50 protein-coding genes, 1 tRNA gene and 1 pseudogene are annotated in these 49,017 nt (G+C 62.1%); 20 read left to right on the forward strand and 32 right to left on the reverse strand.

Annotation, left to right across the window (positions count from 1 at the left end; translation table 11 throughout):
• Window positions 1–3: 3 nt before the first annotated feature.
• From LCF59_RS13825 to LCF59_RS13840, 4 genes are all read right to left on the reverse strand, one after another.
• A tRNA-Arg gene (locus LCF59_RS13825) sits at window positions 4–80 on the reverse strand.
• A 69-nt stretch (window positions 81–149) separates the two neighbouring features.
• Entirely contained in the window at window positions 150–1,541 is a 1,392-nt protein-coding gene (locus tag LCF59_RS13830; RefSeq protein WP_292288200.1) for a HAMP domain-containing sensor histidine kinase, read from the reverse strand.
• Between the two features lie 36 nt (window positions 1,542–1,577).
• The gene (locus tag LCF59_RS13835; protein ID WP_292288201.1) at window positions 1,578–2,996 is read right to left on the reverse strand and encodes an FAD-dependent oxidoreductase; all 1,419 of its coding nucleotides are present in this window, start codon (window positions 2,994–2,996) and stop codon (window positions 1,578–1,580) included.
• A 4-nt stretch (window positions 2,997–3,000) separates the two neighbouring features.
• Window positions 3,001–3,726, reverse strand: coding sequence for a TVP38/TMEM64 family protein (locus LCF59_RS13840; protein ID WP_292288202.1), 726 nt, complete (start codon window positions 3,724–3,726; stop codon window positions 3,001–3,003).
• Between the two features lie 463 nt (window positions 3,727–4,189).
• Between LCF59_RS13840 and rpmH the strand changes: the two genes are divergently transcribed.
• The 3 genes from rpmH to yidD are packed head-to-tail and all read left to right on the forward strand — an operon-like array spanning window position 4,190 to window position 4,976.
• On the forward strand, window positions 4,190–4,324 hold the full coding sequence (rpmH, locus tag LCF59_RS13845; protein WP_072775959.1) for a 50S ribosomal protein L34: 135 nt from the start codon (window positions 4,190–4,192) through the stop codon (window positions 4,322–4,324).
• 29 nt (window positions 4,325–4,353) lie between these two features.
• Window positions 4,354–4,758: a ribonuclease P protein component gene (locus LCF59_RS13850; RefSeq protein WP_292288203.1), complete on the forward strand. Its 405-nt coding sequence runs from the start codon at window positions 4,354–4,356 to the stop codon at window positions 4,756–4,758.
• Window positions 4,755–4,976, forward strand: coding sequence for a membrane protein insertion efficiency factor YidD (gene yidD / locus LCF59_RS13855; protein ID WP_292288204.1), 222 nt, complete (start codon window positions 4,755–4,757; stop codon window positions 4,974–4,976). The genes LCF59_RS13850 and yidD overlap by 4 nt, the downstream gene beginning before the upstream one ends.
• 99 nt (window positions 4,977–5,075) lie before the next feature.
• On the opposite strand, the gene argF is transcribed toward yidD, so the two are convergent.
• The 3 genes from argF to truA all read right to left on the reverse strand — a co-directional run bounded on the left by argF (window position 5,076) and on the right by truA (window position 8,268).
• Window positions 5,076–6,002: an ornithine carbamoyltransferase gene (gene argF / locus LCF59_RS13860; protein ID WP_292288205.1), complete on the reverse strand. Its 927-nt coding sequence runs from the start codon at window positions 6,000–6,002 to the stop codon at window positions 5,076–5,078.
• Window positions 6,003–6,012: 10 nt separating this feature from the next.
• Window positions 6,013–7,194 (reverse strand): aspartate aminotransferase family protein, encoded by a 1,182-nt coding sequence (locus LCF59_RS13865; protein ID WP_292288206.1) that lies wholly within the window; start codon window positions 7,192–7,194, stop codon window positions 6,013–6,015.
• Window positions 7,195–7,497: 303 nt separating this feature from the next.
• A complete protein-coding gene (gene truA, locus LCF59_RS13870; RefSeq protein WP_292288207.1) occupies window positions 7,498–8,268 on the reverse strand; it encodes a tRNA pseudouridine(38-40) synthase TruA in 771 nt (256 codons plus the stop codon).
• A gap of 111 nt (window positions 8,269–8,379) precedes the next feature.
• Between truA and LCF59_RS13875 the strand changes: the two genes are divergently transcribed.
• From LCF59_RS13875 to LCF59_RS13900, 6 genes and pseudogenes are all read left to right on the forward strand, one after another.
• A complete protein-coding gene (locus tag LCF59_RS13875) occupies window positions 8,380–9,795 on the forward strand; it encodes a YcjX family protein (protein ID WP_292288208.1) in 1,416 nt (471 codons plus the stop codon).
• Window positions 9,792–10,232: a GNAT family N-acetyltransferase gene (locus LCF59_RS13880; RefSeq protein WP_292288209.1), complete on the forward strand. Its 441-nt coding sequence runs from the start codon at window positions 9,792–9,794 to the stop codon at window positions 10,230–10,232. Before LCF59_RS13875 ends, LCF59_RS13880 begins: the two co-directional genes overlap by 4 nt.
• Window positions 10,229–11,227: a YcjF family protein gene (locus LCF59_RS13885; RefSeq protein WP_292288210.1), complete on the forward strand. Its 999-nt coding sequence runs from the start codon at window positions 10,229–10,231 to the stop codon at window positions 11,225–11,227. Before LCF59_RS13880 ends, LCF59_RS13885 begins: the two co-directional genes overlap by 4 nt.
• Before the next feature lie 93 nt (window positions 11,228–11,320).
• Window positions 11,321–12,043 carry a VIT1/CCC1 transporter family protein gene (locus tag LCF59_RS13890; RefSeq protein ID WP_292288211.1) on the forward strand — a complete coding sequence of 241 codons (723 nt, stop codon included), beginning with the start codon at window positions 11,321–11,323 and terminating at the stop codon, window positions 12,041–12,043.
• Window positions 12,044–12,220: 177 nt separating this feature from the next.
• Window positions 12,221–15,223, forward strand: coding sequence for an isoleucine--tRNA ligase (ileS, locus tag LCF59_RS13895; protein ID WP_292288212.1), 3,003 nt, complete (start codon window positions 12,221–12,223; stop codon window positions 15,221–15,223).
• Window positions 15,207–15,461 (forward strand): annotated as a pseudogene (locus LCF59_RS13900) (DUF3253 domain-containing protein). Before ileS ends, LCF59_RS13900 begins: the two are co-directional and overlap by 17 nt.
• Window positions 15,462–15,538: 77 nt before the next feature.
• On the opposite strand, the gene LCF59_RS13905 reads toward LCF59_RS13900, so the two are convergent.
• Window positions 15,539–16,372 carry a prephenate dehydratase gene (locus LCF59_RS13905; RefSeq protein WP_292288213.1) on the reverse strand — a complete coding sequence of 278 codons (834 nt, stop codon included), beginning with the start codon at window positions 16,370–16,372 and terminating at the stop codon, window positions 15,539–15,541.
• 124 nt (window positions 16,373–16,496) lie between these two features.
• Between LCF59_RS13905 and LCF59_RS13910 the strand changes: the two genes are divergently transcribed.
• The 5 genes from LCF59_RS13910 (at window position 16,497) to LCF59_RS13930 (ending at window position 23,061) form a co-directional block, all read left to right on the forward strand.
• Complete coding sequence (locus tag LCF59_RS13910; RefSeq protein ID WP_292288214.1) at window positions 16,497–17,018, forward strand: cytochrome c family protein; 522 nt, start codon at window positions 16,497–16,499, stop codon at window positions 17,016–17,018.
• A gap of 207 nt (window positions 17,019–17,225) precedes the next feature.
• Window positions 17,226–19,124: an extracellular solute-binding protein gene (locus LCF59_RS13915; protein ID WP_292288215.1), complete on the forward strand. Its 1,899-nt coding sequence runs from the start codon at window positions 17,226–17,228 to the stop codon at window positions 19,122–19,124.
• 1 nt (window position 19,125) lies between these two features.
• Window positions 19,126–20,277, forward strand: a complete 1,152-nt coding sequence (locus LCF59_RS13920; RefSeq protein ID WP_292288216.1) for a microcin C ABC transporter permease YejB — start codon at window positions 19,126–19,128, stop codon at window positions 20,275–20,277.
• Window positions 20,278–20,281: 4 nt separating this feature from the next.
• A complete protein-coding gene (locus tag LCF59_RS13925; RefSeq protein WP_292288217.1) occupies window positions 20,282–21,472 on the forward strand; it encodes an ABC transporter permease in 1,191 nt (396 codons plus the stop codon).
• The gene (locus LCF59_RS13930) at window positions 21,469–23,061 is read left to right on the forward strand and encodes an ABC transporter ATP-binding protein (RefSeq protein ID WP_292288218.1); all 1,593 of its coding nucleotides are present in this window, start codon (window positions 21,469–21,471) and stop codon (window positions 23,059–23,061) included. Before LCF59_RS13925 ends, LCF59_RS13930 begins: the two co-directional genes overlap by 4 nt.
• Window positions 23,062–23,174: 113 nt before the next feature.
• Here the strand turns inward: LCF59_RS13930 and hemN are convergent, their stop codons facing one another.
• Window positions 23,175–24,530 carry an oxygen-independent coproporphyrinogen III oxidase gene (hemN, locus tag LCF59_RS13935; RefSeq protein WP_292288219.1) on the reverse strand — a complete coding sequence of 452 codons (1,356 nt, stop codon included), beginning with the start codon at window positions 24,528–24,530 and terminating at the stop codon, window positions 23,175–23,177.
• A gap of 59 nt (window positions 24,531–24,589) precedes the next feature.
• Here hemN and fnrL point away from each other — a divergent pair, with 59 nt between their 5' ends.
• Window positions 24,590–25,336 (forward strand): transcriptional regulator FnrL, encoded by a 747-nt coding sequence (gene fnrL, locus LCF59_RS13940; RefSeq protein WP_292288220.1) that lies wholly within the window; start codon window positions 24,590–24,592, stop codon window positions 25,334–25,336.
• Window positions 25,337–25,342: 6 nt separating this feature from the next.
• Here the strand turns inward: fnrL and LCF59_RS13945 are convergent, their stop codons facing one another.
• From LCF59_RS13945 to LCF59_RS13980, 8 genes are all read right to left on the reverse strand, one after another.
• Window positions 25,343–26,455, reverse strand: a complete 1,113-nt coding sequence (locus LCF59_RS13945; protein WP_292288221.1) for a TFIIB-type zinc finger domain-containing protein — start codon at window positions 26,453–26,455, stop codon at window positions 25,343–25,345.
• 55 nt (window positions 26,456–26,510) lie between these two features.
• Entirely contained in the window at window positions 26,511–27,638 is a 1,128-nt protein-coding gene (locus tag LCF59_RS13950) for an SPFH domain-containing protein (protein WP_292288222.1), read from the reverse strand.
• 17 nt (window positions 27,639–27,655) lie between these two features.
• A complete protein-coding gene (locus LCF59_RS13955; RefSeq protein ID WP_292288223.1) occupies window positions 27,656–28,621 on the reverse strand; it encodes a DUF2927 domain-containing protein in 966 nt (321 codons plus the stop codon).
• Window positions 28,622–28,625: 4 nt separating this feature from the next.
• Window positions 28,626–29,825: a toxic anion resistance protein gene (locus tag LCF59_RS13960; RefSeq protein ID WP_292288224.1), complete on the reverse strand. Its 1,200-nt coding sequence runs from the start codon at window positions 29,823–29,825 to the stop codon at window positions 28,626–28,628.
• A 31-nt stretch (window positions 29,826–29,856) separates the two neighbouring features.
• Window positions 29,857–30,756, reverse strand: a complete 900-nt coding sequence (locus LCF59_RS13965; protein ID WP_292288225.1) for a 5-bromo-4-chloroindolyl phosphate hydrolysis family protein — start codon at window positions 30,754–30,756, stop codon at window positions 29,857–29,859.
• Between the two features lie 173 nt (window positions 30,757–30,929).
• Entirely contained in the window at window positions 30,930–31,772 is an 843-nt protein-coding gene (locus LCF59_RS13970) for a hypothetical protein (RefSeq protein WP_292288226.1), read from the reverse strand.
• 11 nt (window positions 31,773–31,783) lie between these two features.
• Window positions 31,784–31,981, reverse strand: a complete 198-nt coding sequence (locus LCF59_RS13975; RefSeq protein ID WP_292288227.1) for a hypothetical protein — start codon at window positions 31,979–31,981, stop codon at window positions 31,784–31,786.
• 86 nt (window positions 31,982–32,067) lie between these two features.
• The gene (locus tag LCF59_RS13980) at window positions 32,068–32,859 is read right to left on the reverse strand and encodes a pseudouridine synthase (RefSeq protein ID WP_292288228.1); all 792 of its coding nucleotides are present in this window, start codon (window positions 32,857–32,859) and stop codon (window positions 32,068–32,070) included.
• A 62-nt stretch (window positions 32,860–32,921) separates the two neighbouring features.
• Here LCF59_RS13980 and LCF59_RS13985 point away from each other — a divergent pair, with 62 nt between their 5' ends.
• Window positions 32,922–33,383: a nucleoside deaminase gene (locus LCF59_RS13985; protein WP_292288229.1), complete on the forward strand. Its 462-nt coding sequence runs from the start codon at window positions 32,922–32,924 to the stop codon at window positions 33,381–33,383.
• Window positions 33,380–33,925: a pseudouridine synthase gene (locus LCF59_RS13990; protein ID WP_292288230.1), complete on the forward strand. Its 546-nt coding sequence runs from the start codon at window positions 33,380–33,382 to the stop codon at window positions 33,923–33,925. Before LCF59_RS13985 ends, LCF59_RS13990 begins: the two co-directional genes overlap by 4 nt.
• 311 nt (window positions 33,926–34,236) lie before the next feature.
• Here the strand turns inward: LCF59_RS13990 and LCF59_RS13995 are convergent, their stop codons facing one another.
• From LCF59_RS13995 to clpS, 6 genes are all read right to left on the reverse strand, one after another.
• Complete coding sequence (locus LCF59_RS13995; RefSeq protein ID WP_292288231.1) at window positions 34,237–34,524, reverse strand: hypothetical protein; 288 nt, start codon at window positions 34,522–34,524, stop codon at window positions 34,237–34,239.
• Between the two features lie 127 nt (window positions 34,525–34,651).
• On the reverse strand, window positions 34,652–35,143 hold the full coding sequence (locus LCF59_RS14000) for a bacterioferritin (RefSeq protein ID WP_292288232.1): 492 nt from the start codon (window positions 35,141–35,143) through the stop codon (window positions 34,652–34,654).
• A 308-nt stretch (window positions 35,144–35,451) separates the two neighbouring features.
• On the reverse strand, window positions 35,452–36,357 hold the full coding sequence (hemF, locus tag LCF59_RS14005) for an oxygen-dependent coproporphyrinogen oxidase (RefSeq protein ID WP_292288233.1): 906 nt from the start codon (window positions 36,355–36,357) through the stop codon (window positions 35,452–35,454).
• A gap of 91 nt (window positions 36,358–36,448) precedes the next feature.
• Window positions 36,449–37,252: an SDR family NAD(P)-dependent oxidoreductase gene (locus tag LCF59_RS14010; protein ID WP_292288234.1), complete on the reverse strand. Its 804-nt coding sequence runs from the start codon at window positions 37,250–37,252 to the stop codon at window positions 36,449–36,451.
• A 14-nt stretch (window positions 37,253–37,266) separates the two neighbouring features.
• Window positions 37,267–38,280: a methyltransferase gene (locus LCF59_RS14015; RefSeq protein WP_292288235.1), complete on the reverse strand. Its 1,014-nt coding sequence runs from the start codon at window positions 38,278–38,280 to the stop codon at window positions 37,267–37,269.
• 19 nt (window positions 38,281–38,299) lie between these two features.
• The gene (clpS, locus tag LCF59_RS14020) at window positions 38,300–38,659 is read right to left on the reverse strand and encodes an ATP-dependent Clp protease adapter ClpS (protein WP_292288236.1); all 360 of its coding nucleotides are present in this window, start codon (window positions 38,657–38,659) and stop codon (window positions 38,300–38,302) included.
• Between the two features lie 85 nt (window positions 38,660–38,744).
• On the opposite strand from clpS, the gene LCF59_RS14025 reads away from it, so the two are divergent.
• Window positions 38,745–39,443 (forward strand): HAD family hydrolase, encoded by a 699-nt coding sequence (locus LCF59_RS14025; protein WP_292288237.1) that lies wholly within the window; start codon window positions 38,745–38,747, stop codon window positions 39,441–39,443.
• 305 nt (window positions 39,444–39,748) lie between these two features.
• Window positions 39,749–41,212, forward strand: coding sequence for a D-alanyl-D-alanine carboxypeptidase family protein (locus LCF59_RS14030; RefSeq protein ID WP_292288247.1), 1,464 nt, complete (start codon window positions 39,749–39,751; stop codon window positions 41,210–41,212).
• Window positions 41,213–41,228: 16 nt separating this feature from the next.
• Here LCF59_RS14030 and ccoS read toward each other — a convergent pair whose 3' ends face one another.
• The 5 genes from ccoS to LCF59_RS14055 form a co-directional block, all read right to left on the reverse strand.
• Complete coding sequence (gene ccoS, locus LCF59_RS14035) at window positions 41,229–41,387, reverse strand: cbb3-type cytochrome oxidase assembly protein CcoS (RefSeq protein ID WP_292288238.1); 159 nt, start codon at window positions 41,385–41,387, stop codon at window positions 41,229–41,231.
• A gap of 16 nt (window positions 41,388–41,403) precedes the next feature.
• The gene (locus LCF59_RS14040; RefSeq protein WP_292288239.1) at window positions 41,404–43,602 is read right to left on the reverse strand and encodes a heavy metal translocating P-type ATPase; all 2,199 of its coding nucleotides are present in this window, start codon (window positions 43,600–43,602) and stop codon (window positions 41,404–41,406) included.
• 3 nt (window positions 43,603–43,605) lie between these two features.
• Window positions 43,606–44,067 (reverse strand): FixH family protein, encoded by a 462-nt coding sequence (locus tag LCF59_RS14045; protein WP_292288240.1) that lies wholly within the window; start codon window positions 44,065–44,067, stop codon window positions 43,606–43,608.
• Complete coding sequence (gene ccoG / locus LCF59_RS14050; RefSeq protein WP_292288241.1) at window positions 44,067–45,503, reverse strand: cytochrome c oxidase accessory protein CcoG; 1,437 nt, start codon at window positions 45,501–45,503, stop codon at window positions 44,067–44,069. The genes LCF59_RS14045 and ccoG overlap by 1 nt, the downstream gene beginning before the upstream one ends.
• 93 nt (window positions 45,504–45,596) lie before the next feature.
• On the reverse strand, window positions 45,597–46,475 hold the full coding sequence (locus LCF59_RS14055) for a LysR family transcriptional regulator (protein WP_367273410.1): 879 nt from the start codon (window positions 46,473–46,475) through the stop codon (window positions 45,597–45,599).
• Window positions 46,476–46,573: 98 nt separating this feature from the next.
• Between LCF59_RS14055 and LCF59_RS14060 the strand changes: the two genes are divergently transcribed.
• Window positions 46,574–46,714 (forward strand): hypothetical protein, encoded by a 141-nt coding sequence (locus LCF59_RS14060; protein ID WP_292288242.1) that lies wholly within the window; start codon window positions 46,574–46,576, stop codon window positions 46,712–46,714.
• Window positions 46,715–46,909: 195 nt separating this feature from the next.
• On the opposite strand, the gene ccoP is transcribed toward LCF59_RS14060, so the two are convergent.
• From ccoP to LCF59_RS14080, 4 genes are all read right to left on the reverse strand, one after another.
• On the reverse strand, window positions 46,910–47,782 hold the full coding sequence (gene ccoP, locus LCF59_RS14065) for a cytochrome-c oxidase, cbb3-type subunit III (protein ID WP_292288243.1): 873 nt from the start codon (window positions 47,780–47,782) through the stop codon (window positions 46,910–46,912).
• Complete coding sequence (locus LCF59_RS14070; RefSeq protein ID WP_292288244.1) at window positions 47,779–47,964, reverse strand: cbb3-type cytochrome c oxidase subunit 3; 186 nt, start codon at window positions 47,962–47,964, stop codon at window positions 47,779–47,781. The genes ccoP and LCF59_RS14070 overlap by 4 nt, the downstream gene beginning before the upstream one ends.
• A gap of 11 nt (window positions 47,965–47,975) precedes the next feature.
• Entirely contained in the window at window positions 47,976–48,704 is a 729-nt protein-coding gene (gene ccoO, locus LCF59_RS14075) for a cytochrome-c oxidase, cbb3-type subunit II (RefSeq protein WP_292288245.1), read from the reverse strand.
• 13 nt (window positions 48,705–48,717) lie between these two features.
• On the reverse strand, window positions 48,718–49,017 hold a 300-nt coding region (locus tag LCF59_RS14080; protein WP_292288246.1), incomplete at its 5' end, for a cbb3-type cytochrome c oxidase subunit I.

Genomic DNA, 49,017 nt, shown 5'->3' on the forward strand with positions numbered 1-49,017 from the left:
TAGTGGCGGACCGAGGAGGATTCGAACCCCCGACCCCCTGATTCGTAGTCAGGTACTCTATCCAGCTGAGCTATCGGTCCACGGCGTGGGAGATAGACCCGGCGCGGGAGTGATGCAAGTGCAAAATCCGGGAATCTTCCTGTCGGCGGTCACTGCCCGGTGATCAGCTCGCCCATCGGCAGACAGATGCGGAACCGGCTGCCGGTCTCATCGCTGTCGAGCAGGGTCAGCGTGCCGCCGTGGCCGCGCACCAGTTCTTCTGCAATCGCGAGCCCCAGCCCCGATCCCCCCTTTCGCGCGCCGCCATGGAAGGGCTGGAACAGGTGTTCCCTCGCCTTGGGCGGCAGGCCCGGCCCGGTGTCGATCACGTCGATATACCAGACATCGTCCTCGGCATGGGCCGCGATGTTGATCTCGCCGGGGTCGCCGGTTCCGACAATCGCCTGCCGCGCATTGCGCACGAGGTTCGACAGCACCCGGTGCATCTGCTCCGGATCGGCGCGCACCATCAGGTTGCCGGGCACGTCCTCGCTCAGGCTCAGGTCGAAATCGCCGATGGCCAGCCGTTCGCTGTCCAGCACGTCCGACACCAGCTCCCCGAGGTTCACCAGCGTCAGCGCCGGCGCCGGCTCCTCCGCGCGGCCGAACGCCAGCGTGCTTTCGCAAAGCGACACCGCCCGCTTGATCGAATTGACCAGCTTGGGGGCCATCCGTTTCACCGCCGGGTCCTCGCTCATCTCGATCCGGTCGGTGAAAAGCTGCGCCGAGGTCAGGATATTGCGCAGATCGTGGCTCACCCGCGCCACGGCGCCGCCCAGTTGGGCCAGACGTTCTTTCTGCCTGAGCGCCTGGGTCAACTGTGTCTCCAGGCTTTGCAGCGCCTCCTCCGCCTCGCGCAGCTCGGTGACGCTGGCCGATGGCTGGATGATCCGCCGCGTGTCTTCGGGCGCTTCGGCATAGCTCTGCATATGCCCCACAACCCCCTTGATCGGCTTGACCAGAAGCACCCGCACCGCGAGGAACAAGAGCCCCGCCGTGACAACCGAGATCACCGCTGACAACAGCAGAATACGCACGCCGTAATCGATCATCGCGGCGCGCAACCCGGTTGTCTCCAGGGTGATCTCGATCAGCTCCCCGCCATCGCGGAACGGGTTGCCGATCACCCGGATCACCTCCGGCCCGGGCGCGGCCAGGCGCAGCATGGAGTCCCGGATCAGCGTCCACGCGCTCGCCTCGCGCAGGTCGAAGGTGGCGTCCACTTCCGCCGGCATCGGCGAGGACAGCACCAGCTGCCGCAGTTCATTGCGCCGCAGCACGACGTTGAACACGCCGGCATTGAGCAACAGCTCTTCTTCCAGTTCGGGATCGATCATGTCATCCGCCAACAGGGCGAGCGACGCGATTTGCGCCCGCTCCAGCCGGTTGAGCAGGAAATCCTCCCGGTAGCGCGCGACCGAGGGCACGAAGATCAGGATTTCCGCCAGCATGACAAAGACGGTTGTCAGGATCAGGAATCGACCGGACAGGGTGTTGATCATGCAGGCACCCGCGCCACCGCACGCGCCGACATCATGTCAGGGCAACCATTTCTGAACAAACCCAACAACTTTCTTCACCATGTCGCTTTCGAACAACCGAGGCGAGAAATACGCCCCCGCCGCCCGCTTGTTAAGCTCCCCGATGGTCGGATACGGCGCAACCATATTGGCGACCTCGCTCATCTTCATCTTGTTGGCGATCACCAATGCCCAGAGATTGATCAACTCGCCCGCCTGCTCCCCGGCGATCGACACGCCGACAGCGCGCCCGCGCACCACCATAACCTTGATCAGACCGCGCGTCTTGCGTTCGGCAATGGCGCGGTCATTGTGATGAAAGGGAAACCGCACAATTTCGGTTTTGTTCCCATGCAGTTTGCGCGCCTCGGCCTCGGTCAGTCCGACCTGCGCCAGCTCGGGCTGCGTATAGGTCACCCAGGGTATGTGCCGCGTGCTGGCCTTTGACGGCAAACCAAACAGGATCGACCGGATCACGACGCTTGCATGATACCCCGCCACATGGGTGAATTGCAGCCCCCCGGCCACGTCGCCAATCGCATGGACGCGGCGGTTGCTGGTGCGCAGCCGGTCATCCACCTCGATCCCCGAACGCGTTGTCCGCACCCCGGCGGCCTCCAGGTCCAGCGCGTCTGTATTGGCCCGCCGCCCCACGGCGACCAGCAAATGCGACCCCGAAAAGACCCGGCCATCCTCCACCTCGATCTCGATCGCGCCATCCGTCCCGCGCACCGCGCCGGCCTTGGCGCCCTCGACGATCTCAAGACCCTCTTCGCGCAACGCATCAAGCACGATATCCGCCATTTCGGGATCGTCCTTGCCCAGCGCACGGTCGCCCTCGATCACGGTCACTTTCGATCCCAGCCGCAAATGCGCCTGCGCCATTTCCATGCCGATCGGACCGCCCCCGATGATCAACAGGTGGTCGGGGCGGTCGCGCAGGTCCCAAAGCGTCTCGTTGGTCAGATAGGGCACATCCGCCAACCCCGGGATCGGCGGCACGACAGGCGATGATCCGGTGGCCAGAACGATCCGCCGCGCCTCGATCCGATAGGCTCCGGCCTCGACCACCCTGTCCGACACGAAGCGCCCGTAGTCCCGGATCACCCGCACGCCCAACCCCTCGAACCTCTCCTGGCTGTCCATCGGTTCGATCTGCGCGATCACCTCCGCCACGTGGTCCTTGGCCGCCGCGTAATCCACATCCGGCGCAACCCCGGCAATGCCATAGCAGTCGGCATGGCGCATCGAATGCGCCACCTTGCCCGACGCGATCAGCGCCTTCGACGGCACACAGCCGTAATTGAGGCAATCTCCCCCCATTTCATGTGCTTCGAGCAGGACAACGCTGGCCCCCATCTGCACAGCACCCGCCGCAACCGAAAGCCCGCCCGAGCCTGCGCCGATCACCAGAACATCCGTCTTGATCGTGTCCATGGTCCTACAGCCCTTTCTTGCCGCGCACGGCTTTCAACAGGATCGGCAGCGCCGCCAACAGGCACAGACCCAGGATCGGCAACAGGATATGCGGCGCGAAAATGATCCCCAGATCGGGCGTTTCGCCCCGGGCGAAAACTTCACCCAGCCCGGCGCCGACCGACGTATAGACGATGGCACCCGGAATGATGCCCAGAAAGGTCGACACGAAAAAGCGGTACAGCGGCACATTCACCAGCGCAGGTACGATATTGGCCGCGAAGAACGGCACGGCCGGGACAAGCCGAATCAGGAAAAGCATGGACCACTGGTTCTTGTCGATCCCGTCCTTGATCCTGCGGACCATGCCCTCGCCTGCCCCCATCTTCGCGGCCAGCCGATCCCCGAGACCAAGGCGCGCTGCAAGGAAAATCAGTGTCGCGCCAAGGGTTGCCGACAATACATTGAACAACACCCCCGGAAACAGGCCGAACAGGAAGCCACCGGTCAAAGTCCCGATGGTTGCGCCGGGCAGGGAAAACCCGACAATCGCCACATAGGCCAACATGAAAAGGCCCGCGGTCAGCAGGTAATTGTTGTCTCGAAACGCCTCCAGCGCTTCGCGATTGGCCGCCAGGGTTTGGAAACTCAGCGTATCGCGCAGCGTGAACGCCCCGATCAGCGCGACCGCGCCAATCGTCACCAGGGGCGCATGGCGCTTCCAGGCCGGTTTGTCTTGGATATCCGTCATATCTGCCATGTCCTATCGGCCCAAGCAGGCCACCTCCGATTTCATTGCACTGCCTGGGGCAGAACATGACGCTTGCGGCACGCGGGCAACACCCGCATCACGACCGCTTGATCACGCACGCCGGGCTGCGTGAGGATTTGCACCCTCCGCGCCCGGCCTGCGCCCGGACTGAAACATTCCGGCGCGCTCAGCGGCCCGAATATTGCAGATCATGTCACCGGCACACGTCGCCGTGCACGATATTTCACTCCGGACCCGCGATAAACACCCGGCCTGTCCGGGATTCGCGCCCGCAAGCGCATGACGGTTGCCGCGCATCTTGCACGCGCAACGCGCCCGGAAATTCTCCCCGATTGGCTTTGACAGCGTTTGACAAGCCATCGCCACCTGCCTATAGCACGGGCTTCGAATAACGCCGGTGGCATCGACTGCGCACCGGACCGACAAGACGGAGTAGGACGCGATGAAACGCACCTTTCAACCTTCGAACCTGGTACGCAAGCGGCGTCACGGGTTCCGTTCGCGCATGGCCACCAAGGCCGGTCGCAAGATCCTGAATGCGCGCCGCGCCCGTGGCCGGAAGTCGCTGAGCGCGTAAGCGTCCGGCGTCCCAAGACAAATATCGACATGACACCGCCGAAGTCCTCCTTGCATCCAGGGGGAAACGCATCTTCGGCGGTTTCTGTGTGCGCGCCCGTTACTGTTCTGCGCCGCCGCGCCGATTTCCTGCGCGCCGCACGCGCCCTGCGTCGCGGCACCAACGGAATGCTGGTGCAGGCCCGCGATCGCGGTGACGATGACCCCACGATTCGCGTCGGCTATACCTGTTCGCGCAAGATCGGCAACGCCGTGGCCCGTAACCGCGCCAAGCGGCGCCTGCGCGCCGTGGTCGCCGAGGCGCTTCTGCCCGGTGCCCGGCCCGGCTGGGATTATGTGCTGGTCGGACGGCCCGGGGTGACGCTCGACCGGCCCTTTGCCGATCTCACGGGCGACCTGCGCTACGCGCTGCGCAAACTCCACGCCGCCTCATGACTCCGCTCGCTTGGTGCCTCGCCCTTCCCATCCGTGGCTATCGCCTCGTGTTCAGCCCTTGGGTCGGCCATAATTGCCGCTACCATCCGACCTGCTCGGCCTACGCGCTCGAGGCGTTGCACAAACATGGCGGCCTCAAGGGCGGATGGCTCACCTTGCGCCGCATCGGCCGCTGCCAGCCCTGGGGCGGCTCGGGCGTGGATAATGTTCCCGACTGACCCCGGCTGATATTGGTCCAAGTGGTTAATGCTTGGTAAATATGTCCCTGCAAGACATTGGAATCATTGATGCAGCCGCCGTCCCACGCGTGGGACGCCTCAAACCCCGAGGCAATATCGCATCACCGCCTTCTGGGCATGAAGGCGATTCTCCGCCTCGTCAAAGATTACCGATTGCGGCCCGTCCATGACCTCGGACGTGACCTCTTCGCCCCGGTGCGCCGGCAGGCAATGCATGAACAAGGCATCCCGGTTGGCATGGCGCATCAGGGCGTCATTGACCTGGTACGGCCGCAGCATGTTGTGCCGCCGCTCCTTGGCCGACTGGGCGTCATGCATCGAAACCCAGGTGTCCGCAACAACCAGATCAGCCCCCTCCACCGCCTTCACAGGGTCCCGCTCGATCGTCACCGAAACACCGGCATTCCGGGCCAGCCCGACGAATTCCATCTCCGGGTCCAGCTGCACTGGCCCCGTGAAGGTGAAATCGAACCCGAACTGCCCCGCAGCATGCAGGAACGACGAACAAACGTTGTTCCCGTCCCCGCACCAGACCACTTTTTTCCCCGTGATCGGCCCGCGATGCTCTTCATAGGTCATCACATCCGCCATGATCTGGCAGGGATGGGTCCGATCGGTGAGCCCGTTGATAACCGGAACCGAGGCATGCTCGGCCATTTCCTCCAGCACCGCCTCGTCAAAGGTCCGGATCATGATCAGGTCGACATAGCGGCTCATCACACGCGCCGTGTCCGCGATCGTCTCGCCATGCCCCAGCTGCATGTCCGAGCCCGAGAGCACCATGGTCTGCCCGCCCATCTGGCGCACACCGACATCGAACGACACCCGCGTCCGCGTCGACGGTTTCTCGAAGATCAGCGCCACCATGCGCCCGGCCAGCGGCAATTCATCATCCGGCGCCCCCTTGGGCCGCCCGGTGCGGGTTTTCTTCATCGCGATGGCCTGATCTATGACCCGCCGCAACGCCTGCGCGTCTGTTTTGTGAATATCCAGAAAATGCTTCATGCCTGCGTCCTCAGCCCATCGCCTCGCGAACCACGTCCGCTGCGAAATCCAGCCGGTTCACGGCCTCCGAAATCTCGTCTTCACTGATGTTGAGCGGCGGCAGCAGCCTGACCACGTGATCCGCCGCCGGCACCGTGATGACGCCACACTCATAGCCCGCCTTGACGACGTCAGCCGGCGCCACCTTGCATTTCAGCCCGATCATCAAACCGGCCCCCCGGACCTCTTCGAAGAGGTCGGGATGCGAGGAAACAAGCCCCTCCAGCTTCTGACGCAGGAACCCCGCGCGTGCATTCACGGTGTCCAGGAAAGCCGGGTCACTGACGATATCCATCACCGCGCAGCCGACCGCGCATGCCAGGGGATTGCCGCCATAGGTCGACCCATGCGTGCCCGCCGTCATGCCCGACGCCGCCTCCTCGGTGGCCAGAACGGCCCCCAGGGGAAAGCCGCCGCCGATACCCTTGGCGACCATCATGATGTCCGGCGCCACACCGGCCCATTCATGCGCAAAAAGCCGCCCCGTCCGGGCCACACCGCATTGCACCTCGTCGAGGACAAGCAGAATGCCCTTTTCGTCGCAAAGCGCGCGCAGCCCTTTCAAGCATTGGTCAGGCAAGGGTCGTATCCCGCCCTCACCCTGCACGGGTTCAATCAGGATCGCGCCGACAGTGTCGTCGAGCGCGGCATGAAGCGCATCATGGTCGCCCCAGCCGACATGCGTGAATCCGGGAAGGATCGGCCCGAACCCTTTGGTCATTTTCTCCGCGCCGGCGGCCGCAATCCCGGCCGAGGACCGGCCGTGAAACGACCCCTCGAAGGCCAGGATCATCGTCTTCTCGGGCTGACCCTTGTCGTGCCAATACTTGCGCACCATCTTTACTGCCAATTCGCAGGACTCGGTGCCCGAATTGGTAAAGAACACCGTATCGGCAAAGCTCGTCGCGACCAGCTTGTCCGCCAAAGCCTGCTGCTGCGGGATCTCGTAAAGGTTCGACACATGCCAAAGCCTGTGCGCCTGGTCCGTCAGCGCCTGCACCAGCTGCGGATGCGCATGGCCCAACGCATTCACGGCAATGCCGGCCCCCATATCAAGAAATCGGCGCCCGTCCGCCTCGATCAACCAGGAACCTTCACCCTTCACGAAGTGAAGCGGCGCGCGGGAATAGGTCGGCAGGACAGAGGGGATCATGGGAAACCTCGTTTCAAGAAGCCCAAGCCGTGCCAAGCGGCGCGGGCCAAGTCAACGGAAAGAGTGATGAATTCGGACAAAAGGTGACGGATTGCCCACAGCGCGCGGGCGACAGACGAAGATCAGGTTGCTCGTCGGATATGCGTCAACAGTGTCATAAACGCTATTTACTGCCCATCGTTGCACAAAGACAATCCCGGATCTTCTTCTCTTTCGAAATATGCCGGGGTTTGGGGCAGAGCCCCAAGCAGATTTTTTCAAAAATCTGCTTGCCGCGATGCGCGACGCGCAGCGCAAATCCTGTCAGTTGCGGAACGGGTCATCCGGGTAACCGACACCAACCAAGTAGAGCCCCTGCGGCGGGCAAACCGGACCACAGGCCGCGCGGTCCCGCGCCTCGAGCGCGAGCTGCACATCCTCCGGCATCCACGCTCCGGCGCCGACCCGGTCCAGCGTACCCACGAAACTGCGCACCTGGTTGTGCAGAAAGGACCGCGCGCGCAGATGGAACCGAAACTCGACGCCCCAGTCGGTCTCCAGCCGCGAGATCTCGAGCGCGTCCAGGGTTTTCACCGGCGATGCCGCCTGGCACATGGTCGAGCGGAAGGTGGTAAAGTCGTGCAGGCCGACCAGATGTTGCGCTGCCTCCTGCATTGGCTGCAGCGACAAGGGATGCCGCACCTGCCAGACCTGTCCGGCCTCAACCGTCATGGGTGCACGACGCGACACAAGACGAAAAAGATAGCGTCGCTCCGTCGCCGAAAAGCGGGCGTGCCAATCCGGCAGAACCTCCGCCGCGTCGACAATGGCAACGGGATGGGGTTTGAGGTGATGATTCAGCGCTTCGGACAATCGAAACGCAGACCAGTCTTTTTCCAGATCGCAATGGCATACCTGGGCCCGTGCATGCACGCCCGCATCTGTGCGACCGGCAGCCGCGATCCTGTGGTCCCCGGGTTCCAACCGGGCAAGGGCCGCCTCGATCGCACCCTGTACGGACGGCTGGTCGGCCTGCCGTTGCCAACCGGCAAAGGGCGCGCCATCATATTCGACTTTCAGGGCGTATCTTGGCATGCTGTCGGCTTAGCCCGAGGCAATCCGTCACACAATCCCCCGGCGTTGCACTGGTATGTCGCGCCTTGGACCTTTATCTCTGGCCGCAAGACAAAAGAACGAGGCCCAGACGTGGTGATCTCCACATTCGCCGACACCCTGACCCGGAGCATCGAGAATGTCAGCGACACCGTGTCGGGCACGTTCTTCGCGCCGGTGATCCGACTGGGCGTGACCGGACTGGCCCGGTCGGGCAAGACGGTGTTTATCACCTCGCTGGTGGCGAACATGATGGACCGGGGGCGGATGCCCGGCCTTTTGGCGCAAAGCGAAGGGCGCATCCTGTCCGCTTATCTGCAACCGCAGCCCGACGACACTCTGCCGCGATTTGACTACGAATCGCATCTGGGTGACCTCACCGCGCGCAGTCCGGAATGGCCCGACAGCACACGCGCGATCAGCGAATTGCGCCTGTCACTCAAGGTGCGCCCCTCGGGGCTGCTGTCCGGGCTTCAGGGGCCGCGGACCATACATCTGGACATCGTGGATTATCCCGGTGAGTGGTTGCTTGACCTGGGTCTGCTGGAGAAAAGCTACAGCGCGTGGTCTGAAGAAACCCTTAAGCGAATCGCGACACGGGACGCCGCGCAGGACTACCTGGCGCAGGCCACGGCGGAGGACGCGGCAGCCAGGCTGGATGAACCCCGCGCGCAAAGCCTTGCGGCAGGTTTCACCACTTACCTGACCGCCGCGCGGCGGGACGGTTTTTCCGATTGCACGCCGGGGCGGTTCCTGCTGCCCGGCGATCTGGCAGGCAGCCCGGTGCTTACCTTCGCGCCGCTGCCGTCCGCCCCGAACCCGCCGCGCAAATCGCTCTGGCACGAGATGGAGCGACGCTATGAGGCGTACAAGGCACAGGTCGTCAAACCGTTCTTCCGCGATCACTTTGCCAAGATCGACCGACAGGTCGTTCTGGTCGATGCGCTGGGTGCGATTCATGCCGGACCGCAAGCGGTCGAGGACATGCGCCAGGCGATGTCCGACACTCTCGGGGCCTTCCGCCCCGGTCAGAATGCCTTTCTGAGTCAGCTTCTGCTGGGCAAGCGGGTCGAGAAAATCCTCTTTGCCGCAACCAAGGCGGACCATCTGCACCACACCCAGCATGCCCGGCTGACCGCGATCATGGAGGCGCTGACCCGCGATGCCCGCGACCGCGCGCAATTCGCCGGGGCCAGGACAAGCGCCATGTCAATCGCCAGCCTGCGCGCCACGGTCGAGGAAATGCGTGCCCATGACGGCGCGGAGTTGCCGTGCGTGCGGGGCGCCCTGCTCGACACAGGCAAGCAGGCGGCGTTCTACCCGGGTGAATTGCCCGAGGACCCGGCACAGCTTCTGGGCCCTGCCCGCAACGGGGCAGAGGCGTGGCTGGAGCAGGATTACAAGGTGATGCGATTCGCACCCGCGACGCTGAGCCTCAGACCGGGCATGGGGCCGCCGCATATCCGGCTCGACCGGGCGGCACAGTTCCTGATCGGAGACCGGCTGTGACCGTGCTGCGCCCGGCGACACCGCTCGATGCGGGCGATGTTGGCGCAATCCTGTCGGCCTGGATCGACGAAACGCCATGGATGCCACGCATCCACACCCGTGCCGAGGATATCTCCTTTGCCGGGATGATGGTCGAGCGCGGCTGGGTCACTGTCGCCGAAGAACAGACCATGACAGGGTTCATGGCCCGCGAGGGCGCGATCATTCATGCACTTTACGTTGCCCCGGACGCGCGGGGACAGGGTGTCGGATCTTGCCTGCTGACAGAGGCGCAGCACAGCGCGGACCACCTGTCGCTCTGGACTTTCCAGGAAAACACCCGCGCGCAAACGTTCTATGAACGGCACGGCTTTGCCGAGACCATGCGCACCGAAGGCGACCGCAATGACGAAGGTCTGCCCGCCATTCTTTACCAGTGGCGGAGGACGCCGGAATGACCAAGGCCAAAGGCCCCGTCCTGTTCGATCTGGACGAGGACACATCGCCCCAGACACCGGCGGACGCGCCGCCAGTGCCCGATCTTCTGGAACTCGCACCGCAAGGTCAGGCGATGGCCACCGCTGCCGCGCTTGCCGCGCGGCCTGTCTCGCGGCTGGCACGCTGGTTCTGGACATTGCTGGCCCTGCTGATCACCACCGTCGCCTCGATTGCCGCATGGCATTTCGTGACCGATCTGGTGACGCGCAACATCTATCTGGGTTCTGCCGTGGCGGCGCTGTTCGGGCTGTTCGGGCTGGTCGTGTGTCTGATCGCGATCAAGGAGCTTTCGGCCTTTGCCCGGCTCGGAAAGATCGACCGCATTCAACACGCCGCCGGCGATGCGCTGGCCAGAGAGGACCTGTCAGCGGCCCGCGACGTGGTCGGCGATCTGACCGCGCTATATGCCAAACGGGAGGACACCAAGTGGGGCCGCGACCGTCTCGAGGAGCAGCAGGCGGATATGTTCGATGCCGCAGCGCTCCTCCACCTTGCCAGCCATGAAGTGTTGACGCCGCTGGATGCCGCCGCCCAGCGCGAGGTCGAGGCCGCCGCACGGCAGGTTGCGACGGTCACGGCTCTGGTGCCGCTGGCGCTGGCGGATGTGGTCGCAGCGCTGGGATCGAACATCCGCATGATCCGGCGCATTGCCGAGATCTATGGCGGGCGCTCGGGCACGCTGGGAAGTTGGCGGCTCACCCGCGCCGTGCTGTCACATCTTGTCGCCACGGGCGCGGTGGCGGTGGGCGATGACATGCTGGAACCGATCCTTGGCGGCAGCATCATAGGCAAGCTGTCGCGCCGGTTCGGCGAAGGGCTGGTCAACGGTGCCCTGACCGCCCGCGTCGGCGTCGCCGCGATCGAGGTGTGCCGCCCCGTGCCCTTTGCCCAAGGCGACCGCCCATCTGTCAGGCGCATTGTCAAATCTGCCCTGACCGGTCTCGTGTCGCGGTAGCGCCTGCCCGGTCTTCGTGACATACAGCCGCGTGACCAATTCCTTTCGATCCAGAACAAGGCAAGGCGTATCGCGCCGCAACAACAGTCTGACATGCAAAAAAATCCTTACGACCACGGTCATTCCCAAACCGAAATCGAAGCCCGGATAGACGCCCCGGCGGGGCGCGGCTATGTCCGGGATATCATTTATGGCGGCATTGATGGATCGGTCACCACCTTTGCCATCGTCGCCGGCGTTGCAGGTGCGGGGCTGTCACCCTGGGTCATCATCGCACTGGGCGTCGCCAACGTGCTGGCCGATGGGTTCTCGATGGCGGCAGGCAATTACTCCGGCACCAAGGCCGAGCTTGACGACTCAAGACGGCTGCGCAAGATCGAGGAGCGGCACATCCTCTTTCATCCCGAGGGCGAAAAGCGCGAACTGCGCGAGATCCTGCGGCGCAAGGGCCTGTCCGGCGAGGCCCTGGAGGGCGCCGTCGAACAAATCACGCAAAATCATGACCAATGGATCCAGATAATGCTCGAAGGCGAATACGGGCTCGCCTCGGTCGAGCCGCACCCGCTGAAGGCAGCCTGGGCCACCTTCGCGGCCTTCCTCGGGGCGGGCATGATTCCCTTGCTGCCCTTCCTGTTCGGGCTGGACAATGCCTTTGCGATCTCGACCGGCGCGACACTGGTGACCTTCTTTGCCATCGGCGCGTATAAATCCAGGTGGTCGCTGGCCTCGTGGTGGCGGTCCGGGCTCGAAACCCTCTTGATCGGCGGAATAGCTGCGGCCATCGCCTATTTCGTCGGCACATTGTTCGACATGTGATCCGTCTGGACGTCTGCCCCCGTCGCTTCTATAAGACGCCGCATGACGGACCGCTTCGCGATCATCATTCGAATTACATGCCCGGCGCTCTAAGCTGCGAGTCGCCGGGACAAGGCGTATGGACTGCCGCGCCGATCCTCTCACACACTCTGATCCGAATACCCGAGGACGCCCCAAATGTGCGCCGAAACACCTGATTACAAACCCACTCTGAACCTGCCGAAAACCGATTTCCCGATGCGCGCCGGCCTGCCCAAGCGCGAGCCCGAATGGCTGGAAAAATGGGAAAAGATCGGCATCTACAACCGCCTGCGCGAAAAAGCCGCGAACGGGGCCGCCGAGCGCAGGCCCTTCACGCTGCATGACGGCCCCCCCTACGCCAACGGCCACCTGCATATCGGCCACGCGCTCAACAAGATTCTCAAGGACATGGTGGTCCGTTCCCAGCAGATGATGGGCCGGGACGCGCGCTACATCCCCGGCTGGGATTGCCACGGCCTGCCGATCGAATGGAAGATCGAGGAAAAGTACCGCGCTAAGGGGCTCGACAAGGACAAGGTCGATGTCGTCGAATTCCGCCAGGAATGCCGCGACTTCGCCGATGGCTGGATTGATGTGCAGCGCACCGAATTCAAACGCCTGGGTGTCACCGGCACATGGGAAAAGCCCTACCTGACCATGGATTACCGGGCCGAGCGCATCATCGCGGAAGAGTTCCAGAAATTCCTGATGAACGGCACGCTCTATCAGGGGTCCAAACCGGTCATGTGGTCGCCCGTGGAAAAAACGGCGCTGGCCGAGGCCGAGGTCGAGTATCACGACAAGGATAGTTTCACCGTCTGGGTCAAGTTCCGCGTCAGTGATTTCGATCTGCCCGACATGGACCGCGCGGATGAAGAGGAAAGTGCCGAGGCGCGCGAGTCGGTGCTGAGCGCGTTTGATGCGGCGCGGTCCAAGTTCATGGGCGCCTATGTGGTCATCTGGACAACCACTCCCTGGACCATCCCGTCCAACAAGGCCGTGGTCTATGGCGAAGATTTTTCCTATGGACTGTACGAGGTCACGGGCCGGCCCGAGGAATGCTGGGCGCGGATCGGCGAGCGGTATATCCTTGCCGACAAGCTGGCCGCGGACGTGATGTCCCGCGCTCGGCTGGACGAGACCATGTATCGCCGCATCTCGGACGTGACGCCGCACCAGCTTGCCGCGATGCGCCTGTCGCACCCCTTGGCCGGGGCCGACGGGGCAGATGGCGAATGGGACGACCCCCGCGATTTCCGGGCCGCGGATTTCGTCACCGACGAGGAAGGTACCGGCTTCGTGCATTGCGCCCCGTCCCACGGGATGGAGGAATACGAGCTTTACCGCAACCTGGGGATGCTCGAGCAGGTCATCACCTACAACGTCCTCGATGACGGGTCTTTCCGCGCGGATCTGCCATTCTTCGGCGGCACTCGCATCCTGAAGCCGAATGGCAAGGAAGGCGATGCCAACAAGACCATCATCGACAAGCTGATCGAGGTCGGCGGCCTTCTGGCACGCGGCAAGATCAAGCACAGCTACCCGCATTCCTGGCGCTCCAAGGCGCCGGTGATCTACCGCAATACGCCACAATGGTTCGCGGCCATCGACCGTGCCGTTGGCGACGGTCAGGACACCTATGGCACCACCATCCGCGAACGGGCGCTGACAAGCATCGACCAACTGGTCAAATGGACCCCCAAGACCGGGCGCAACCGGCTTTATTCGATGATCGAAGCACGGCCTGACTGGGTCCTGTCGCGCCAACGCGCCTGGGGGGTGCCGCTGACCTGTTTCGTCAAGAAAGGCGCCCTGCCGACCGATGACGATTACCTGTTGCGGGATGCAGCGGTGAACGCCCGCGTGCTGGAGGCGTTCGAGGCCGAAGGCGCGGATGCGTGGTACAAGCCCGGCGCGAAGGAGCGCTTTCTGGGCAACAACTACGACCCGAGCGAATGGGAGCAGGTATTCGACATCCTCGACGTGTGGTTCGATTCCGGCTCCACCCACGCCTTTGTCCTACGCGACCGCGAAGACGGGTCCGAGGACGGTCTTGCTGACCTGTACCTTGAAGGCACAGACCAGCACCGCGGCTGGTTCCACTCCTCGATGCTCCAATCCTGCGGCACGCAGGGCCGCGCGCCCTATCGCGGCGTGCTGACGCACGGCTTCACGCTCGACGAGAAGGGCAACAAGATGTCCAAGTCGCTGGGCAACACGGTCGCGCCCGAGGACGTGACCAAGCAATACGGCGCCGACATCCTGCGGCTCTGGGTGGCACAGGCCGATTACACCGCCGACCTGCGCATCGGGCCGGAGATCCTCAAGGGGGTCGCCGACAGCTACCGCCGGCTGCGCAACACGATGCGGTTCATGCTGGGCGCGCTGTCGCATTTCGAAGACTCCGACCGCGTTGAACCCGCCGATATGCCGGAGCTGGAACGTTACATCCTGCACCGGGTGGCCGATCTCGATGAGGTCGTGCGCACAGGCTATGACGCCTATGACTTTCAGGGCGTGTTCCAGCAGTTGTTCAACTTCTGCACGGTGGAGCTGTCGGCCTTCTATTTCGACGTGCGCAAGGACGTGCTTTATTGCGATGGCGACACTGCGCGCCGCCGTGCCGCGCGCACGGTCATGGACATCCTATTCCACCGGCTGACCACCTGGCTTGCCCCGGTGCTGGTGTTCACGATGGAAGATGTCTGGCTCGACCGCTTCCCCGGCGAAGACAGCTCGATCCATCTTCAGGACATTCCCGAAACGCCGGCCGCGTGGAAGGATGACGCGCTGGCCGCGAAATGGTCCAACGTGCGCCGCGCCCGCCGCGCCGTGACCGCCGCGCTGGAGGTGCAGCGGACCGAAAAGGTGATCGGCGCGTCGCTCGAAGCGGCGCCTGTCGTGCATATCGACGATGCCGGGATGCTGGAGGCGCTGAAATCGGTGAATTTCGACGACCTGTGCATCACCTCTGCGATCAGCCTGACCGGCGATCCGGCCCCGGCCGAAGCGTTCCGACTGCCCGAAGTGGCGGGCGTTGGCGTGGTGTTTGAAAAGGCCGAAGGCGCGAAATGCCAGCGCTGCTGGAAGATCCTGCCGGATGTCGGCACGCATCAGCATCCGGGCACCTGCCAGCGGTGCAATGACGCCCTCGGATAAGGCCATCGCGGATGGTCTGCTTGACCTCGCGCACCAGCGCGGGGTCGGGAAAACCTTCTGCCCATCAGAGGCGGCGCGGCGGCTGTCCGACGACTAACGCCCGCAGATGCCCGAGGTACGACGCGTGGCCGCAACGCTGGATCTGGTGGCAACGCAAAAGGGTCAGACTGTTGATCCTGTCACCGCGAAGGGACCGATCCGGTTGGCGCACGAACCAGCAAGGCCGGTCAGGACCTGAACCTGAAACCCGGTCAACGTCGCGCCAGACTTTGCAAGCTCTTCCAAAACGCCACTGCATCACGGTGTTCGCCGCCCTCAATCCCTTCGCGGGTCGCGGGGATAGGTGCCGAGAATGTTCAGGACGTCGGTGAAGTAGTCCAGCTCGTCCAGTGCGCGCGCCACGGCTGGATCGTCGGGGTGGCCTTCGATATCGGCATAGAACTGGGTCGCGGTGAAGGACCCGTCGACCATGTAGGATTCGAGCTTGGTCATGTTGACGCCATTCGTGGCAAAACCACCCATGGCCTTGTAAAGCGCGGCAGGGATGTTGCGAACCTGGAAGACAAAAGTGGTCATCATTCCGTGCTCGCCGCGGCGGCTCTGGTCGCCATCGCGGCCCATCAATAGGAAGCGCGTGGTGTTACTGTCAGTGTCCTCGATATGGCGGGCAAGAACGTCCAACCCGTAAATATCGCCGGCAAGCTCGCTCGCCAAGGCTGCGGCGTGGGCGTCGCCGCGTTCTGCGACTTCTCTTGCCGCGCGGGCGTTGTCGGCATTCACCCGGCCCCGGATTTCGTGCTTGGCGAGGAACGTGGCGCATTGCGGCAAAAGCACGACGTGTGAATGCGCCTCGGTCACATCCTCCAGACGCGCCCCCGGCACACCAAGAAGGTTGATATGAACGCGCACGAACGCCTCGTCCACGATCTTCAGGCCGCTTTCGGGCAACAGGCGGTGGATATCGGCGACCCGGCCATAGATGGTGTTTTCAACCGGCAGCATCGCCAGTTCGGCGGTGCCGGTCTGCACGGCGGCGATAACGTCCTCGAAGGTGCGGCACGGCAGCGCCTCCATATCGGGGCGGGCATCGCGGCAGGCTTCGTGTGAATAGGCCCCCGGTTCCCCCTGGAATGCGATGGCTTTGGTCATGCGGTCTCCGAAATTCTGGCGCGGCGGGCGTTTGGTCGCGGCTTCTACACCTTGCTTTGCGCAAGGGGAAGCAATAGATACCCGCGCGATACGGACGAAACTTTAGCTGACAGGTACGCACATAATGTTGGATACAATGACCTTTACGAAGATTGTCGGCAGCTTTTGTGGCGCGCTTCTGGTCTTTCTTCTGGGCAAATGGGCAGCGGAAACCCTGTACCATGTCGGCGGCAGCCATGGGGAAGAGGTTGCGGCTTACGTGATCGACACCGGTGATGAAGACGAAGCGGCAAGCGAAGAAGAAGTCGAAGAGGTCGATTTCGAAACGCTGCTCGCCTCTGCGGATGTCGGCAGTGGCGAACGCGTCTTCGGCAAGTGCCGCGCCTGTCACAAGCTCGAACAGGGCGAAAACGCGGCTGGACCCTACCTTTACGATGTCGTTGGCCGGACTATCGGCGCGGCTGACGGATTCAACTACTCCGGCGCCCTCTCCGAAGTGGCGGAAGTCTGGTCTCCCGAGAACCTGAACGGCTTTCTCGAGGATCCGCGCGGCTGGGCGCCGGGCACATCAATGGGCTTTGCAGGGCTGAACGACCCCGAGGATCGCGCGAACCTGATCGCATATCTCGACACGATCGGCGACTGATCCCCCTGATATTCGGTGTTTCCAGAACCGCTTCCCTGCCGGGGCGGCGGTTTTCTTTTTCACAATCGCGTTTTTAACCTCGGCTTTGGGTCCTGGCCGTGTATTCCGACCTTGAATATGGCCGAGATCGGTCTTTAGCTTACATCAAGACTATGATGCAAAGGCGGAGACGAAGGGGTTCTACGTATGACGCACCAAGAGATCGCCATGACGGCGTCGCGAGGCACGCTGTTTCGCACAAAAACGGTTGGTGGACTGATGGCGCTGACACTGGCCTTCGCTGCCAGCAACGTCCGAGCCGAAAGTCATGAAGAGGTCATCGAGGCGCATGGATATTCCTACTTTGGAAATCTCGATTATCCTGCGGATTACGAACACCTGGACTACGTCAACCCTGATGCCCCCAAAGGGGGCGAAATCGCCCTCGGAGCGTCTGGCACGTTCGATAGCCTGAACCCCTACTCCCGCAAGGGCCGCGCCGGGGCGTTGACCACGCTACAATATGACAGTTTGATCGAAGCCAGCACCGACTCCGTCGGTCAGTATTACGGCGTCGTCGCACATGGGCTCGAATATCCAGAAAGCCGTGACTGGGTGATCTTTCACATGCGGCCCGAGGCGACATTCTGGGACGGAACGCCCGTGACGGCCGAGGATGTGGTCTACAGCCACACGCTCTTTATTGATCAGGGCCTGCCGTCCTACGCGCAGGCCGTGGGCCGGATGGTGACCGGAGCCGAGGCGCTGGATGATCACACGGTAAAATTCACGTTCAATCCTGAACTGTCCAAACGCAGCCGGATCGAAACCGTGGGCAACACGCCGATCTTTTCCAAGTCCTGGTTCGAGGCCGATGAAGACCGAAGGCTGGACGAGCCGCGCCTTGAGGTGGCAGTCGGGTCGGGACCGTACAGGCTGGACAGCTACGACATCAACCGCCGGATCGTCTACAAGCTGCGCGACGATTACTGGGGCAAGGATTTGCCATTCAACAAGGGTCGGCACAACTACGGGACAGTGCGGGTAGAATACTTTTCCGACCAGACAGCGTCCTTCGAGGCATTCAAGGCGGGCGAATACACCATCCGAATCGAAAGCGATCCCAAGCTCTGGGCCAGTTCCTATGATTTTCCCAAGATCGAAAGCGGCGCGATCACGAAATACGAATTGCCGGACGGGTCGCCGCCCAACCCCACGGGCTTTGTCTTCAACCTTGCCAAGCCGCAATTCGCTGACCGCCGCGTGCGCGAGGCCGTGGCTTTGGCATTCAACTTCGAATGGACGAACGAGTCGCTGCTGTTCGGCCTTTACGAACCGCGCAGTTCCTTTGTCCAGGACACACCGATCGAAGCCAAGGATGTTCCGACAGGGGAAGAGCGCGCCTTCCTGCAATCGCTGGGTGACGTGGTGCCGCCAGAGCTTATGTCCGACCCGGTGCGGACCTTTCACGAATCCAACGGAAGCCGGCTGACTGACCGGGGCAATATGCGGACCGCGTCGCGCCTGCTGGAAGACGCTGGATGGACGGTTGGCGACCAGGGCATTCGCCGCAATTCAGACGGTACGCCGCTCGAGATCACGATGCTGTATCCGACCAACATCCAGGATTCCGTGGATGCGATGCACGAGACCTACGCCCGGAATCTTGAGCAGCTTGGAATTGCGGTGAACCTGCAGAAAGTGGATCCGTCGCAATATACCAACCGGCGCCGCGAGCGCGATTACGACATGATGTATACCACCCGCTATGGTGCATTTCTTTCCACCGGTGGCGGGTTGACCCAGATGTATGGCTCCGAGGAGGCCGAATTCAGCCTGTTCAACCCCGCTGGCCTGACCAGCCCTTTGGTGGATGCGATCATCGACGCATCGTTCGAAATGCAAACGCAGGAAGAGACCGACACGGCGCTGATGGCGCTGGACCGGGCGCTGCGGCATGAGTTCTTCATCGTACCAACAGGCTATATCGCCGATCACTGGGTTGCGGCCTACGATATGTACGAGTTCCCCGAGGATCTGCCGCCCTACGATCTGGGGTATCTCGATCTTTGGTGGGTGAACGAGGACAAGGCCGAGGCATTGAGAGCAAGCGGCGCGCTCAACTGATATGGGCGCATACATCCTCAGACGCGTGCTGCTGATCATCCCCACGTTGCTGGGGATCATGATCGTCAATTTTGCGCTCACCCAGTTCGTACCGGGTGGCCCGATCGAGCAGTATATTGCCCAGTTCGAAGGCGAAGGCGACGTGTTCGAAGGCTTTGCCGGATCCGGGGATGCCGGGGCGGCTGCCGCGGACGACAGCGATGACTATGCGGGCAGCCGGGGATTGCCCCCGGAATTCCTTGAACAGTTGGAAGTCGATTTCGGCTTTGCACGGATCGTCTGCGAAGACGGCTTTACCGGACAACCCGACATCGAGAACCCGGCCTGCAACAAGGAGATGATCGGCGTTGTCGAACGCTTTGGCATGATGATGTGGAACTACCTGCGGCTCGATTTCGGCGACAGCTATTTCCGGTCCATCGGGGTCATGGAGCTGGTGCTGGAAAAGATGCCTGTGTCCATCTCTCTCGGTCTGTGGTCCACGGTCATCGCCTACCTGGTGTCAATCCCGCTCGGCATCCGCAAGGCCGTCAAGGACGGGTCGGGGTTCGACACATGGACGTCGGCGGCGATCATCGTGGCCTATGCGATCCCCGGCTTCCTCTTTGCCATCCTGCTGCTCGTGTTGTTCGCGGGCGGATCGTATTACCAGATCTTTCCACTGCGCGGTCTGACCTCTGACAATTTCGAGGACCTCTCGCTGCTGGGCAAGGTCGGGGATTACTTCTGGCATATCACGCTACCGGTGCTGGCCTCGACTATTTCGGCTTTTGCGACGCTTACGCTTCTGACCAAGAACAGCTTTCTGGACGAGATCAAGAAACAATACGTGATCACCGCGCGGGCCAAGGGTCTGGCCGAGCGCAAGGTGCTTTACGGCCACGTGTTCCGCAACGCGATGCTCATCGTGATCGCCGGGTTTCCGGCGGTCTTCATCGGCGTGTTCTTTTCCGGATCACTGATCATCGAAACGATCTTTTCGCTCGACGGTCTGGGAAGGCTGGGGTTCGAAGCGGCGGTCGCCCGTGACTATCCGGTGATCTTCGGCACGCTGTTCGTCTTCGGCTTGATCGGACTTTTGGTCGGCATCCTGTCGGACCTGATGTATGTGCTGGTCGATCCACGCATCGACTTTGAAAAACGGGAGGGCTGAAACCATGGCGGCCAATCCCGAACCCGAAGACCGCGATATCGTGACCGAGCCCAGCCCGGCGGTGCCTGTTGCCCCGGTGCGTAGCCGCTTCACGCTGTCGCCGCTGAACCAGCGCCGCTGGAACAATTTCAAGCGGAACCGCCGCGCCTTCTGGTCGCTCATAATTTTTTGCGTGCTCTTCGGTCTGTCGCTGATGGCCGAATTCATCGCCAACGACAAACCGATCCTGGTGCAGTATCGCGGTGATTTTTATACCCCGGTCTTCACTTTCTACGCCGAGACGGATTTCGGCGGCGATTTCCGGACCGAAGCCGCATATCGTGATCCGGAAGTACAATGCCTTATCCGCACCGGCGGGTTGGACTCGTGCTTCGACGACCCCGAGGGCCTGATCCAGCAGGTCGATGACGGGTTGGTTCTGGACGGCGATTTCTACAAGGGGTGGGCGTTGTGGCCACCGATCCCCTATGACTACCAGACACCCGTGGACCGCCCCGGCGCGGCGCCCCTGCCCCCGAACGAGCAAAACTGGCTGGGCACCGACGACACCAAACGCGATGTCATGGCACGGGTCATCTATGGCTTCCGCCTGTCGATCCTCTTCACCCTGATCGTAACGACACTGGCAAGCGTTGTGGGCATCGTGGCAGGAGCGTTGCAGGGATATTTCGGCGGCTGGCTCGACCTGATTTTCCAACGGGTCATCGAGATCTGGACCTCGACGCCCTCTCTTTACATCATCATCATCCTGTTCGCGATCCTGGGGCGCAGTTTCTGGCTCCTTGTATTTCTCACAGTGCTGTTCGGATGGACCGCTCTGGTGGGCGTCGTCCGGGCCGAATTCCTGCGCGCGCGCAATCTTGAATATGTGCGCGCAGCCAAGGCTCTGGGCGTGTCCAACACGACGATCATGTTCCGCCACATGCTGCCCAACGCGATGGTGGCCACTTTGACAATGCTGCCCTTCATTGTCACCGGCACGATCAGCACCTTGGCGGGGCTGGATTTCCTCGGGTTCGGCCTGCCATCCTCGGCTCCCTCGCTGGGCGAGTTGACCTTGCAGGCGAAACAGAACCTTCAGGCACCGTGGCTTGGCTTTACCGCGTTTTTCGTTTTCGCGTTGATGCTGTCGCTGCTGGTGTTCATCTTCGAAGGCGTGCGCGACGCGTTCGATCCCAGAAAGACATTCACATGAGCAATATTCTCGAGGTGAACAACCTGCGCGTTGGGTTCCGGCAGGATGGACAGGTGCTGCAGGCTGTGCACGGCGTGTCCTTCAACATCGCGCGGGGCGAGACGGTTGCGCTGGTTGGCGAATCGGGCTCCGGCAAATCCGTCACCGCCTTGTCGACTGTCTCCCTTCTGGGTGACTCCGCGATCGTTGAAGGGTCAGTGCACTATAATGGCGAGGAAATGGTCGGCGCGGGCGACGGGCAACTGCGTCGTATCCGCGGCAATGACATCAGTTTCATCTTCCAGGAACCGATGACCTCACTCAATCCGCTTCACACTCTGGAAAAGCAGTTGTCGGAGTCGCTTGCTTTGCACCAGGGCGTGACGGGAGACGGCGCACGCGCCCGCATCCTGGAGCTTTTGCACAAAGTGGGTATCCGCGATCCGGAGAGCCGCCTGAACGCCTATCCGCACCAATTGTCGGGAGGGCAGCGCCAACGGGTCATGATCGCGATGGCTCTGGCCAACGGGCCGGAGCTGCTCATCGCGGACGAGCCGACAACCGCGCTCGACGTCACGATCCAGGCCCAGATCCTGCAACTTCTCGCCGATCTGAAATCCGCCGAGGACATGAGCCTTCTGTTCATCACCCACGACCTTGGAATCGTGCGCAAGATCGCGGATCAGGTCTGCGTGATGAAGGATGGCGAGATTGTCGAAACCGGCCCCACCGACAGGATTTTTAGCGATCCGCAGCATCCTTACACGCAGATGCTGCTCAGCGCGGAATCCACCGGATCGCCCATTCCCGTCAAGGAAGACGCCGAAGAGATCGCACGGACCGACAACCTCAAGATCTGGTTCCCGATCCAGAAAGGGTTCCTGAAGCGCACGGTCGGCTATGTGAAGGCCGTCAATGATGCGACCATCGCGGTGCGCGCTGGCGAAACGGTGGGGATCGTCGGGGAATCCGGATCCGGCAAAACCACTCTGGCGCTGGCAATCATGCGGCTGATCCAGTCGGAAGGCGGGATCACCTTTCGGGGCGAGAACGTGCGCGACTGGACCACGCGGCGCTTGCGCAAGTTGCGCCGCGAGATGCAGATCGTGTTCCAGGATCCCTATGGATCGCTCAGCCCGCGCATGACGTGCGAGCAGATCATCGCAGAAGGTCTCGGGGTTCACGGCTCCCCCGATGGGCGGTCACACAAGGAACTGGTGACAGACGTGATGCTCGAAGTGGGTCTCGATCCGGCCACGATGCACCGCTACCCGCACGAATTTTCCGGCGGCCAGCGGCAGCGCATCGCGATCGCACGCGCAATGGTCCTGCGGCCCAAACTGGTTGTTCTTGACGAGCCGACATCGGCGCTCGACATGACGGTGCAGGTGCAGATCGTCGACCTGCTGCGCGACTTGCAACAGAAATACGACTTGGCTTACCTGTTCATCAGTCACGATCTGAAGGTAATTCGGGCCATGTCGCACAAGGTGATCGTCATGCGCGCCGGAGATGTGGTGGAATATGGCGCCGCCGAAGATATATTTACCGACCCGCAAACAGACTACACCAAGACTCTGATGGCCGCCGCCTTCGATCTGGCCAGTTAGAATATGTCGGGCAAAATCGGCAAGCGATTTTACCCTCGACGGACACAGGCTTCAAATCGTGAGAGAGGGCCGCGTGAATGCGGAGGCCACGCGACACACTCTGGCGTCTGGCCCTAGATTGCCGAACTGTGACCCGCCGATGACAGCTCGTAGGCATCAAAGCTGCGGGCGATGATCCGGGTGAGCGGACGCGCCTCTTGCGGGACGAACAGGCCAGCATCATCAACAACCAAGAGATTCTCCAACTCCTTGTTCGTGTGGTTCAGGATCGCGCGCAATTCGGTTTCCGTGATGTCGTAATCGCGAACCAGTTCGGCGATGTCGACGCGGAAATCGCACATCAGCATTTCGATCATCCGTCCGCGCAGTTTGTCCTGCGGCGTGAACCCATGCCCGCGCACTGTCGAAAACCCACCGGCGCGAATGGCCTTTGTATAGGCCGACGTGGCGGGTGCGTTATGTGCATACCCTTGTGGGAATTTCGAGATCGAAGATGCGCCAAGCCCGATCAGCACGTCCGACGTGTCGTCGGTGTAGCCCTGGAAATTGCGACGCAATGTGCCCTTGCGCGCGGCAATGGACAGACCGTCCTCGGGGGTCGCGAAGTGATCGATGCCGATCTCGTCGTAATTGTCCCAGACAAACAGCTTGCGCGCCGTTTCAAACAGCTTGAGCCGTTCATCCGGGCGCGGCAGCGCGTCGGACGGGATCATTTGCTGGCGCTTGGCCATCCAAGGCACATGCGCATAGCCGTAAAGCGCCACGCGGTCGGGCGAGAGCGACAGCAGCTTTTGCACCGAATCGACAATCTTGCTGCGCGTCTGGTCCGGCAGGCCATAAAGGATATCAGCGTTGAGGCTCTGGATGCCACGCGCGCGGATCATGTCGACCGCACGTTTGGTCGTTTCGAAACTCTGCTCACGGCCAATGGTTTTCTGGATATCCGGATCAAAATCCTGAATTCCGATCGACGCGCGGTTCATCCCGGCCTCGAACAGCGTATCAAGGCGGGCAGCGTCAATCTCGTTAGGGTCGATCTCGACCGAGAATTCGTAGCCATCGGCGAAATCTGCCACCTCGCGCGTCGCGGCGGACAGATCGCGCATATGGTCCGGCGACAGCAATGTCGGCGTGCCCCCCCCCCAATGCAGCCGCGACAATCGCACGCCGCGCGGCAGGTGCCGCTTGAGAAGCGACAGCTCGTCCTTGAGCGTTTCGATATATGCCGTGACCGGTTCGCCACTTGCCGTGCCCTGGGTGCGGCAGGCGCAAAACCAGCACAGACGCCGACAAAACGGTACATGCAGATAAAGCGAAATCTCGGAGTTTTCCGGGATCGCTTCGATCCAGTTGGAAAAATCCACCGGCCTTACATCATTCTTGAAATGCGGTGAGGTCGGGTAGCTCGTATACCGAGGTACCTTCGCGTCGAATAGTCCCAGCCGGGAAAGTTGTGTTCTGCTAACCATCTGCTTAGTCTAGTCTGCGTGAAGCGCGTGCAGCTTTGATACAGATCAAGAACGAATATATGCTGAAACAAGACAACCTCTCCGTCACCCAGGACTGTCATGATTGTCCGATCCGTCACAGGGCCGTGTGTGCGCGGTGCGAATCGGATGAATTGGGTCTTCTGGAAGACATCAAATACTACCGGCGCTTCGAAGCAGGCCAAACGGTGATCTGGTCGGGCGACAGGATGGATTTCGTCGGTTCGGTTGTTTCGGGCATCGCGACGCTCACACAAACGATGGAAGACGGCCGGACACAGATGGTCGGCCTCTTGCTGCCCAGCGATTTCGTGGGGCGTCCCGGACGCGGCACCGCAGCCTACGACGTGGTCGCGACCACGGATATGGTGATGTGCTGTTTCCGCAAGGCCCCGTTCGAAGACATGATGAACCGCACCCCGCATATTGCGCAGCGCTTGTTGGAAATGACGCTCGATGAACTGGACGCGGCGCGCGAATGGATGCTTGTGCTTGGCCGCAAAACGGCGCGCGAGAAGATTGCGTCGCTGCTCTCGATCATCGCACGCCGAGACGCGACGCTGAACCTTGGTGCGCTCGACGGGCCAGTGTCGTTTGATCTGCCGCTCACTCGGGAAGCGATGGCCGATTACCTTGGCCTGACACTCGAAACGGTCTCGCGGCAAGTGTCAGCGCTCAAGAAAGACCAGGTCATCACGCTCGAAGGCAAGCGCCACGTCACCGTGCCGGACATGAGCCGGCTTCTCGAAGAGGCAGGCGACGATACGGATGGTGGGATGCTCGTCTGACGCTAGCTACTGGCTCATCGCCGCAACATAGCCGACACCGGCTGCCACGATCAGGCCAACGATCACGGCAAAAGCAATCTTCCATCCCGACCACGGACGTTCTCCCTGCACGGCGCCGGTGCGCCCGTTCACGACAAAGCGATACGTTTGACCCCGGTACTTGTAGGCAGCCAGCCAGACGGGCAACAAGATGTGCTTGAACGTCACGTCCGAGACTTGCGTGTCGATATCGTGAATTCGCTGGCGATCTCCACCGATATCGAATTTAACGTCGCGGGCGATCACGCGGTCCATATGGGTGCGCGCCTCGGCGTATCCGTCCCGAAGCTCGACGCCATAGGCTTCAGCTCGGAAACCAGCCAGAAATTCGGGGTGATACGGCTCCAGTGCCGCCAAATCCCAAGGCTCCAGCGCGTCGGTATATCTCTTCGGCAATGAAGTAGAGGCCAGCACAAGCACATCGTCGAAAAACCGTGCCACCCGACCCGACGCGGGCCGCCAGCGCACCTTGGCCACGCGCACGGTCTTGGATTTGCCATTCCGCTGCACGTGCCGTGTTTCATAGTAGATCGTACCGCGCTGCCCCCGATACGACGACTGGGTGTCGGCATCGAACGTCCAGTACGGCACATATATGCCAGTCATCTTGCGCCCGTTGCGCGCGTAGTCCTGCAACCCGTTCGGGGCAAACCACAGCCCGCCCAACCACTCGGTCATCGCGGCACGCGCGGTGTCCTCGTCCAGCGCGAAAGGCAAGAGGCCCTTTGGCTTGATATGGCGGTTGCGCCCGGTGTCGGCAACGACGGGCGTGGCGCAAAACGGACATTCCGCCGCGTGCACACCCGGGTCGAATTCCACCTGCGCGGCGCAGTTCGGGCATTTCGAGACGCGGGTTTCTTCCATCTCCTGCGATGGCAGCCGGTCCGCGATCCCGGCTTCGAACGCGATTTCGCGGATGTTGCCCCTGGCCCAAGGGCCAGGGTCCGCGATCTCGCCGGTATTGCCGCAATGATCACACAGCAGCACGCCGCTTTGCGGATCGAACCGGAAATCCGCGCCGCACTGATCGCAGGGAAAGCGATGTTCTTCTACGGGTGCCGTGAGCGTATCCTCGGACAAGAGGTCTGTCCCCTGCTTCTTCTCTTTTCAAATATGCAATCAGACCAACCGGCGCTTACGCGCTCGGAGGGGGTGGCGGCATGACAGTAAACAATTGCGCCAGCTCCATGACGTCTTCGGCCTTTTTCCAGCCATCCTGCCCCGGAGTCCAGACATAGCTGTCTCGGATCAGATTGCCTTCACGCGCCATCCGACCCATCGCGGCCTTGGAATACGGCCCCTTGGTCTCACCATTCTCGGCGACGTGCCAGACATGCTCGACCGGCGGGGGCGGAGGTGGCATCTGCTGCGACGCGCGGGCGGCGTCCTGCGCCTGCGGCGCCGCGCCCCAAGGGCCCGTCTTGGCTGCGGCGGCTTGGCCGATTTGCATTCCGAGCCCGGCCCCGAGACCCGCCTGAATGGCTGCGGCACCGCCGCCATCCTTGCCCAGCGCCTCGGCTGCCTGGAACTGCACGTATTCGGTCAGGTTGCCGATCACTCCCATCGACGATCGCTTATCGAGAACATCTTCCACGGCCGGAGGCAGCGAGATATTCTCGATATAAAGTTCGGGCAGCTCCAGGCCATATTCCGCAAGGGTGGGCGCGATTTCCTTGGCCAGCAACTGCCCCAGTTCACGCGTATTCGCGGCCATGTCGAGAACCGGAATACCGGACCGTGCAATGGTGCGCGAAAATTCCTGCACGATGATGTTGCGGATCTGATAACTGATCTCGTCCATCGTGAATTCACCGTCGGTTCCGACAATCTCGACCAGGAATTTGGCCGCGTCTGTGACGCGCACGGAATAGGTGCCGAAGGACCGCAGCCGCACCGGGCCGAACTCGGGATCGCGGCAGATGATTGGATTCTTGGTGCCCCATTTCAGATCCTGGAACCGGGTGGTGTTGACGTAATAGACCTCGGATTTGAACGGCGACCGGAAACCGTGATCCCAATGCTGGAGGCTGGTCAGGATCGGCATATTGTTGGTCTCAAGCATGTAGAGTCCGGGGGTGAAAACATCCGCCAATTGCCCTTCGTGCACGAAAACGGCCGCCTGCCCCTCCCGCACGGTGAGCTTGGCACCGTACTTGATCTCGTGGCCTTCGCGTTCGAAACGCCAGACCATCGTGTCGCGTGTGTTGTCCGTCCATTCGATGACATCGATGAACTGGCCGCTCAGGAAATCGAAAATGGGCATTTGGGGTCTCCGTTACGTCATCTTGGTCCGCCGCCCTTCAACTCGCGGGACAGCATCCGGACGATGGGGCGCACCTGATCAGCATTCATGCCGGGGGTCACGCGGGGACCATAAAGAATTTTCAGCAGCATTTCATCATGCGTCGTCAGAAGCGCGAATTCGTCGTCATCGTTGAAGATCGAGGGCCGCGCATTCGGGGCATCATTTGCAAGTCCAAGGCCCTGCGCCAGTTCTTCGTGATAGCAGGCACGGCGGGTCAGGTCTGGATGTTCGCTGCGAACAAGCGCGACAGCCTGCCGGTAGGCGCTCGCGCTGTTGTTCTCGGCGAACGCCACGACAAGGCAATGAATGGCGCGTGGGAGGTTGAGAAAAATCGCACGGGTCGACGCCTCCATGCCAGGCGCGATTCGGTCCAGCACGCTGCGCAGTTGGTCCTTGTCGTCCTGCCCCATCACCAGGACGTGGAAATTGACCTGATCCGACACAAGGCTGATCGGGTGCCCGGAGACACGCCTCAATCTACGGGTGTAGCTTTCCAGTGTCCTGCGGTCCTGCGCCTGATCGCCTTCTGACATGCTATCGCCAAAGATGACACCGACGCGCACGGGAACGCGCCATTTCTTGATTTCGCCCAAGGCCCCGCTTGACGGTTGCAGCCCCGCGCCGCGGGCATATTCCTCGGCGAGCGCGATCTGTTCGAAATTGCGGCTGAGCATCTCGTCGGTATAGGGCGTGTCCGTGCCCCCACCATCGACGCGCAACAGCCCTTGCGCCAGTAAATCCTGCTCCACGCGCGCATAATAACGGCGCAGCTCGATCGACGCATCGGATGGGCGAGCAGGTTCGCGCTCGGGCGCTGGCGGGTCGGGGCGCACCTGCGGTTTGGCCGCAGCCGCGGGCGAGTCCGTCGCGATGGGATCGCAGGCTGACAGCATGGCAACCGCGGCGCAGGACCACAGGATATGAGACCAGCGCCGCGACATTGGCTTACTGGTCCGGCATCGACGTGGCCGACGTGTCGCCAACCCCGTCCTTGCGGGCTTTGGCCGCGGCCAGCGTATCACGCAGCTCGCCTTCCATCTTCTTAAGCTCCTGCTCGGCTTCGGCGCGCTTGGCTTTGCCTTCATCGGCGATTTGCAGGCTTTCCTGAATGGTCCCGATCAGATCCGCATTGGCCTGTTTCACCGCGTCGATATCGAAGACGCCGCGCTCCATTTCCCCGCGGATCATCTTGTTGCTCTCGCGCAGGTTCTTGGCGTTCGAAGTCAGCAATTCGTTTGTCAGGTCATTGGCCTCACGGACTGCGCCGGCCGCCTCGGCAGAGCGCTGAATGGTCACCGCCTGTGCCAGCTGGGTTTCCCAAAGCGGCACCGTGTTGACCAGCGTCGAGTTGATCTTGGTAACCAGCGACTTGTCGTTTTCCTGAACAAGCCGGATCGACGGGAGCGATTGCATCGTCACCTGGCGCGTCAGCTTCAGGTCGTGCACGCGCCGTTCCAGATCGTCACGCGCGGCCCGCAGATCGCGCAATTCCTGTGCCTTCATCACCTGGTCATCGTCGGCGGCGGCCTGAACCTCGGCCTCCTTGGCGGGTATGTCGGTATTGTCCAACTCTCCGATTTTTTCTTCGCCCGCGGCGATGTAAAGCGCCAGTTCATCGTAGAATTGCAGCGTCTTTTCATACAACAGGTCAAGCGATTTGATGTCCTTGAGCAGCGTATGTTCGTGACTGAGCAGGTCATCGGTGATCCGATCGATCTGGCCCTGCACTTTCTCGAATTTCGCCGTGAACTTTGCAAAAGGCGTCGCGCGACCCAGCAGCTTTTCCCACCAACTGCGTTCGCGGCGCACGTCCAATTCGGAGACCGAAAAGCCCCGGATCGTGCTTACAATTCCCCGAAGACTGTCCCCGGCGGGCCCCACATCCTTGTTGCGCACATCCGCCAGCATGGATTGCGAGATTTCCTGCAATTCGGCCTGCGCATTCGAACCGAACGACACGATGGACTGGGTGTCCATTATGTCAATCTCGGCCATGCGTGACTGAATTTCCTCGCTCAGGGCCGGATCCGCCTGTGCCAAGGGCACGACGGCATCGGCAGGTTTGGGCTCGGGCAAAAGAACGGCGTTCACCTCTTCGACAAGGGCAAGCGAATCCTGGGCTTTGGCACGGACTGTTTCGGACATGTATCGTTCCTCTAAAACTCGTTTTTCCACGTTATTCCATTTCGCGGTCAATATGCACGCCTTCGCGGTGCAATCGGTCGCGCAAAACCTCGATTTCGACGGTCAGGTCGGATCGGTCATCCAGCAGCATCTTGCGCGTTCGCGCAGTAAAATTCTGCTCCAGATCGTTCAGCAATTCGGCGTATTCGCTGCGCGCCTGCGCATCTCCGGTCCGGGCGTAGACCTCGGCAAACTTGACGGTCGCATCGCGCGCGCCCATCAGGTAAACACCCAGATACTTTCGCGCGCCGGTCAGATCCCGTGGGTCTTCCTCGACAGTGCGGAACAGCTCTCGGGCCGTGGTCTGAAACGCCTCGACACGGGCAATCATCCTGCGATCGCCTGATCGCGCAACCGCATCACGCATCTCGGAAAGATAGACCTCGGCCTTGTCGACGACCCGCGACACGCGATCCTGTTGGAGGGTATCAATGCCTTCCATGCCCTTGTCACGCATCGGGTCAATGCCGAACGCACCAATGTGCAACACGGTGGCTGACGCCCCGTAGATGATCGGCGCAATCAGGCCCGGCTCTTTGGAAAATGCAGCAATGCCGACCCCGGCTCCGGCCAGAACGGCTGCGGCGATCTTGCGCGGAAACGCCGGGCGGCGCGCCACCTTCCGCGCGTCGTACTTTGCCTCTGCCGTCAACCCGCCGCGCAGGAGCCATGCGCCCAAAAGCAACACCCCCGCCCCGACAAGGCCAAGCCCCATGCCGATGGCACCCTGACCGATAGATGTGAAGCCAAGAACCACGGGCGGAAGGAACAGCAGGTTTGACCGGGCGCCGACCGGATCGACCTTTGCGCCCTTGAATCCTTTGCGTGGCGGCAATTCGGATTTTTCAGACGCACCATCGGGGCTGTATTTTCCGCCAAACCGCTGCGCCACGCCTACAGACCTCCCAGCCAGCCGCTGGTCACACCGAGCAGCACGGCAAGAAGAAAGGCGTAACTGACCCGCTGCAGGCCGACACTCGACATGAAATACCCCTTTCTCAAGTCTTGCGCAGAACTTAAGGGATGTGAGGTGGGCTTACTAGGGGGAACACGTCCAGCTTCTGCTCAGACCTTGAGATTGCGGTGCTTCCGATCAAACAACAGGTTTGTCTGAAGCTCAAAATTGTCGCGGCCATCGGCGATGCCACTCCGTCGGGCGCGCGCTTCGAAGGAGTCGACCATGATCTGAATCTTGTTGTCGAATTTTCTTCGCTGAAGCGCAGTGATCTGGCCGTCAGGTGAATTCAGCAAAGCGGCAAATTCGGCCTCCATCTTTGCCAGAAGTTTCGACACCGAAGGCGCAATCCTTTTCAGGGTCGGTGTGCCGAAATCAATCGTGCTGAGCAGACCCATAACCGTGTCAGATGCAATGCGGGTTCGCGCATACAGCTCGTCATCCGCGACCTGTTCAAGGTCGGCAAGCAAAGCCTCGAACCGGGTGTCGAAGTCGTCATATAGCGCCTGGCTGACAATACGCAGGCGCGCTTCCGGGGTGTCCATGCCCTTGTCGCGCATCGGATCAAGACCGAAAGAGACAAGGCACAGGATAAAGGTCGAAAACCCGATTACCATGGAGATCATCGGGACCGCGATCTTCGTTGAGGCCAAAAGCCCGATCACCAGCGCAATGAGGCAGTTCCCGATCAACTTGAATGGAATCTTCGGCCGCGGGGCCACTTCGGCCATGCTATAGGCCAGATGTTGCTTTTGACCGACCGACAGGAACACCAACCCGACCGCGAACAAAAGGATGATCAGCAAAGCTGACGCAAACCCGGCGACGGTGCCATCCAGCAACCACAGGATCAGCGGGCAGGTTGCCAGAACCATGAAGCCCACGGGCACCTCTTCCACCGGGGATCGCTTGCCCAGCGCCGCGCTCTTATCATAATCGACAAAGTCGCTCATCGCCGTGTTTATCATAGCAACCCCAAACCGAAAATGGTGAGCCACAGCACCACGAACGCCGCCCAGGACGCTGTTGCGCCTTGCGCACGAATACGGTGCATCGCACCCCGCACTGCCTTGGAGGTGTCATCGGCGACCGTTCCAAGATTCGACAGAACCAGAAGCACAGATGTCACGAGGACCGCGGAAGTTACGAAAGTAATCAACATGCGAGCAAGGTCGCCGCAAATCCGGGCAGAAAATGGGCACTCGGGGGGTAAGATAAGGGAGTCTTTTCAACCCTGTCGTGACTTGGTTAACGCCGGACCTGCCTCCGCTTTCTGGTCCTGGCGGGAGCGGCCTTTGGGTCTTCGGCCATTTCGAGTCCCAATTGGTCCCGTACGACCTTGCGGCGCAGCTCTTCCACCGCGCCCGGTTTGAGATCCGCCAGTTGGAACGGGCCATAGGACAGGCGAATCAGCCGGTTCACCGTCAATCCAATGTCGGCCAAGGCCCGCCGCACTTCGCGATTCTTGCCTTCACGCAGCCCGATCGTCAGCCAAGCGTTCGCGCCCTGCTGTCGGTCGAGCGTGACGGTCATCGGCTGAAAGCGCTCTCCATCGACAACAAGACCCTTGCGAAGCGGCTCGAGGATGTCTTCCCTGACGTGGCCCTTGACCCGCACGCGATACTTGCGAAGCCAGCCAGTCGAGGGCAGTTCCAGCTTGCGCTTCACACCCCCATCATTGGTCAGCAGCAGCAGGCCTTCGGAATTCAGATCGAGCCGCCCGACGCTCATCACGCGGGGCATATCCTCGGGCAGCTTGTCATAGATGGTCGGGCGGCCCTGCTCGTCCTTGGTCGTCGTCACCAGGCCAACCGGCTTGTGATAGAGCCAGAGCCGCGGCGCGTCGGGTGCGCCCACGGGTTTGCCATCGACCACGACCTTGTCGCTTGTCGTGACATTCAGGGCCGGGCTGTCGATCTTCTTGCCGTTCACCGACACCCGGCCGCGCGCGATCATCTGCTCGGCCTCGCGGCGGCTGGCAAGACCTGCGCGGGCAATGACTTTGGCAATCCGGTCACCAGGTGGCGTGTTCTGTGTCATGTCGCGTGGCTTAGTCGAATTCAAACCCTTGGGAAAGCGGATTGCGCGGTTTATGAGGGGCCATGCAGTTCCGGTCCAACATGTCTGTCGCCCTCGAAGAAGCCCGCGAGGCCGCCGCGCGGGGGGAGGTGCCTGTCGGGGCTGTCGTGGTGGCTCCGGATGGCACGCGTGTGACGGCCGCTGGCAACCGGACGCGGGAGTTGAACGACCCGACCGCGCATGCCGAGATGTTGGCGCTGCGCGATGCCTGTGCCCTGCTGGGCGTGGAGCGGCTGACCGGGCACGATCTTTACGTCACTCTGGAGCCTTGCCCGATGTGCGCCGGGGCGATTTCGAACGCCCGGATCCGGCGGCTATACTTCGGCGCGGACGATCCGAAATCCGGCGGTGTCGCGCACGGCGCGCGGGTGTTTTCGCACCCGCAATGCCATCACACCCCGGAGGTCTATGACGGGCTTGGCGCGGCGGAGGCGGAAGCCTTGCTGAGAGCGTTTTTCGCGGACCGGCGGCGGGCGGGACCATGACGCGGGTGATCCTGTTCAACAAGCCGGCCGATGTGCTGTCCCAGTTCACCGACAAGGGCACCGAAGGCTCGGCGCGGCGGACGCTGTCGGAGTTCATCGACGTGCCGGGTGTTTATCCGGCCGGGCGGCTGGACCGGGACAGCGAGGGGTTGCTCGTCCTGACCGATAACGGGCGCTTGCAGGCGAAGATCAGCAACCCGAAATTCCGGTCCCCCAAGACCTACCTGGCGCAGGTCGAGGGGGTGCCGTCAGAGGACCGGATCGACCAGCTTCGGCGCGGCATCACGTTGAAGGACGGGCCCACGCGGGAGGCAGAGGTGGAGGTGATCGCGGCGCCGGATTTGTGGCCGCGGGTGCCTCCGGTCCGGGTCCGCAAGACGGTGCCGGACGCGTGGCTGAGGCTGACGATCAGGGAAGGGAAGAACCGGCAGGTGCGGCGGATGACGGCCCATGTGGGGCTGCCCTGCCTGCGGCTGGTTCGATGGTCCGTGGGGGAATGGAGCCTTGACGGGATCGCACCGGGAACCTGGCGGGACGCCTGACAGAGATCGGCGTCCCACGCATGGGACGATACTTGGATAAATGAAATCAATGGGTTATGGCGACAGATTTACCATTTGTTAGGGAATAGCACGCGCAGCGGCAGTCCTGTGGCCCCGTCCCGACCTTTCCCGAAGGCTGGTTCGAAACGGTCTGAACCCAGCGCGGCCCCCTTCAGAGGCGTCGGAGGGTCCGAGCTTCGGCCTGTTGTTGGCTTGCAGCCCGCGCGGCTGCCATGTGGCGGCGGGCATGGCCCGCAAAATTGCGATGCCCGCCGCCGGTCAGGTATTGAGGATACCTGTCTGCGCTTTGTTCATTTGAAGCGGGAGGTTGCCCTGTTGAACGCGTCGGACATGCTGTCCCAAGCCTTGTCGAAGCCCGACTTCATGTCGTCCCATGCGCTGTCGCTGGCCGCGCGCATCTCCTTGAGCTTTACCTCGGCTTCATCACGCTGCTTGCGCGCCTCGTCGAGTTGCTTCTGATACTCGACCTTCGAATCGGCCTGTGCCTCCTCGACCTTCGCCTTCATCTTGTCGATCTCGGCATTCCACTGGTCGATCTGCGCCTTGGCTTTTTCGATATATGCGTTCTTGTCGGTCATGTCTGGTCCTTTCATGGGTTGTGACTGTTGTCGGTTTCAGGCTCCGGACCCCCGCGTTTTGGTGCGACCCGGGCCGATACAGGCCTGACTGGCTGCGCCAAACTTGCAGCACGGCGGCTCAAGCGGGTTACGCTTCGCCGCCGGCACTTTCTCCGCTCATGTAGATCGACATGAAGGACGGCTCGCCCATCCGCTTCAGTGTCGCGAGCTGGCGGTCGAGCCACTCCCAGTGGCCCTCCTCGTCCAGCACGATGGTTTCGAACAAAGAGCGGGTTCCGATATCGTTCGCGTCGGCGGCGTCTTGCGCCGCCTTGCTGTAGAAGTCGATCGCGCCCTTTTCCTCGGACTTGTCGGCCTCGAAGAGGCTTTCAAGGGTCTTTGCCATCTTGGGGGTCTTTGTCGCGCTCAACTCGGGCGTGCCGCCCAGGAACATGATGCGGTCGATGAATTGGCCGGCATGGCCAAGCTCTTCGTGCATCTCTTCGCGCATGCGGCTGGCCAGCTTGTCCAGTCCCCAATCCTCGAGTGTGTGGGCATGCAGCAGGTACTGATTGACGGCGGTCAGCTCCATCGCCAATGCGGTTTGCAGGTTCTCTATACTCTTGCTCTTGTCTGTCATGCGTGTCCTCGTTTGATTCCGCGGATCAATCAAAGGTATGCATGTTTCAGACGGTTTAAACCTTTGGCGCCAAAATCGCGCGGCGTTGACCACCGGAGCCTCCGGTCGCCTTCTTTGCCGGTTCTGTCACTTCGGCACATGAGATTTCGGCCGTCACGCGCTTTTGCAGGCCGCGCTCATCGCCTGGGCGCCGGCCGCTCGTTCACTGGACCGTACAGTGATTCTGCCGTTCGGGGGCGTTTTTTTCCGGCGAACGGGCGCTGCCACGCAACCGCGTCAGGTGAATTCACTCTGCGCGCAGGCGGTGATCACACCCATTTCGCCAAGGGCGGCAGGCTCATCAACACGGCATTGGCATCATGCCCGGTTTCCAGCCCGAACTTGGTGCCCCGGTCATAGACGAGGTTGTATTCGGCATAGAGGCCGCGATGGACCAGCTGGGTGTCCTTGTCCGCATCGGTCCACTGCTGCACGCGGCGTTTTTCGACCAAGGGGAGAAAGGCCGGCAGGAACGCGCGGCCAATATCCTGTGTCATGGCGAAATCCGTGTCCCAGTCACCGGTGTTGTGATCGTCCATGAAGATGCCGCCGACACCGCGTGCGCGGCCCCGGTGGGGGATATAGAAATAGTCATCGGCCCACGCCTTGAGCCTTGGGTATTGGTCGGCCCCATGCGGGTCGAGATGCTGTTTCTGGGTGGCGTGGAAATGCGCGGTGTCCTCGGGGTATTCGATGCAGGGGTTCAGATCGGAGCCGCCGCCGAACCACCAGGCATGCGGGGTCCAGAACATGCGTGTGTTCATATGGACCGCCGGGCAATGCGGGTTCTGCATATGCGCAACCAGGCTGATGCCCGACGCCCAGAAGCGCGGATCGTCTTTCATGCCGGGAATGCCCTTGCGCGCGGCCATGGCGTGTTGCGCGCGGTCGCCCAGCGTGCCGTAGACGGTGGAGACATTGACACCGACCTTTTCGAACACGCGCCCGCCGCGCATGACGCTCATCAATCCGCCACCGGCATCCGACCCATCGTCGGATTTGCGCTGGGTTTCGGTCACGTCGAAGCGCCCCGGTGCGGCGTCGTTCAGCGGGCCGCTATCGTGGCTGTCTTCGAGCCCTTCGAAGGCGGTCACGATCTGATCGCGCAACGTGCGGAACCATGCTGCGGCGCGGTCTTTTTCGTGGGTAAAATTCGAAGCGGGCGTGTCCGTCATGTCGATGTCCTCTGATTGTGACGCAACACTACAGCGCAGACGCGAAATCACAAGCCAGTGCAAGGGTTTGGAGCGCCCTGCGCCCTGTCGGTCAATGCGCCGGGGCGTCGACCGCATCGACCAGCGTGCGCCCGCCGTCGATTGTCATGATCTGGCCGGTGATGAAACCGGCCCCTTCGCTGGACAGGAATTGCACCGCCTGCGCCAGTTCGGACGGGCTGGCAATGCGGGAGAGCGGGGTGTTTTCCTCGATCTCTTCGCGGAAGCCGTCGTTTTCCCTGAGCGATTGTTTCAGGCTGGCGGACATGACGGAGCCGAGGGAGACGGAATTCACGCGGATGCGGTATTCGGCCAGAGACACGGCGAGCGAGCGGGTGAGCTGGTCCAGCGCCGCCATGGAGACGGAAAAGCCGAGCAGTTCGGGCTGGGTCCGGCGCGCCGCGATGGAGGACAGGTTTATGATCGCGCCGGCCTGTCCCTCTTCCTTGCCCTCGGCCTGTTTGATCATGCGGTTGGCAACCATCTGCGACAGGCGAAACGTATTCGTCACGTTTTGCTGCATGAGCGATTCGAGCGTCATGTCGTCCAGATCGAGCGGGTTCGAAGGCAGGACCTGACGGCTTGCATTGACGAGGATATCGACACGGTCGAAGGCGTCGATGGTGGCAGAGAGCAGGTTGGCCAGCGTCAGCCGTTCGCGCAGATCCCCGGCATAATACCGGATGTTGCCGTCCTCCTCGGGGAGGGCGCCGCATTCATGCGCGAGGCGTGCCTCGTCCATGTCGGCAAACATGACGTTCGCCCCACGGTCGACGAAATGCCGCGCGATGGCCAGGCCGACGCCATTGGCGGCACCGGTCACGATGGCGGTCTTGCCTTCGATTGAAAATGACATCGGCGTTTGTCCTTTTAGCGGCGTCTTGTGCGCGCGGGCGTATCGGGCGTCCGGGGCTGGTCGGCTTGCAGGATTTTGAATCGCGGGTCGTCGCCGCGGTCTTGCACCGTGCCAAAGCTGTTCGCCAGTGTCGTCTCATAGGGCAAATGCCGATTCGCGACCATGAAAAGCGTGCCCTTGGGTCTGAGAAGCCGCGCCGCCGCACGGATGAAGGCCTGGCCCAGCGCGGTGTCGGGGGTGCGGCTGGTGTGGAAGGGCGGGTTCATCACCACCCAGTCGAGCGTGCCGCGCGGGCCCCATGACGTTGCATCTGCCCAATGGAAGGTCACGCGCGGGTCGGTGACATTGTGTTCGGCGCAGGCAAGGGCGCGGTGGTCCGCCTCGACGAGGTCGATCCCGGTCACACCGGGGATTTCGAGCAGATGTCTTGTCAGAAACCCCCAGCCGCCGCCAAGATCGGCGCCCTGTCCCTTGAGCGATTTGGGCAGGCCGTCCAGCAGCGCGACGGACCCCGGATCGGGGCCATCGGCCGAGAACACGCCGGGTTGAGTGATCCACCCGTCCGCCACAGGAGCCGGGGCCGGCAGCGCGCAATCGGCGAACGCCGTGCCGGCGTGGAACCAGAACAGCTTGCCATGCGCCTTTGCCAGCTGCCCTTCGAGCGTGACGCGGGATCTGGCAAATTTCAGCATCGCGTCGATGCCATCGGTTTTGGCCCCGTCGACCAGCACCAGACCACCGGGGGCCGCCTGTTCCGCCTGCGCGATCAGCCCGCGGGCCAATTCGCGACTGCGCGGCAGGGTGACGTGGACGATATCGGCAGGTCCGGTCGCGTGCGTTGTCGTCTCAAGGCCCATTGCTGCGAAATGATCGAAGGCCGGTTTGACGTTGTGCTGCACCGTCACGTCACAGCCGTGCAACAGTCCGGGATCCGAATCGATACCGGGTTCCATCAGAACGACCCGGCTCTGGTCGGGCAGGTCGAACGCGCCTGTCTGGAGGCCGTGGGCAAATCTTGCGAGGGTCATGGGACGGCCGGACCTCCGGCTATTCCTTTTCCATGGTGCATTGCAGCGGATGCTGGTGGCGGCGGGCGAAATCCATCACCTGCCCAACCTTGGTTTCCGCGATCTCGTGGCTGAAAACACCAACGACGGCGACGCCTTTCTTGTGCACGGTCAGCATGATTTCAAAGGCCTCTGCATGGGTCATGCCGAAAAACCGTTCCAGCACATGCACGACGAATTCCATCGGGGTATAGTCATCGTTCAGCAGCAGCACCTTGTAGAGCGGCGGGCGTTTCGTCTTCGTCCGCGTTTCGATGACGACATTCGTATCGTCATCCTCGTTCGACGGAGGCCCCGCGAGGGGGCGGACGGACGTGATCGGGAGCGACAAATGTGTCATGCGTGCGCAAGAGCCTTGGGTTCTGTACATGTCTTGGAGCATATAACCTGTCCTGGCTTGGAGAAAAGAGGCGCGAGACCACGATATGGCCCGAAATTTACAAACCATCGGTTTCGATGCCGATGACACGCTTTGGCACAACGAGCGGTTTTTCAAACTGACGCAGGCGCGATTCGAAGAGCTTTTGTCGGATTATACAGATGCCGCCATACTGCATGACCGGCTTCTGGAGGCGGAGCGCCGCAATATCGGGCAATACGGGTTCGGGGTCAAAGGCTTTGTCCTGTCGATGATCGAAACAGCGATAGACGTGACCGACGGGGCCGTGCCGGGGCATGTGATCCGCAAGTTGCTGGATGCCGGCCAGGACATGCTGGCCCATCCAATCGAGCTTTTGCCACATGCCATGGACACGGTGGAGGCGCTGGCCCATGACTATCGGATCGTGCTGATCACCAAGGGCGATCTGCTGCACCAGGAACGCAAGCTCGCTCAATCCGGGCTGGGAGAGGTGTTCGATGACGTTGCCATCGTTTCGGAAAAGACGCCCGACACCTATGCATCCGTCTTCGGCGCGCACCCCGGAGGACCGGGCCGGGCGATGATGGTGGGCAATTCGATGCGATCTGACGTGGTCCCGGCAGTGACGGCAGGAAGCTGGGGTGTGTTTGTGCCGCACGGGATCGAGTGGGACCTGGAAAAGGCCGACCCGCCGCAAAGCCCCAGGTACCGGACCATCGAAACCCTGGGCGATTTGCCGCCGCTGATCGCGGAAATCGGCTGAACGCCCCCCCCGCATTGCTGCGCCTGGTTAGGGAAAATGGCCCAGGTAGTAAGCGAACGCCCCGGGCGCGCAACATGTTGCGGAGGTTGCCATGAAATCAGGCTAAAAACGTATAAAAATAAGCGCTTTATCGCTCACCTCTCATGTGCTACTTTTGTCATTAATAAAAAAGCCGACCGGAAAAATTCGGCGGCGTGAGGCAGATAAAGGCGGATATCGTGACAGGACGGCGTAAAGTGCCGGGCCGGGTAGGCCTGTACGTGATCACTGCAATTTGGCTGGCCGTGCTTTTACCATTCAGCGCAATGGCCGCGCCGTATGCGGGAATGGTCATGGATGCCCGAAATGGCGAGGTGCTCCATTCGGAAAACGCCGACACACGGCTGCATCCGGCCTCTCTTACGAAAATGATGACGCTGTATGTCGTGTTCGAAGCGGTTCAGAACGGCGAAATCACCATGGACACCAAGGTTCGCATCTCTCGCAACGCGGCATCCGAACCGCCGTCGAAATTGGGCCTGCGTGCGGGATCGACGATCCAGCTGCGCTACCTGGTGCGCGCGGCTGCGGTCAAGTCGGCCAATGATTCCGCAACGGCGCTTGCCGAGGCGATCTCGGGATCCGAAGCCGCATTTGCACGGCGGATGAACCGGACGGCGAAAGCGCTGGGGATGACGCGCACCACGTTCAAGAACGCGCATGGCCTGACCGAAAGCGGGCATCTGTCGACCGCGCGGGACATGACGATCCTCGGGCGGCATGTTCTTTATGACTACCCGCAGTATTACAACCTGTTCTCGCGTCGAAGCACACATGCGGGGCTCAAGACCGTGGCGCACACCAACCGCAGGTTTCTCAACAGCTACCAAGGGGCGGACGGAATCAAGACCGGGTACACACGCGCCGCCGGTTTCAACCTCACCGCCTCGGCCGAACGCGGCAGCGAACGCATCATCGTGACGGTGTTCGGCGGCAATTCGACCAGAACACGCAACGCACAGGTGGCAAAGCTGATGGATCTGGGGTTCCGCAAGGCGCCAAGCCGGATGGCCCTGCGCAAACCGAGCAAGCCACCCTATCTGGGGCCGGATGCGTCGGGGGCGGATGAGGTGATCATTGCCAGCAGCCAGACCCCCTCGACGAGCACGCGGGCAAAGTCCATTCGGGTCGTTGCCGCCGCCGTGAAATCGAGCCTGCGGCCCCAGGCGAGACCTGTTGCCGAACCCGCCCTGCCGGACATGTTGGTCGCCGAATTGCAGGACGACATTCAATCCGTCCTGGCCGAGGTGCAGACCGAGGACGTGCAGGAGGTTGCCGCCACAGCCGCCAAGCTGGCGCTGGCGGGCGCGCCGGTCGAAACCGCCCAGGCCGCCGAGATCAGCGCGGCCAAGACCGCGCCAAGCGCATCGCCCAAGCCGGTTGTGCGACCCAGGACCTTGGTGCTGGCCTCGGCCAGCAACGACAGCAACACGTCGGATGCGCCCGCGACAGACCGCAAAGCCGAGGTCGTGACACGTATTTCCACGTCTGGCGGACGGCATTGGGGGATCAATGTCGGACGCTATCCCAGCCGGTTCGCAGCCGAAAAGGCACTGCTCAAGACCGCCTTGGCCGAAATGTCGACGCTGGACGGATCGTTGCGCAAGGTGGTGAACGGCGCGCGTGGGTATGATGCGAATTTCATGGGGCTGACGCGGGAGGCCGCGGATCTTGCGTGCCGCAGGCTTCAGGCGCGGCAAGTTACGTGCTTCATGATCGGGCCAAGCTGAGGCCCGATGCCGGGTGTCAGGGTTTTGGGTGGTCGTCGTAATCGTCCGACAATATGCGCTGCGCCGCACCTTCGGGGTCTTCGTATTGGCGCGACTTGACGGTAAACACGAACGCCGCAAGCCCGATCCCGCCAAGGATCAGCGATACTGGAATCAGGTAGGCAAGCACGTTCATCGACAGCTCCGCTCGGTCATTTCAGTCGCAAGGCGTTCAACGATACCGTAATCGAAGAGGTCGACATCGCCAAGGCCGCGATGAGGGGCGAGCAAAGGCCAGCCACCGCAAGCGGCACGGCGATGATATTGTACCATGTTGCAATCCGAAAATTCTGGCGGATGCGCCTGATCGCGGTGCGGGAGGTGTCGAGCGCGTCCGAGATCGGATCAAGCGACTGTCCCAGCAGGACCACGTCGGAGGCGACGCGCGCCGCGTCCAGCGCGGTCGCGGGGGAAATCGACGCGTGGGCGCCCGCCAGTGCGGCGGTATCATTGAGCCCGTCGCCCACCATCAGTACGCGATGTCCCTGATATGTCAGGTCGGCCACCTTGGCCGCCTTGTCCTCAGGCAGGGCCTCGGCGATCCATTTGGCAATGCCGAGACGGGTGGCAAAGGCCTCGACCGCTTGCGTGGTATCGCCGGACATCAGGGTCACATCGTAGCCGTTTTCCTGAAGCCGCGTCACAAGCGCCTCGGCCCCGTCGCGGATCTGGTCGGCAAAGCGGAACGGCTCGGCCACGGTGTCGCCGACGCGCAGCCACGCGCAGGTGTCGGGGCTTTGGCCGCCGCCGACCCAGCTTGCGCGGCCAAGCTGAACGGTCTGGCCCTGCCAGGTGGCCTGGGTGCCGTGGCCGGGAAGTTCGGTGATGTTGCCCAGCTTGGCAGGAGCGATCCCCGCCGTCCGGATGGCGCGGGCCAGCGATTGCGACAGCGGATGCGACGAGCCGTCGGCCAATGCCAGCGCGATGCCCAGTTCGCGGCGCGCGTGGTCGTTCAGATTGACGACCTGCGGCGCCCCGGCGGTCAGTGTCCCGGTCTTGTCGAACACCACGGTGTCGACCTGTGCCATGCGTTCGAGCGCCGTCGATTCCTTGATGAGCAACCCTTTGCGGAACAGACGGCCCGAGGCCGCGGTGGTCACCGCCGGCACGGCCAGCCCAAGGGCGCAGGGACATGTGATGATCAGCACTGCCGCCGCGATGTTGAGCGCGGTGCGCAGGTCGAGCGTGTAGACAAACCACCCCGCAAAGGCGAGCGCGGACAGGATATGAACCCCCGGCGCATAGAGTTTCGCCGCCTTGTCGGCGAGCGACGTGTAGCGCGAGCGCCCCGATTCCGCGACCGCCACCAGGTCCGCCATGCGGTGCAGCGAAGTATCGCGCCCCACCGCACTCGCGCGGATGGTGAGAGGCCCGGTCAGGTTTACCTCGCCGGCGCTGACGGTGGCACCGGGACCCGCGTAGATGGGCCGCGTTTCGCCGGTGAGCAGCGACCGGTCAAGCTCGGACTGGCCGTCGACGATGTCTCCGTCAACCGGCATGCGCCCACCGGGCCGCACGCGGATCAGGTCGCCAATGGCCAATTCGGATGCGGGCACCTGTTCTTCCGCGGCGCCATCGCTTGTATCGGTCACGCGCGACACGCGCGGCACTTCGAGCGCGGCCAGTTCCTCGGCCGCAGAGCGCGCGGCGGCGCGGGTGCGGTGATCCAGGTAGCGCCCCGCCAGAAGAAAGAAGGTCAGCGTGATCGCCGCGTCGAAATAGGCATGTTCGCCCGACAGCGACGTTTCCCATAGCGACGTGCCCAGGGCCAGCAATATGGCCAGCGAGATCGGCACATCCATGTTGAGCCGCCCGGCCCGGAGCGCGGTCCAGGCGTGTTTGAAGAAGGGCTGCGCAGAGAACGCGATCGTCGGCAGCGCGATCGCGGCCGAGATCCAGTGGAACATGTCGCGTGTCGGACCCTCTGCGCCCGACCAGACGGCCACCGACAGGAGCATCACGTTCATCGCGGCGAAGCCGGCGACCGCCAGCCGCATCAACAGGTCGCGCCCCGCCTTGTCTGTTTCGGTGGCCCGCAGGGCGGTGCTGTCCAGCTCGTGTGCCTCGAACCCGGCGTTTTCGAGAACCTTGATCAGGTCCTGCGCCGTGGTGCCGGGGGCCGCATCGATCTGGGCGCGTTTCAGGGTGAGGTTGACGCGCGCGCCCCTGACACCGTCGGTTGCGCCAAGCAGACCTTCGACCCCGGAGATACAGGCCGCGCAGTGGATCGATGGCAGCGACAGCACGATGTTCACGTCACTTGGCTGGGCCGCATCCGCGAGCGCTTCGGCCGCCGGGGCAGCAGAGCAGGCAGGACAGGCCGAAGCGGCGGGGCGCATCGCGACAGTCATGGATCAGCTTTCGACGTGCAGGACAACACGCTGTTCGAAGGGCACACCCGCCAGAGAGGTGGCCTTCATGCGGATGTTCCAATTGCCCGGCTCAAGCGATTCGCGCGCGACATAGGCCGTGCCGTCGAAGGCAAATTCCGGTGTGCGGTCGTCTTGCACATGCGTGGCGCGGCCGAGCACCGCGTCGAGGCTTCCGGCCTGCACTGCCTGGCCGTCCTTGTCGGTGATCTTGAGGATCAGCAGGCCCCCCTTTGCATCGGCGCGCACACTCCAGCCCAGCGCTTCCTGGTCGGCCCGGCGGTCGTCAAAGCTTTGCGAGGCAACGTAGGAGTTTTTCACCTCCAGCCCCGGAAAGGTCGACACGGCGTTATATGCGAGTGTCAGGTTGACCGAGATGATGACGGCAAAGCAGCCGCCAAAGATGGCCAGAGCATGCCAGCCGGTGAATTTGCGGTCCTTTGACATCAGTTGCTCCTTCCGTTGAAAATGGTGTCTGTGTAGGCGCGGTCGCCGCTGGTCAGGTCCTCGACCCAGAACCGAACCTCGGACCGTTCATCCTCGGCCGGGTCCGACCCGGGAGCCGCAACAACATAGACACGTTGCAGAAAGGTTTCGTTGGCCGGCACATTGACGGTTTCATATGGCGTGCCTTCAAGCTGGATCCGCAGGGCCGGATGGCCTTTCACGGACATGCGGAAGGGACGGTCTTCGCCATGCTTGTTCAAGAGCCGCACATCGTAGGTGTTGCGGATCGAGCCGTCCGACAGCGTGACGTAGGTCGGGTTGCGCACCGGTGCGACAGACATTTCGATCTCGGGCCGGATGAACAGGGCAAAGACCAGCCCCACGCCGACCAGCGCCCAAAGCCCGGTATACATCATCGTGCGCGGGCGGAAGATATGCGACCATGCGCTGCGCGGTTTTTCCCCTGCGCGTTCGCGCGGCTCGTCGGACAGCGCGATATAGTCGATCAACCCACGCGGCTTGCCGATCTTTTCCATGATCTCGTCGCAGGCGTCGATGCACAGGGCGCAGGTGATGCACTCCATCTGTTGCCCGTCGCGGATATCGATGCCGGCCGGGCAGACGTTCACGCAGGCCATGCAGTCGATGCAGTCGCCCAGCTGTTCGGCGCCTTCGGATTTGCGGTGCTTGCCGCGCGGCTCACCGCGCCATTCCCGGTAGGCGACGGTCAGCGTGTCCTCGTCCATCATCGCCGCCTGGATGCGGGGCCATGGACAGGCGTAATTGCAGATCTGTTCGCGGGCAAAACCACCGAAGAAGAAGGTCGTCGCGGTCAGGATCAGCATGGTGGTATAGGCCACCGGATGCGCCTGCCCCGTCACCAGGTCCCGCAGAAGCGTTGGCGCGTCGGCGAAGTAGAAGATCCACGCCCCGCCGGTGGCCAGCCCGATGAAGAACCACGTCACCCATTTGACCAAGCGCAACCGCGCCTTGCGGAAATCCATCTTCTCCTGCCGGTGCAGGCGCAGGCGCGCATTGCGGTCGCCCTCGATCCAGCGTTCAACCAGGATGAACAGGTCGGTCCAGACAGTCTGCGGGCAGGCATAGCCGCACCAGACCCGCCCCAGAGCCGAGGTGAAAAGGAACAGGCCCAGCCCCGCCATGATCAGCAGGCCCGCGATGAAGTAGAATTCATGCGGCCAGATCTCGATCCAGAAAAAGAAGAAGCGACGGTTCGCCAGGTCGATCAGCACCGCCTGATCGGGCAGTTGCGGGCCGCGGTCCCAGCGAATCCATGGCGTGACATAGTAAATCCCGAGCGTGACGATCATCACGATCCATTTGAAATTGCGGAAATTACCTTTCACGCGCTTTGGGAAGATCGGCTCGCGTGCTGCATAGAGATTTGGCGGCTGTGTGTTTTCTGCTTGAGACACGGCGGATGGCTCCCGAAGACTAGTGGCTTGAATGTGTTTTTTCAGTCGGCACGCTTCAAGACTTTGACTTGCATCAAATACTGTATCTTTAATTCAGGTTTTTGCCGCTTCCTTGCGAATCCAGCGGACAAAGGCGCGCAGCGGCGGGCGCAGGACACCCGGACGCGTGAGCATATGGTAGCCTGCATCGGGGCGGTCGCGAAAGAGAATCACAAGCCGCTGTGCCGCGACATCTTCGGCCACGGCAACCCATGTTGTGACCGCGATCCCCTGCCCGCGCCGCGCCGCATCAAGCATCAGGTTGCCCGGCAGTTCAGTGCGCGATTTGACCCGCCGCCCGGCAAGCCCCTGTGCCGCCAGCCAAGAGGAGCTTTCGGTTGTGCCAAGCTCTTCGAGCCAGGGGTACTCCAGCAGCGCCTCGGGCGTGCCGGGCGCTGACCCGCGCATGAGATCGGGCGCGGCGACAGCGACCAGCGGCGCGGACATCAGCCTTTCCCGGTCAAACCCGGGCCATGGGCCTTCGCCGAAACGCACCGCCACGTCGATCCCGCCGGGGCTCGGGTCGGTCAGGGCCGGGTTGGGGGTCAGGATCATGTCGATGCCGGGATGGTCCGAATGGAACCCGGCCAGCCGAGGCATGAGCCAGGCGGAGGCGAATGTGGGCGTGCAGGCGATGTTGAGCGGGCGGTCGGACTGCGCCTGCGTGATCTGGGCGACACCGCTGCTAATCAGGCCGAACCCATCCTGCAACGCGCGGGCCAGCTCGCGGCCCTCCTCTGTCAGTTCCAGTGCACGGTTGCTGCGATCGAAAAGCGGGGTGCCGAGATGCGCTTCGAGGCTGCGCAATTGTTGCGAGATGGCGGCATGACTGACGTTGAGCGCCGCGCCGGCATCGGTCACCGAGCCGCGTTCGACAAAGGCACAAAAGGCGCGCAGGGCGGACATCTGCGGCAGGTGCGACCAATCAATCATGTAACCCAAACTTACATATCGAATTTATCCCTGAGTCGCATTTTCGGGCCAGACTGGCAAGTATGGTTGCAGGAAACAACAACCCGATGGAGGCCATCATGTTCACGACACTTGCACAAACCTTCTTTCGCGCCAGCGGCGTGGCGGCACCCCGGTATCGGACCGACCTGCCCCGGTCATGGCGTCGCGACGATGTGCGCGCCGCAACGGATCACAAACGTTGGGAGGATTGGAAATGATTTCCCCGGACCTGAAGGTGCCACCGTATCTGTGGCAGATCTGGCTGCACACAGAGCGCGGTCAGCGGTCATCGCGGCACGACCGAAACCGGCGGTCCGCCGGATAAAAGCGCCGATGCTTCGAAACGCGCGAACAGAAAGAAGCATCGGCGCGGCCCCTTTCGGCCCGCGGGCCGAAAGGTGTCTTGTGCGGGATTACTCCGCCGGGGCTTCGCCGCCACCCAGTGCGTGCACATAGGTCGCAACGGCGCGAATCTCGGCCTCGCTCAGCCGTTCGGTCCATGGCGGCATCACGCCAAAGCGCGAATAGGTCACGGTTTCCACCAGCGTGTCGTAATCCCCGCCATAGAGCCAGATCGCATCCGTCAGGTTCGGGGCGCCTTGCCAGCGATCACCGGTGCCATCTTCCATGTGGCAGGCGGCGCAATTGTCCATGAAGAGTGTTTCACCGGCATCGGCCATGGACGCGTCCTGCGGTTCACCGGACAGGGACATCACGTAGTTGACCACCTGTGCGATTTCCTGCTCTTCGAACAGCTCGCCATAGGCGGGCATCTGCGACCAGCGCGCATCCATGTCTTCCTCGTTGCGGATGCCATGGGCGATGGTGTGGTGGATCGCCTCGATGTCGCCGCCCCAGAGCCAATCGTCGTCCAGCAGGTTGGGATAGCCCTTGGCGCCGGCAGCACCGGACCCGTGGCACTGGGCGCACCACGTGCGGAATACCGCCCCACCCGCGTTCTGCGCGTATTGGTTGAGATCCGGGTCTTGCGAGATCTCGGTCAGCTCGACCGAGGCAAGCTGCATGTTGATGTCCGAATTGGCATCTTCGAACCGGGTGATCTCGTCTGCGACTTCGGCGCGGGTGGAATACCCAAGCAGCCCCGGCGTCGCCGCCTTGATCCCCGGCCATGCCGGATAGGCAATGGTATACAGCACCGCCCAGACAATCGTGGCGTAAAAGGTCCACAACCACCAGCGCGGCAAGGGCTTGTTGTATTCCTTGATCCCGTCCCACTCGTGACCGGTGGTTTCGTAGTCAAGGTCATCGTCTTGTTTCTTGCTCATTTCCTCGACTCCTTGGGTTCGGCCGGTTTGTCTTCGTGCCGGAACGGGATGTTGGCGCTGTCATTATGCGTCTTGTTGCTGCCGGGGCGGATGACCCAGAGGATCACCCCGACAAAGAACAGGAACAGGGCGAGCAGCATCCAGCTGTCGGCAAATTCACGCAGAAAGGAATAGGTCTCCATCGGTTCGCTCCTTAACGGCTCGCGTCGGGAGTGAAGGTCGAGAAATCGACCAAGGTGCCCAACATTTGAAGATACGCGATCAAGGCGTCTGCTTCCGAAACGCCTGGCCGGCCGTCGAAGTTTCTCACGATCACCCCTTCGCCATAACGTTCGAGCAAACCGTCGAAGTCACTGTCGGGATCGGCCTGTGCCCGGAAATCGAGCTGTGCTGTTTCGATCATCTCGTCGGTATAGGGGACACCGACAAAGGCATTTGTCGACAGCAGATCGCCGATGTGTTCCCCGTCGATGAGCGTTGCTTCAAGGTGACCGTATTTCGGCATCACCGATTCCGGCACCACCGATTGCGGGTCGCGCAGGTGATCGACGTGCCAGTCATCCGAGTAACGGCCACCGACGCGGGCAAGGTCAGGCCCGGTCCGCTTGGACCCCCACTGGAACGGGTGATCGTACATCGATTCCGCCGCAAGGCTGTAATGGCCATACCGTTCGACCTCGTCCCGCATGGGACGGATCATCTGGCTGTGGCAGACATAGCAGCCTTCGCGCACATATACGTCCCGCCCGGTCAGTTCGAGCGGCGTGTAGGGGCGCATCCCGTCCACCTCTTCGATCGTGTTTTCGAGGTAGAAGAGCGGTACGATCTGCACCAGCCCCCCGATGGTCACGACAAGGAAGCTGAAGACCAGCAAAAGCGTCGCGTTGGTTTCGATTATCTTGTGCTTGTCAAGAATACCCATTGTCCAAGCCTCCTTATTCGGCCGCGACGGCTGCGGACCCGGCCGCGGCGTCTTTCGCCGGGCTACGCTTCACAGTCATCCAAAGGTTGTAGCACATGATCAGCGCGCCGGTGAGGTACATGACACCACCCAGACCACGGACCACATACATCGGGAACTTGGCGCTCACGGTGTCGGCAAAGGAGTTCACGAGGAACCCGTTTTCATCGACCTCACGCCACATCAGGCCTTCCATGATCCCCGTGACCCACATCGAGGCCGCGTAGAGAATGATGCCGATGGTGGCGAGCCAGAAGTGCCAGCTGACCATGCT

Origin of the sequence: Marivita sp. (assembly GCF_020055675.1) — a bacterium.
GTDB lineage: Bacteria > Pseudomonadota > Alphaproteobacteria > Rhodobacterales > Rhodobacteraceae > Marivita.

Bases quoted from the DNA above. Each gene is read 5' to 3' on its own strand.
- hemF (WP_292288233.1), bottom strand. From the start codon at position 36,357: ATGACGGACACGCCCGCTTCGAATTTTACCCACGAAAAAGACCGCGCC.
- LCF59_RS14030 (WP_292288247.1), top strand. From the start codon at position 39,749: ATGGCCGCGCCGTATGCGGGAATGGTCATGGATGCCCGAAATGGCGAG.
- LCF59_RS13910 (WP_292288214.1), top strand. From the start codon at position 16,497: ATGTTGGATACAATGACCTTTACGAAGATTGTCGGCAGCTTTTGTGGC.
- LCF59_RS13980 (WP_292288228.1), bottom strand. From the start codon at position 32,859: ATGACACAGAACACGCCACCTGGTGACCGGATTGCCAAAGTCATTGCC.
- LCF59_RS14055 (WP_367273410.1), bottom strand. From the start codon at position 46,475: ATGATTGATTGGTCGCACCTGCCGCAGATGTCCGCCCTGCGCGCCTTT.
- LCF59_RS13960 (WP_292288224.1), bottom strand. From the start codon at position 29,825: ATGTCCGAAACAGTCCGTGCCAAAGCCCAGGATTCGCTTGCCCTTGTC.
- LCF59_RS13830 (WP_292288200.1), bottom strand. From the start codon at position 1,541: ATGATCAACACCCTGTCCGGTCGATTCCTGATCCTGACAACCGTCTTT.
- LCF59_RS14015 (WP_292288235.1), bottom strand. From the start codon at position 38,280: ATGACCCTCGCAAGATTTGCCCACGGCCTCCAGACAGGCGCGTTCGAC.
- LCF59_RS13950 (WP_292288222.1), bottom strand. From the start codon at position 27,638: ATGCCCATTTTCGATTTCCTGAGCGGCCAGTTCATCGATGTCATCGAA.
- LCF59_RS14025 (WP_292288237.1), top strand. From the start codon at position 38,745: ATGGCCCGAAATTTACAAACCATCGGTTTCGATGCCGATGACACGCTT.
- LCF59_RS13995 (WP_292288231.1), bottom strand. From the start codon at position 34,524: ATGACCGACAAGAACGCATATATCGAAAAAGCCAAGGCGCAGATCGAC.
- LCF59_RS13930 (WP_292288218.1), top strand. From the start codon at position 21,469: ATGAGCAATATTCTCGAGGTGAACAACCTGCGCGTTGGGTTCCGGCAG.
- ccoP (WP_292288243.1), bottom strand. From the start codon at position 47,782: ATGAGCAAGAAACAAGACGATGACCTTGACTACGAAACCACCGGTCAC.
- hemN (WP_292288219.1), bottom strand. From the start codon at position 24,530: ATGGTTAGCAGAACACAACTTTCCCGGCTGGGACTATTCGACGCGAAG.
- clpS (WP_292288236.1), bottom strand. From the start codon at position 38,659: ATGACACATTTGTCGCTCCCGATCACGTCCGTCCGCCCCCTCGCGGGG.
- LCF59_RS14060 (WP_292288242.1), top strand. From the start codon at position 46,574: ATGTTCACGACACTTGCACAAACCTTCTTTCGCGCCAGCGGCGTGGCG.
- LCF59_RS13850 (WP_292288203.1), top strand. From the start codon at position 4,354: ATGACACCGCCGAAGTCCTCCTTGCATCCAGGGGGAAACGCATCTTCG.
- LCF59_RS14010 (WP_292288234.1), bottom strand. From the start codon at position 37,252: ATGTCATTTTCAATCGAAGGCAAGACCGCCATCGTGACCGGTGCCGCC.
- truA (WP_292288207.1), bottom strand. From the start codon at position 8,268: ATGCCAAGATACGCCCTGAAAGTCGAATATGATGGCGCGCCCTTTGCC.
- LCF59_RS13955 (WP_292288223.1), bottom strand. From the start codon at position 28,621: ATGTCGCGGCGCTGGTCTCATATCCTGTGGTCCTGCGCCGCGGTTGCC.
- LCF59_RS14000 (WP_292288232.1), bottom strand. From the start codon at position 35,143: ATGACAGACAAGAGCAAGAGTATAGAGAACCTGCAAACCGCATTGGCG.
- ileS (WP_292288212.1), top strand. From the start codon at position 12,221: ATGTGCGCCGAAACACCTGATTACAAACCCACTCTGAACCTGCCGAAA.
- LCF59_RS13835 (WP_292288201.1), bottom strand. From the start codon at position 2,996: ATGGACACGATCAAGACGGATGTTCTGGTGATCGGCGCAGGCTCGGGC.
- LCF59_RS13920 (WP_292288216.1), top strand. From the start codon at position 19,126: ATGGGCGCATACATCCTCAGACGCGTGCTGCTGATCATCCCCACGTTG.
- LCF59_RS13865 (WP_292288206.1), bottom strand. From the start codon at position 7,194: ATGATCCCCTCTGTCCTGCCGACCTATTCCCGCGCGCCGCTTCACTTC.
- LCF59_RS13905 (WP_292288213.1), bottom strand. From the start codon at position 16,372: ATGACCAAAGCCATCGCATTCCAGGGGGAACCGGGGGCCTATTCACAC.
- LCF59_RS13970 (WP_292288226.1), bottom strand. From the start codon at position 31,772: ATGAGCGACTTTGTCGATTATGATAAGAGCGCGGCGCTGGGCAAGCGA.
- LCF59_RS14070 (WP_292288244.1), bottom strand. From the start codon at position 47,964: ATGGAGACCTATTCCTTTCTGCGTGAATTTGCCGACAGCTGGATGCTG.
- rpmH (WP_072775959.1), top strand. From the start codon at position 4,190: ATGAAACGCACCTTTCAACCTTCGAACCTGGTACGCAAGCGGCGTCAC.
- LCF59_RS13985 (WP_292288229.1), top strand. From the start codon at position 32,922: ATGCAGTTCCGGTCCAACATGTCTGTCGCCCTCGAAGAAGCCCGCGAG.
- LCF59_RS13915 (WP_292288215.1), top strand. From the start codon at position 17,226: ATGACGGCGTCGCGAGGCACGCTGTTTCGCACAAAAACGGTTGGTGGA.
- ccoS (WP_292288238.1), bottom strand. From the start codon at position 41,387: ATGAACGTGCTTGCCTACCTGATTCCAGTATCGCTGATCCTTGGCGGG.
- fnrL (WP_292288220.1), top strand. From the start codon at position 24,590: ATGCTGAAACAAGACAACCTCTCCGTCACCCAGGACTGTCATGATTGT.
- LCF59_RS13925 (WP_292288217.1), top strand. From the start codon at position 20,282: ATGGCGGCCAATCCCGAACCCGAAGACCGCGATATCGTGACCGAGCCC.
- LCF59_RS13840 (WP_292288202.1), bottom strand. From the start codon at position 3,726: ATGACGGATATCCAAGACAAACCGGCCTGGAAGCGCCATGCGCCCCTG.
- LCF59_RS13885 (WP_292288210.1), top strand. From the start codon at position 10,229: ATGACCAAGGCCAAAGGCCCCGTCCTGTTCGATCTGGACGAGGACACA.
- LCF59_RS13975 (WP_292288227.1), bottom strand. From the start codon at position 31,981: ATGTTGATTACTTTCGTAACTTCCGCGGTCCTCGTGACATCTGTGCTT.
- yidD (WP_292288204.1), top strand. From the start codon at position 4,755: ATGACTCCGCTCGCTTGGTGCCTCGCCCTTCCCATCCGTGGCTATCGC.
- LCF59_RS13890 (WP_292288211.1), top strand. From the start codon at position 11,321: ATGCAAAAAAATCCTTACGACCACGGTCATTCCCAAACCGAAATCGAA.
- ccoO (WP_292288245.1), bottom strand. From the start codon at position 48,704: ATGGGTATTCTTGACAAGCACAAGATAATCGAAACCAACGCGACGCTT.
- argF (WP_292288205.1), bottom strand. From the start codon at position 6,002: ATGAAGCATTTTCTGGATATTCACAAAACAGACGCGCAGGCGTTGCGG.
- LCF59_RS14045 (WP_292288240.1), bottom strand. From the start codon at position 44,067: ATGTCAAAGGACCGCAAATTCACCGGCTGGCATGCTCTGGCCATCTTT.
- LCF59_RS13990 (WP_292288230.1), top strand. From the start codon at position 33,380: ATGACGCGGGTGATCCTGTTCAACAAGCCGGCCGATGTGCTGTCCCAG.
- LCF59_RS14040 (WP_292288239.1), bottom strand. From the start codon at position 43,602: ATGACTGTCGCGATGCGCCCCGCCGCTTCGGCCTGTCCTGCCTGCTCT.